Genomic DNA, 55,753 nt, shown 5'->3' on the forward strand with positions numbered 1-55,753 from the left:
TTCCTCGCCCGCCGCGGATGCATACCCTGACGGGTCAGACGGGCGGCCTGGACCAAGACCTGGCCCGGCTGCAGGTTGCGGATCGCGGCATTGACCCTGGGGTCGGCGCGACTCGGCTGCCGGTAGTGCTCGATGATCCGCTGCGCGATCGAACTGTTGGCCTTGGTCATGCCGATGCTCAGCGGCCGGTTGCGGTCGATGCCGGCCCGGGTGATGCGGTAGACCTGCGGCCCCGTCGCCAGGAAGAGCCTTAACAGCGAATCGACGGGTTCACCCCGACTTGCTGCGGCGCGCGCCGCGTCGATGGCCGCCAGCGAGACCGGCCGTGTCCAGCCGCGCCAACCGGGCAATTGTGGTCCCGCCGCCCGCACCGACGTCTGGCGGCGTGCCGGCCGAGTCCGCCGCACCGCTGCCTCGTCGAAGGCTGCGCCGCCACTGCAGCCTCCACAGCCGCAGCTTGGGAAATGCCGGCGCCTGACCTCGACCGCGCGGAACGACTGCCGCTGCCGGCAGCGCGCGCAACCGCAAGGCCTGGGGTGACCGACCGTCTGGGCGGCGGCCTCCACCAGCGCGTCGAGCTGTTCGCTGAGATATGACATGCCGGCTCCCTTTCCCTGTGTTTCACCTGTTTGGCCGGATCACCCCAAACCGGTTTCGGCCCTAGCGCTTGATGTTGTTGCCCGATCGCGCAGCCGTGCCACCGTCCGTTCCCGCTGCTCGACCGTCGGCAGCGGGAATGACGGCCGCGCCGGCCTTGGCGGACGAATGTCCAGATAGCGTGCGATGTTGGCGTCCGGCGACAGTTCGAGCTGCAGGCGCGAGGCTGGCGCCGAAAGCAGCGAAACGACGCCCGGGCCGTGACCGGCGACTGTGCTGTCGCTGTGCACGATGACGCCCACCGAAACATGCCCCTCCAGCCGCGAACGGCCAAAACGGTTGTCCGCGTCCATGATCCCGACAATGTCGCCGAAGCGCAGCGAGCCGAGCTTGTAGCGCCGCACCATGCCCGGATCGGACATCTGGATGTCGTAGTCACCGCGCAGCACGTTGTTGCGGCCGAGGCCGGAACCCATGACGCGGGCCGGAATGCGGTGTGTCACCTTGACGTGGATGCGGCCGTTACGCTCGGCCGGCCGCCAGCGCGCCAAAAGCCGCGGCGAGCAGTTCCAGATGGCAACGTCGGGATAGTCAGTCAGGCGCAGGCCAAGCCCATAGGCCCAGACCTGGACGCGGTCACCGATCGCCATCTGCCGCATGGCAGGAACCGGAAAGTCGATCAGCACCGTGTCGACGCCGCCATGCTTGCCGGTCACCACGCCGCGCGCGCCGGCGGCGCGGCCGCTGGTGACGATGGCGTGGTTGCCGACGCAGGAATAACTCTGCAGCGCCTGGTTGGCGGCGTCGGGATTGCCGCCGGCTGAGCGGGATTCGTTGCGGATCGACACCGCTGGCTCGACATGGTCGCCGGCCAGGCCGACGCAAGGGTCGCCGACGCGGTGGTTGAGCACGATGCCCCCCGTGCCTGGCAGGGAGCGTGGCCTGCCGTCATAGCCGATGCGCCAAGGCGTGCCCCTCTCGGTGGGCGAGGCGACTTGCCCGGCGACGCTGATCATCACCAGGTCATGCGCATTGGTGCGCAGGCCGTGGGTCGGATGGAGGCGGGGCGGGCTCATGCCGCGGCCTCCGCCGGCGCTAGCTCATGCCAGAGCGCGCAGGCGTTGCGCCAGGGATCGTCAGGCGTCTCGTCATCGTGGCTGGCCGGGTCTTCCAGCGCCCAATCGGTTTCGGTCCAGCCGTCGGGCAACGCGAGGATGACCGGGGCCACGATCTGGACGATCGCGGCGCTGCGGCCGCCGGCGGCCAGCGGAGCGAGCGCCGGCCAGAATGCCCGGCTAGTCCAGCCGGGAATGACACCAGCATGGCGTATGGCCGGGAACTCCAGCCGGTCGAGATAGTCGCAGAGCGGCGGCCTGCCGCTCGCCATGCCGGCCATGGTCAGGATATAGGCGCTGTCTGGTTGCAGGGCGGCCGAGAGAGCGATCACGTCGCGGGCGCACTCATCCAGCGGCGCGGCGGTGCCGAGCTGGTCGCGGAGCCTGGATTCGAGTGCCGCGCAGCAACCCTCGAAGCGCGGCAGCAGCGCCGTTTCCTCCCGTTCGGGCAGCGCGCTTTCATATTGCGCGTCGCCGATCCAGTGCACTCGGGACGACAGCCTCCCGTTCTGCCAGGCGCGCCGCCAAGATTCGAGCTCCAGCACCAGCTCCTTGAGGTGCGCCTCCCTCGTTTCCGGGCTGAACCAGGAGCCGCCCAACTGGTCTGGTCGGTGGCGATAGTATTCGTCATTATCGAGCAAGGTGTAGAAGCCGCGCGGCAACCACACCCGCGCGGATTGGGAAAGCGCCACCGTCACCAGCAGCCCCATCGGGGACAGCGCCATCGGCGCGTCTATGACGATGTTCGGCGGCTTGGGCGCGAAGCGCCCGAGAAGAGAAAGATGGTGGTCCATCGCTGGCACTCTTCATCCCCGTCAAACCGTTCAGGCGGCGATGCGTGAGGCGGTGTTTCGGTTGAGCCCATACGACCAGTGCACCCGATCGCCATCGAGACCAGGGAAACGCCGCCCTTCGCGCGTTAGCCGATAGGCTGCTAGCCACGCATCGGCCTGTGAGCCCATCTTTTTGGCATCGGCATCGAACTCGGCCGGCGTGATCGTGGTGCGGAAATCGTTCTCGGCGATGTATTGGAGGATCCGGCGCCCGGCGTCCGCCATCTTGGCACGCTGCGACATTTCGGCGGCGCCACCAAGGTGCCGGTTGGCTACGGCCTCGATGACGTCCCATTTGGTGTTGGCGTCGAAGGATTTCTTGATATCCGGCGCGTCGAACAGCTCGAAGATCTGCTGCACATACTGTCCGGTTTCCCGGGTCAGGGCGAGGATGTTGCCGTAGCTCGAACGGTCGAGATGATAGCGCAGGTCGGTGCCGACGCGCTGCACCGTGGCGAGGGCCGCGAACGGCCGGTCGTTGATTGAGGCGCTGCCGCGAATGACCTGGCCGATGGTCAGGTCCTGGAAATACTGCGACATCGCGTTCATGAAGGCGACCAGCATGAAGTGGAAGCTGCGGTTGACGATGGCGCCGGCCGGCACGGGCGCGCGGCCGTAGTTGAAGACGCGGCGATAGGCGATCAGCCGGTCGCGGCGCTTGTAGCGGATCGGCCGCCACTTCTCGAGGATATAGAGCCCGCGTGCGCCTGGGCCGCGCTGGATGCGAATCTGGCCGTTCTGGAACAGCCGCCGCAACACGTCGACCACCTGGAACAGCTTCATGCGGTCCATCTGGTAGATGTAGTAGAGTTCGGCCGATGCCTGTAGCTGCGGAGGGATGATCGATTCGTCGAAATCGTTGCGCAGCAACGGCATCTGCAGCGAATCGAACGGCTTGATTGGCCCGTCGCCGAAGCCGACCAGATCGGCGAAGCTGGTTGTCGTGGTACTCGACGAGCGCGCGAGCAGATCTCCATAGCGACCCTCGAATTCGCTCTCGAAAGCGGCGCGGTCCGCCGGCGACAATCCCGACAGCTCGTCCCTGAAGAAGCGCTGGAACAGCCGCTGGATGACCTGGTTGGATTCACTAGCCATAATCAGACCTCATCTTGCTCGAATTGGCGGCTCATGCTCTCAGGCTTTTGTGTTCGGCGGTGGTTCCGCGCTTGTCGGTGGTTGGCTCTGCGTAGACGAGGCAACCTGGCTGTCGTTGATCGCTCTCAAGACGGCCGGCGCCAGATCGTAGAAGCGCGCCAGCTCGCCCTCGGTGACAACAGCGGGGAGGCCTGGCGGCACGGGATGGACGGCTCGCACCTGGTCGATGAAGTCCTGGCGCCGAACTTCTAGCGGCTTGCGACTGTTGAACTTCACAATGTCTTGCAGCGAGTTGAATTTCGCCTGGTTAAGCCATTGCCCCGCATGGGTGCGGCCAACGATGTCGCCTCTCGTGTCGACCGCAGCTGCGTAGAGCGCAGCGACATTATCCTTGTCGCGCAGGCCGAGCGACTCCACGGTCCCGCGCAGCTTGTCGAGCGCGTCGCCGATGGCAGTGAGTTTGTTGTCGAGCATAACCGCGCTTGGCTGGTTAGTCAGTCCGGCGGCGACGGCTTCAACCGCCTTGGTCAGCCGGTCGAAGCTGTGCTTGTCTGGCCCCCCGCCGTGGAGGCGGTCGATGGCGTCGGCGACCTTGCCGACGGCCACCTGGTTTCCGGTGCTCCCGGTGTCAACCACGTCTGTCAGCCGGTCGATCGATTCGGGCGTCTCGGCCTCAGCCTCGAAGCGGGCCTTTATCCCGGCGTGGAATTTGTTGGCAGGTTGATAGGGAAAAGCGATTTTCGAGGCCATTGTTCTGCTCCTCTCCAAGCCAGGCGCTCAGGCCGACCAATAATCGGGGCGGTTCTGCCCCATGCTCGCCATCGAACTGGCGACGGGCGATGGCATTTGGACTGGCTGCGGCATGCTGGCTGCAACATTGAACGTCTTGTGCAGGACCGAACGGATCAACCAGCGGATCAGCGATCGATTTTTCTGGAAATTGAAGACGTCGAAGCCGCACTGCGGCGCCAGCGAACGCACGAGGCGCTCGGTGTGGTCTTCCGCCTGATAGGCGATGCGCAGCTCGCGGATCATGAGCGCCTGGAGGTTCGCATCCCAGGCCGCAGGGTTCAGGCCCCCGAACGGATCCAGCAATTCGGCAGCGATAGCGCCGAGCTTGTCCTTCAGCTTGTCGCTGAATTCGCACGGAAGCACGCCGGGGTTCGTGACCTGGTTGGTCAGGGCCAGCACCGCGTCGATGAAAATGCCGGCGGCCGTAGCCTGCTGCTCCTGTTTGCCGAGACCGTCCGGATCGGTTCCGACCGCATAGAGATCGATCGCCCTGTCCACAAGGAACAGCATGTAGTCCAGCAATACTTGACACTTGACGTTGTCATCGTCGCAGCCGCAGCCGGCGAAGCAGTCGACCTGCTCTTGCAGGAAGCCGCGCGCGATGGTGAGGTTCATCAACCGGACGGCGCCCGTGTCGGGGCCGCCTGCACCATAAAGGCCGTAGACGATGATCGGCGGGCGCGCGACATAAAGCAGCCGCGAGCTGCCTCGCGAGACGAAGGCGTCGACAAAGAGCTGCAGGCTCGACACAAACGTCACCAGCGGCGGCGATTCCGGCGACCTCAAGGTAATCGGCAAGTGGATCGGAACCTGTGAGCTCTGCCCGAACTGGATCAGGCGCTGGAAGCGGTGAACGAGCATCGCGGACGCGGTGGACAGTTCACGTAGCCCTTCCACGCTTGCTCCGGTCGAGAGGTCGATCAAGTCGTCCATCGCCTGCGACAGCGCGCTTTCCTCCAGCAGGGCGCGCAGATCCGCCTGGCCGCCGGCCTCCAGCTGCTGCACGAGGTTGCGGTAGGCTTCGATGCCGCGCGGCCAGTCCTCTTGGCCGAGAGAGGTTTCGACCGAGCCGGTCAAGGTGCGCAGCGCCATGATCACGGCGTTGCGGCGCGCCTGCAGCTCCCCGGCCGCCGAGCGCACGATCGAGGTGCTGCGGGTGATGCCGTTCGAAGCCAAGCCTTCGCCGATGGCGACAAGAATCAATCCGGCGAGCACATCGCAGCTCTGTGCAAAGCGCCTGAACAAGATCGCACTGCCGTCGGTGAGTGTGCCGACATAGCGCGCAAGGCGCGAATATTCGCCGAGTTGGCGGCGAGCCGCCATGGCGCGGTCGTGGTTGACCGAATCGAGAGCCAGCCGGGCGGCGGCCAGCCCGTCATTGGCGATCTGCCTGATGGAGCGGCCCCAACCGATCATCTCGACACGAATGTCCTTCAGCGGCGAGGAGGTCGAAAGCGTCTGCAGGTCCCGCTCGAGGTCGTCCTGCGCTTGCGCCAACTCGACCGAGGACGGGCCAGTGTTCTGCGCCACCGGAACATAGTCGGGCACGCTCGAATAGGGCAGGCCGGCGCGCTCGCGACGGTCCCGGTCCGCCTCCTCCGGGTAGAAGTTCAACAGGGCGTTGGCGATCTGGTCGGGATCGCGGGGATCGCTGACGCGCAGCGTCTTGCGCAGCAGGTTGTCCACGGCGACCGTGGCCGGAGAGCGGAATTTCGAGACCGGGCTGGCGGCGGTTGGGATTGCGTCGACCATGATTCAGTTCCTCATGCAACGAGTGCGGCTGGGGACGGTTGCGCAGTGGGCCGTCGGTTTGCCTGACGCTGGGCCAGGTTTCTAAAGACGAGCGCGGCAATGGCGTCCGGCTCTGCGCCGGCCTCCAACGCGAAACGGCTGGCCGACACGAAAAAGCGCGGCGGCAGGTCCGGCGTTCGCCCGGCCGCGATCAGCATGCCGCCATGGCGGATGCGCGCTTCGTCGGCGCGGGAGAACGGAATGGCATCGGCCAGCGCATGCTGGCCCAGGCCGCGCCGCGGCTGGTAGGCGATCTCGTCGACCACGGCCGGAATGACGCGCGGCACCGATGCCAGCAGCACCGGCGGCAACCGGTGACCGCGGGCCGGATTGTAGAGGCCGCCCCAGACCCGTTCGGCGCGCCTCGCCTCTTCGGCAAAACCCATGCGACGCAGCATCTCGGTCAGGATCAGAACGCGGATCCAACCGGTCGGATGCGCGCCGCCGGGGCGGTAGGTCAGCGCGCGGGCACCGGGATGGGCGAGAAACTCCATCATCCCCCAGACCGATGCCGTTCCGCCGAGCAGCAGCGCCGCGAGGTCGGCGAATATCTCCTTGTGCCAGCGGCGCAGGATGGTAACCACCAGCGGATCGAATCGCATGCTGGCCAGCCGGTTGGCGACCGCCTGCGCGTTCTCCTGCCATAGGCCCATGTCGGCCTGTAGATTGTGGGCGACTTCGTGCAGGAACACCGACTGCCAAGGATTGTCGCGGTCCCAGGGCACGCGGATTACCGGGAACGGGTTGCTGTCGCCGAGCAGCCGGGCAAGGGCAACGCCGCGCCGCTGGGTGGCGGGAGAATAGCCGTGTTCCATATAGGTCAGCGGTTTCAGCAGCGGGCCGCTGAAAACGCCCGGCAGGGCCGCACGGACGACCGCATAGCAATCGAGCGCGATCTCGTCATGTGCGGCGAGAGCTGGCGCGAATCCGGATCCGCGCTGCGACATGACTTCAAAGAACATGCCGAAGGTCCTGCGCAGCCGGTCGACGCTGCGATCAAGCAGCGCCATCTGGGTCAGCGCTGTCTGGGCGGCGGCCGGTGGCCAGCCGCGCTCGATCTCGACGATCCGCCGGTTGATGGCGTTGGCGATGGCCGCCAGACGCTTGTTGGCGGCGTGGAAGTGGGCCCTTGACGGCGCATAAGGCAGGTCTTCGGGACGAAGGCCGATGCGTCGCGGTGTCAGACGGTTGAGGCGCCGGGCGCGGGCCTTCAGGGCCCGCAGCTTGGTGTCCAGGAAACGCCTGGTCGAAGAACCCGTGCGCATCGCAGCGATCCTTCTTCTTGCGCCGACAAGGGAGCCACTTGGGGTCAGTTCGGCCGGATGGTGATGCTGACCGGGCCACGGATCACGATGCGCCGTCTGCGCCCATGTCCCAGGCCAAGTCCCCCGCCCAGTCCCCCCAGCGCCCGTCCGGCGCCCAGAGCACGGCCGGCGGCGCGCGCCAGGTTGCGGGCAGGCGCCATGCCGGCGCGAACGGCCGCGGCTGTCCGGCGCACAATACGGCGTCCTGTAGGCAATGGGCGCGTCAACTGGCGACGCAGGCCTTGCCCACGCGCCGCGACACGGCGTGCGGTGCGCGCCAGCACCAGCGGCCTGACAGAGGCCGGGGTGCGACGGGTGACCGCCGTGCGGCGTACGCTGCTGGCAATGCGCGGCAAAGCACGGATCGCGGTCGGGCCGGCCCGATTGACGAGCTGGGTCGCGGCGCGGCGCACGGTGCGCACCGCCTGGATGCGCTGGGCCGCCGGCATGCGCGCGGCCGCCGGGCCGAGAACGCGTCTCGCCGCCAATCCGGCCACCAGAGGAATGGCGGCGCGGTTGCGCACCGCAAGCTCTGCGAAGGCGTCTAGCGCCTCGTCCTCGGAAGCCTCGTCAGCCATCAGCTGGCCGACCACATTGGCGACGCCGCCGACGGCGGTGCCGACGCCGGGGATCAGGCTAGCAACAGGAGCTACGGCACGGGCGATGCGACCGATGGTGGGAGCGGCACGCCGGACGGTGCGAACGACGCCGCGAATACCACGGGCGATGCGGCGGAAGAACTCATCGCTGTCCTCTGCCGCTAGTGCATAGCTCATGGCCTCGTCCCAAGCATCGTCATCAGATTCATCGCCTTCGTCAAAACCGTCGCCTTCGTCGAACTCGTCGCCAGCATCGAACTCGTCACCGGCGTCCATCTCATCGAACCCCGAAGCCTCGAATTCATCGCCTTCGTCGAACTCGTCGGCTTCGTCGGAGGCTTCGAAACCATCGCCTTCGTCCATTTCGTCGAATTCGTCGTAGCTGTCGGCGGGGCCTTCCGCTTCATCAAAGGCAAGGTCGTCGAACATCGATTCGTCATACCCTTCCATCTCGGGATCTCCTCTTGAACGATCGGCCCCTCAGCGAAAGGACCAAAGCGATAAACGCCACTTCGGATACTCCTCTTCGGCATGAAGGTTCACAAGTCGGCAGGAGCGGGTAGTTCAAATTTGGTCGTCAATACTAACGACTGCCCAAAAGCAAATATCTGTGATCTTTGACATAAATAGTTCGGATTTTAGCTATTTTTTTAATAATATTCGTAGTTACGATATTTAAAATTTACCTCTTTCTGTAAGCGCCTGACAACCTCGTAGTCGTCCTCAAAGCCCGCACATTGATAATGGTAGGCCCGGATCTCTGCATCGTCGGCCAGGCGCAACCTGATAGTCTCGGCTGGCTATTTGTGGCGGAAGAAGTGGATAGCGGCCGACAGTGATGGACTGTTCGCCAGCCGCGACGGCGCGGCGCTGGCCTAGTGCAATCTCACGCTGAAGGGTGGCGACAGCACCAGGCAGCATCTTCAGGGCTGTCCTGTTGTCGGGACCAAGCCCTGTTCGCAATTCCGTTTTCCCGATATACGGCCGAAGTTCTTTCGGGACTACAAGGCGCGCAAATAGCGGCCGTCCCGATTCAGGAGAGTTCGAACACGGCCGGTCATCAGTTCCATCCGATTTTGTTACGGCATTTGTAACGTCAGAACGGACAGAAACCGTTGCGTGTCAATGATTTCAAGGGGATAGACTGGTGCTGCGAGAGAGGATTGAACTCTGATATCAATCAATAAAATCAATAACTTACAGGACACTTTGTAACATTGTGACGACCGTCGAAATGACCCCTGCCTCAATCATGTCGGAAGGGCCTCTGCCCTGCGCCGCCTGATGGCTTCTGCGATAAACACCCGCGACAATACGTGATAGAGCGGCTTTTGCGAGATCATTCGCGCAGTGCCGTAGCCCAGCATAAGTCGAGAGCCTTCAAAACCGCTGTAAGTCGGTGAGTCAAGACGTTCGTCCTCCGCAGCGCGGACGGTAAATTTCTTACCGTGCTAATCGGGGATACGTAGCAAGAGAAGAGTGCGAAAAAGGAAAGGGAGCTCTTTGCGGAGCTCCCCTTGACGCCTAGATCTGATCTGCTGGAGCCCGTAATGGCCTCTAACTACTGACTCATGCCGAACTTGTAGGTCAGCCGGGCCATCACCGCATCGACCTTTGCCTTGGTGCGATAGGTCTCGGGATTAGAACCGAGGCTGCCGTCATCGAACACGTTGTTGCCTGTGCTCGTCTTATGACCGAGGTCAACGTGAGTGTAATCCACACCCAGCGAGAGGTTGTTCGTAAGGGCATAGTCGATGCCGGCGCCGAGCGCATAGCCGTTCTGCCACTCATTCTTCTCGTAGGTCACGAGGGCGTCGTTGTCTCGGGCGCGGAAATCCACCTTGCCGCCGGCGTAACCCGCCTTGGCGTAGATCAGCACGCGATCGAAGGCGTAGCCGACGCGACCGACGACCGTGGCGTAGTTCGAGATTTTGGCGGACTCGGTGTCGCTGTCCGGGAAGTAAGGGCTGGTGATGGTCTTCTTTATGCCCGTCGCCGTCCAGGTAGCCTCGCCGCCCAGAACCCATTGGCCCCACTGCCACTGCGCGCCGGCATGAATACCGCCAGCCACGGCGCCCTTGTTGAAATCGAAGCCCTCGGTGCCGGCCGGCACGGCGTCGGTGAAGAACCCACCGTTCGGCTCGGTTACGTCCGTTGCCGTGATGTCGCCATTGGCAAAGCCGACATGACCGCCGACATAGAAACCGCTCCAGTCATAGGTGGATCCGGCGATAGGTGCCACCATGTCGGCTGCTGATGCGGTGCTTGCCGACAGGGCGGCAACAGCCAGAACTGCAAAGAATTTATTCACGTATTTCTCCCAACCCAAGTAAACCCCTCGCACAGGACAATATCCGAGACGGTGTTAAAAGTGTGTGATGTATTTGCAACTGTCTTTATTTTGCCCTGGACCAACAGCCTATCGATCACTGTGCCTACACTTGCCTGACACTTTCGAATGTAAGACAAGGCTAATATAATGATTGTAGAGCACCTGCGTCGAGATCTGCAGGAAGCAATCCTGCCGGCCAGACATTGAAACTGGCCATGGACTCCTGTTTGGCCGTCATAGCCACTGACGGGAAGATGGCGCAACATTCGCCAACCGTCAGCCTCTGCGAGGGTCCGAGACCAGACAGCCTTCCGATGACGACTTTCTAGAGGATTGAACTGTGAGTTACATTAATAAAATCAATCACTTACATGATATTTTGTAACATTGCGACGACCGCCGGAATGACCCCTGCCTCAATCATGCCGGAAGGGCCTCTGCCCTGCGCCTCCTGATCGCTTCTGCGATAAACACCCGCGACAATGCGTGATAGAGCGGCTCGTGCGAGATCATTCGCGCGGTGCCGTAGCCCAACATCGAGGCCAGCATCAGCGCGATGACGTTGTCGTGGTTGCCGGTCATTTCCAGGATGATGACGAAGGCCGTCATCGGTGCCTGAACCACGCCGGCGAAATAGCCGGCCATGCCTAGCAGGGCAGCGGCCCCTGTGCTGGCGCCGAGGATCAGGCCAAGCGAACTGCCGATGCCGGCGCCAACCGCCAGCGAAGGCGCGAAGATGCCACCGGGAATGCCCGAGACCATCGACAACAGGCCGGCCAGGAACTTTTCGGCAAAGAAGAACCACGGCAGTGGCGTGCCTTCGACCGCGCCGCGTGCCTGCACGTAACCTGTGCCGAAGGTCAGTCCGCCCGACGCGATGCCGATCACCGCCACGGCAAGCCCGCACAAGGCGGCCACCAGCAAAGCGCGTCGCAACGGCTGGTGCGTGTGCCAGCGCCGGATCCGCCGCGTCGCCCTCAAAGCCAGCAGCGAAAATAAAGCACCGAAACCACCGCCAATGACACCGCAGGCAATCACCAGCGGCCACTCGGCAGCAAACGAGATCGTTTCCTTCGAGACCCCGAAATAGGTGTAGTTGCCAAGCAGGCCGAGCGAGGCGAGACCGGCCAGGATCACAGCCGTCAGCACCAGCCCGTTGGTGCGCGCCTCGTAGGTGCGGCCCATCTCCTCGATGGCAAAGACGATGCCTGCCAGCGGTGTGTTAAAGGCGGCAGCGATGCCCGCGGCCGAGCCTGCCAGGATCAATCCGCGCGCCTGCGCCATGCCGCCCCAGCGTGCCGCCTGCAGCATCAGCGATGCGCCAACCTGCACGGTCGGCCCCTCGCGGCCGATGGAAGCGCCACAGAACAGGCCGATGACGGTAAGCGCGATCTTGCCCATCACGAGCCGCAGCGACAGGATATGGCTCCGGTCGTCATCGTCGCGCAGGTGGCGGGCGGCGATAGCCTGCGGAATGCCGCTGCCTTGCGAGCCGGGAAAGAAGGCGTGGGCCAGCCAGGCGCATAGCACGAAACCGAGCGGCGTAACGATGAGCGGCAGGTAGAAGCGCCGGCCGCCAACATCGCCGATCATGACGTGAAAGAGTGCCTGCGCCTTGTCGGCCAGCACCGCGAACAGCACGCTGATGACGCCGATCGAGACCGCACCGGCCCAGAACACCAGCCGCGGCTGCCAGACGCGCCGCGAGCCCCACATAGCGCGCGAACGCCGCAGCATGGGATATTTTCGCGATGTGCCGGCCATGTCTGTCCTCATGCTGGGGATCCGTCGACCTAACACAGTCCTTAGATCGATCAAGGCTACCTCCGAGCATCACGACAACGTGTGCATGGATCAGGCGTCAGCGACCGAGCGATCTCTCCAAGGGCACCTGCTGCTAGGTCAGTGAGGTTTTCCAATCATAGTCCCGGACTGCATTTGCAAATGCATCAATCGCCGGCGAGTGTGATCGCCCCGCGACGGAAACCAAGGACACTTCGCGGACGATTTCAGGGTCAACCACGGGCCGGTGACAGACGCCCGGCTGGCTGGCCGAGAATTCAGCCATGAAGCAGACCCCCATTCCCGCCGCGACCATTGCCAGAATCCAATCCTCGCGCTCACTGCGATATGCGCTTTCGATCACTACGCCGAGGCTTCTGCAAAGCTCGTCAATGTGATCGCTATATTCGCAGTTGATGCGGTCGAGGTAGGCCTGTCCCTGGACGTCAGAAAGGTGAAGCGTGTTGCGCATTTCAAATGGGTGACCTGTCGAAAACGCGAGACCGAAACGCTCCGTATACACGGGTTGCACTTTCAGCTTGCGGTCGAACGGTTCAGGACGAGCGACCAACGCAACGTCCAGCTTACCATCCAGCAGAAGCTGTCCCAGTTCGTTTGCCGCCCCCTCGATCACCGTTACTGCGATCCCTGGGTGAAGGTCTCGGAACGCATTCAAAAAGCCTATGAAGCGCATGGGGCCGATTGTGCACATGACGCCGAGGGTCAGAGGCGCCTCTTCAAGCGTTAGAAAGCTCTTTGCAGTGCGCTTTGCACTTTCGGATCGCTTAAACACATCCTCAAGATGGGTCCGCATCAGGCAGCCGAAATCCGTGAGTTGGACGTGCCCTTTTTCGCGATGGAAAAGGTAACCGCCGAGGTCCCCTTCCAACTTCTGAATAGCGCGCGTCAAGGCTGGTTGGCCGACATGCACCAACTCGGCCGCACGATGGAAATTGAGCGTCTGGCAAGCGGCCAGAAAGTATCGGATTTCATGCATCTCCATGAGTGCCCCCGTCGATGCCTGGTTTTGATCGTTGCGATGAAAACTAGGCATTATCGGCTGATCCTATCCTTAGGTAAACTTGCCCAACTGTCCATGGTGGCCATGGTGTAACCGAACCTGCAGGTATCGGGAGATTGCCATCGGTTCAGCGACAGGGATCTGGGCGGAGGAGGATGCCGATGTCGGAGCCAAATCAGGAGAAGCTGGACGCGTTGCTCGGAAAGATGGTCGGCGATCTCGGCGCCATCACGACCGGGGCGGCCGTGCTGCTAGGCGACAGGCTGGGCCTGTTTTCAGCGATGAGCGAGGGCGGGAGAATGACCGCCGCGCAACTCGCCGCCAAGACTGACACGCAGGAACGCCTCGTGAGGGAATGGCTCTCGGCGCAAGCCGCTGCCGGTTACATCGAATATGACGAAGCTACCGACAGCTTCTATCTCAGTCCCGAGCAGGAACAGGTCTTCGCCAATGAAGACAGCCCCGCTTTCATGGCTGGCGCATTCGAGGTTGTATCGACTCTATGGCTGGACGAAGAGAAGGTCAGGCAAGCCTTCCGTTCGGGCAAGGGATTGGGCTGGCACGATCATAGCACCTGCCTGTTCCGCGGCACCGAGCGATTTTTCCGACCGGGTTACAACGCCAATCTGATCGGGTCCTGGCTCCCCGCTCTCGACGGTGTCGTCGAGAAGCTGGAGCAAGGGGCCGACGTCGCCGATGTCGGATGTGGCCATGGCGCATCCACTGTGCTGATGGCCAAGGCATTCCCAAATTCACGCTTTGTCGGCTTCGACTACCATGCTCCTTCAATCGAGCGGGCGCGGACGGCGGCCAAAGAGGCCGGCGTTGCCGGCAATGCCCGGTTCGAGGTGGCGACGGCAAAGGACTTTCCCGGCACCTACGATCTCATCGCGTTCTTCGACTGCCTGCATGATATGGGCGATCCAGCGGGCGCGGCCAAACATGTGCGTCACGCCCTAAAGCCGGATGGCACGTGGATGATCGTCGAACCCTTCGCCAACGATCAGCTATCGGCAAATCTCAATCCGGTCGGCCGCATCTACTACGCCGCTTCAACCTTCATCTGCACGCCTGCATCCCTTTCGCAGGAGGTCGGACTCGGCCTCGGTGCGCAGGCCGGCGAGGCAAAGCTACGCAAGGTCGTGGCCAATGGAGGGTTCACCCGTTTCCGCCGCGCCACAGAGACGCCTTTCAATATGGTCCTGGAGGCTCGGCCATAAAGCCGGCCCATCACTGATTGAACCGATCGGAGGAAATCATGACCGCCTACAACGTCGTTCGCTTTCGAACCAAGCCCGGCAAAGAAAAGGCTTTTGTCGAGGCGCATGAGAAGGCTTCCCTCAAGGCCAAGGGATTTATCAAGGGCGCCTTGATCAAGACTGGCGAGCGCACTTTCTGCGTGATCGGTGAGTGGAAGGACATGGACAGTCTCGCGGCGGCTCGTCCGCAAATGATCGGCCTTCTGGATACAATGCGCGATCTGCTTGAAGATCTTGGCGGCGAGCTTGGCCTCACGGACCCCGTTTCAGGGCCGGTCGTTGCGGAGGTGAAGTGACGACGCACTGCACGCCATAGATCGGGGAGCGACGGTTGACCTCAATTCGAAGCCCGCTCAAAGCTCATTGGTGAACTGGTGCCGGCAGAACACGGATCTTGACGAAGCCTGAACCAGCATTCGAACTTTTTCGCCGGTTGATGCATCTTCAATCCATGGGCTACGAAACTCATATCCTGCCGAATGATGCCGAACTGACCCTTGCTGCTCAAGGCGGCGATTGTCGTTGCCTCGGCCTGCTGCTGGAACGCCATCGCGCGCGGCTCTACGCGACAGCGCTGAACATGCTCGGTTATGGGTCGGACGCCGAAGATGCCGTGCATGAGACTTTCCTGATCGCGCTACGGCGCATCGGTGAACTCAAGGATCCGCAAGCGGTCGGTGGCTGGCTTCGAACCGTGCTGCACCGCTGTTGCCTGCAACAATTGCGTCGACGACGACGCGAGATCCTGACCGCCGACATTCCCGACCGCCCGGACGAACGCGCGAGCATCGAGGAAAAGCTGGAGAAGACCGCGCTTCGCGAATGGGTTTGGGACGCCTTGCGCAAACTTCCCGAGCCGCTGCAGGCTACCGCCATGTTGCGCTATTTCGGCAGCTATCAATCCTATGAGGAACTGGCCGCCATTCTGGCCGTCCCGATCGGGACGGTTCGCAGCCGCTTGTCAGAAGCCAAACGCAAGCTGGCCGAGATGCTGCTCGAAACGGCAGGCCTGGTCGACGCAGACGCTCGCTCGCAGTCTCGCTCGCGCCAGCAATTTTATTTCGAAATCTTCAACGGACTCAACCGACACGGCGAGCGCGACCGCTTCCTCGGGCACTTTGCGGAAGACCTTCACCTGGTGCGTGGATCAAGCGAACCCGTGTTGGGTCGCTCATTCCTTGCTGGGGAAGTCGACTCCGACACGGAAGCCGGCGTCCGCCTCGAACCACAGCGCATTCTCAGCGCCAGCCACGTCACCGTCATCGAGGGACGGTTCATCAATCCGCCCGAGGACCCATTCCACTGCCCGCCGGGCATCGTCCTGGTGATCTTTCAGCGAGACGGCAAGGCCCGACGCTTGCATCTTCATCTTTCGCCGCGTCCGCCCAGAAACGAGGACGATTAATCGAACTTTTTCTCCCCTCCGTGACTCCTTAAAGCACGCGGCCATCACAAGGCGCCAACTCGAATGGTTCCACAGAGGAGAGAGATCATGTCCGCCTTCGTAGTTCCCCATGTTGCTTCCAACACGCACCACGGCAAGCTCGGACGTCGCCAGTCGCGATGCTTCCTTCAAACGGCGTTCGCATCGACGCTCGTCTGCGCCACATTGTTGTCATCGGGCTCAGGCTGGGCCGGCCAGACTGAGGTCGACGCCACCTACAAGGACGTCGAGCGGACGCTCGGCTCGGTGCCCAGCTTTCTCCATCAGGTTTCGAAAGCAGCGCTGCCAGGCGCCTGGGCCGAGGTGAAGGCCCTGCAGTTCTCGAGCGAAACGGCCCTGCCGCCGAAGGTCAAGGCTTTGATCTCGCTCGCCGTCTCCGCCCAAATTCCCTGCCAGTATTGCATCTGGGAAGACACCGAGAGCGCAAAACAGGCGGGCGCAACGCAGGACGAGATCGAGGAGGCCGTCGCTATCGCCGCTCTGTCACGCCACTGGAGCACCATCTTCAACGGCATGCAGGTCGATTTCGAAACGTTCAAGAAAGATCTCGGCGGCGAAGCCCAGGCGGCCGCGCCCGCCAAATAGGGCGAACCCGATCGGCACATTATCGGGATTGCCGTCAGATGGCCGCAACGTCGTCGGCACCTGCGGGACCGACACAGCAAGTGGAATTCTCGTTTTATAGGGAGGTAAAGATGCCAATAGTCTTCGGAGAACCGGTCAGCACGGTCAAAGACATCGTATCCGTTCTAAAGAAACACGGTGACGCGGTGCGGGGCACCTATCGCGCCCGCTACCGCTTCGATCCGCAATCGAGCGACCCTTACACGACGCCGCTCCTGGAGCGGCCGGCAAGCCTCAGGGACAATTCACCGACCGCCGTCTTCCCCTGGGAGCAGATCTTTGCCGCGGCGGCCGTGTGTGCCGGCTCGGACTATCCGATGCTGGCAGCGCATGCGGGGGTCGATCTGCGTTCAGTCGATTTCGTCGCGGAAGGCGTGTTCGACCCGCGCGGCGAGTTCGACGGGCTCGACGGGCTCAAGGCGCCTACCGACGCGCGCCATTGCTATGTGTCCCTGCACCTCAGCGCGACCGTGTGTTCTTCGGCGCCGCGCGCCGATCTGGAGAAGATTCATGAGCGCGCGATCTCCCACAACATGGTGCTTGGCGCCCTCAGGGGAATCCCCATGACAAGCGAACTGGTGGTTGAGCAGGCGTGAAAGGGCGGTGAACCGCCGCCAGCCAGATCGAGTCCTGCCTGGCGCGTTGGCGGTCACGTGTTCGTGATGGCGTAACGATACGGCAAGAATTCGCGAACTCAAAAAAGGGCGATTGTGCCCAAAATGGGAGTAAGTGAATGAACTCGATCAAGCTCGTTGCCATTGTGGGCCTCCTCGGTCTTTCCGCCTCGCAAGCTCTTGCCGAAGACGCGATGGGCAAAATGTCGATGATGAAGGGCGGTGAAGTGACGGCAATCATGCCCGATGGGCACATGGGAACGATGATGCCGGATGCAAAGATGGGCGCTGAAATGATGAAGATGGCCAAGCCAATAAAGCACTGCATGATGATGATGACTGACGCCAAAGGCAAAGCCTACATGATCGATACGTCGACCAAGAAGGCCCAGGCTGAATGTGAAAAAATGGCGATGTGACACTAGTCGCGCTGACGAACCCGCCGGTTGGAGCCGGCGGGCATCGTGAGGGCCTCGTGCCCAGGGTCTGTGCCGCCACCACCCCTCCGCTTTGCCTCGGCCTCTTGTTGCGTTAGCATAGTCGCAAATTAGCTATGCCTGACGAATCGGATTTCGCTGAGGGGGCGAAAATTCATGGAAATGCAGCAGGTCCGCTATTTTCTGGCCCTGTCCAGCACGCTGAACTTCACGAGGGCGGCCGAAGAGTGCAACGTCACTCAACCTGCCCTGACGCGTGCGATCAAGACGCTTGAGGAAGAGTTGGGTGGAGAGCTCCTTCGGCGCGAACGCCAGCACTCACACCTGACCGAACTCGGGCGGCGCATGCTGCCCCTGCTGCAGCAATGCTACGATGCCGCCACTTCCGCCAAGTCGCTCGCCAAGGCTGTGCAGAGCAGCGACGTGGCGCCTCTCAACGTTACCATTTCCAACAGCGTCAACATTGCACTGCTGGTATCACCGTTCACGGAGCTTTTCCGGGCTTATCCCGGGGTGCATCTCAAGATCAACCGAGGGTCACCGACCGCAGTCGTTGAAGCCCTCAAGAATGGCGAGGTTGAGCTGGCCGTTGCAGGTCCACTGGGGCAGGCTTGGGATAGGCTCGATACATGGCCGCTCTTCCAGGAGGGCATTGAGCTTGTCGTGAATTCGGATCATCCGCTCGCCCGCCGCAACGAGGCCGATGTCGCATTGAGCCAGTTGGCCGGGGAGCCCGTGCTCAGCCGGATCGATTGGGAAACGAGCGAGGACCTGTCGCGCTGCCTTGCCGCGAAGGGCCTGACGCCTCGCACCGCGCATGAAGTCGAGACCGACCACGACCTGCTGGCGCTGCTGGAGGCCAACGCCGGTGTTGGCTTCGTCTCCGTGACGGCACCGCGGACGCCAAACATCCGCAGGCTCAAGCTTCGTGACGTCGATATTTCCCGAGTCGTCTCCGTCTATGCGGTCGCCGGCCGACACCGTTCGCCCGTGGCCACTACGCTACTCAACTTGTTGCGGTCGACGGATTGGTCGCCTTTTGGCGTCAGCGAGCCCGTCTGAGCGCATTGATCAGGTCGTCGATCTCCATGCGCCGGCGGTAGTCGGGATCGACGAAGCGATCGGTGATTATCCCGTTCGTTCCAACGATGAAGGTTGCCGGGATCGGCAGGAACCAGCTGCTGTTGCCCTGATAGTTGGGGAGATCGAGGCCAAGGCCCATCAGCCGCTCCATCTCCGCTCCGACCCAGATCGCGAGGTTGAGGGACAGGGCATAGCCATTGTCCATATCGGTCAGGAAGGGGAACGTCGCCCCGACCGCGGCCTTCATCGCCATCGCGAACCTGCGCCGCTCGGGCATGATCACAACGACTTGGCCGCCCAGGGCGGCAATCTCGTGCTGTGCTTCGACGATGCCAACCGCATTCAAACGGCAATAGGGGCACCAATGGCCGCGCTGGAAGGTGATCACCGCTGGCCCGCGGTCCAGCACGTTGGCCAAACTGACCAGCTTGCCCTCGTCGTCAGGCAGCAGGAACCCCGGCATGACATCGCCTGGCGCCGGCGCCATGGCGCCTGCCCCTTGTTTCTCCAGACGCGCCACCAGGCGGTCCACGGCATCGGCGAAATCCGCATTCAGGCGACGTACCGCCGCGGCAATCACCGCCAATCGCTCGTTCAGCGACGCATCAAGTTCAATGGCAGCCTGGACGGACTGTTCAAATGTCATTGCCTCGTCGTCGGCGGCCATCTCTGCACTTTCATGGATTGCGTGCACCCTACCATTGCAGCCCCTCGGGTAGGGCCATGCTTTCCTTGCATCGTTTCGATGCCCAACATGCATCGAGGCTTGCGGGGTTCGTATTCTGTTCGCGGCCTCCCTTCAATTCGTTACATCATATTCCTGATATCCGACGAGAAGGTCGGGAAGCCGTAGACCATGTCGGACAATTGCGATGCCGTGATGCCGTGTTTCATGGCAAGTGCGAACAGATGGATCAACTCTTCGCCGGCATGGCCCACCATGTGGGCGCCAACGACCCTGTCCGTCGCTTCCTCGACGAGGATCTTCGACCACGCCACTGTCTCCGCATAAGTCCTGGCAGACAGCCAGCCCAGCATATCGTTGACATGGACCTTTACACCAACGCCTTGCTCTTTCGCCTTGGCCTCGGTCAGCCCGACGCTGGCCAAGGCGGGGACAGTGTAGAGCGCAGCCGGTATCTGGCAGTAGTCCGGCCTGTGTCTCGGTCCATCGACGATATTGCGGCCAACGATGCCGCCCTCGTAAGTCGCGACAGGTGAAAGCTGCGGAGAATTCCACACCGCGTCACCGCAGACATAGACGTCCGGGTTCGACCGCGACCGTAGATGATCGTCGATCTCGATACGGCCTTCGCGGTGCACGACAACGCCGGCACCAAGATCAAGCCCCTCGACATTGGCCACTCGCCCGGCGCAATTCACAACCCTGTCCGCATCCACGGCATACTCGACGCCATCCGCCAAATAAGTGATGCGCAATCGTCCGTTAGCCTTGTCGATCCTTTTGACCCACGCCAGGGTTCGGACTCGAATGCCTATGCGTTCGCTCTCGCTGCGTATCTGGGCCACGGCATCGGCGTCGAATGCTCCCAGCAAATGCGGCAATGCTTCGAGAATCGTCACGTCCACGCCGGCGCGCGCATAAACGTGGCCCAGTTCGAAGGCAATGACGCCGCCGCCGACGAAGACGACCGCGCGAGGGAGCACCGGATCATTCAGGACATCGTCGGAAATCGTCAGGTGCTCGGCGCCAGGAATTGAGAGTGAACGCGGCTTCGAACCGGTTGCGATGACAATGTTCCTGGCTTCAAGCTCGCGGCCGTCGACACTGATGGCATTGCTGCCGATGAAAGCGGCCTCGCCGACGATGACATCGACACCGCGCTTGGCCATCAATCCAGACAGCCGGGACGGAATGTCATTGATAATGTCTTTTTCGCGCTCGATCAGGGCTCGCCAGTCGAGCCTCGGCTTGCCGATCGTGATCCCGTGCCGATCAGCCCGTTCGATCTCGTGGAGCGCATGGGCCGCCGCGACGAGCACCTTCTTCGGCGTGCATCCACGATTGGGGCAAGTGCCCCCGAGGTCGCGTGCCTCGATCATGGCCACCGACAGCCCCGCGGCGCGAGTAGCCGCCGTCACGCCCATCCCGGCATTGCCGCCGCCGAGGATCACGACATCATACTTTTTCATCGCACCGCCTGTATATGTTCAATGAAGCTTGATCCGAGGCCTGGTGCGCCTCGCGACCATCTCGCCAATCGAGTCCAGGGCGGTTTTCACTAGGCCGTGCACCGCCTTGAGATGCAACTTGTAGAGAGAGCGATACATCAGCCGCGCGAGCAGACCTTCGATCTTCAGACCGCCGATCAGGCTGCCAAACGAGCCGTAGTCGGCGAGTGAAACAAGGGATCCGTAATCGCGGTAGCGGAAAGCCGGTGCGGCCCGTCCCACCAGACGCGCCGCAATCACCTTGACGAGGTGATCAGCCTGCTGGTGGGCCGTCTGGGCGCGCGGTGGCAATGGGTTGTCATCGCCGGGCAGAACACAGCTTGCGCAGTCGCCGATCGCAAACACGTTTTCGTCCCCTCTGGCTTGCAGTGTCTCATCCACGACCAGGCGGTTGATGCTGTCTGTTTCGAGGCCATCAAGCTTTTTCAGGAAATCCGGGGCCTTGATCCCAGCGGACCAGACAACGAGTTCGGCAGGCACAAACAATTTCTCACCAAGCCTGATGCCTTCCTCGGTCACTTCGGTGACCCTGATCCCGCACCGTATCTGGACCCCCAGATCAACAAGCAGACGTGCTGAAGCGCGTGCCAGGTGTTCCGGCAAAGCCGGCAAGATGCGCGGCCCTGCCTCAACGACGGTGATGCGGATCAGCCTTTCAAAATCGATGTTGTCGAGGTTGTGCGATGCGATCTCCCGCATCGACTTGTGCAATTCCGCAGCCAGTTCGACGCCGGTGGCCCCCGCGCCAACGATGACGCAATGGAGTTGGCCCGGCGACAGTTGCTGGTATTGCGCATTGGCGCGCAGGCACGCGTCTATCATGCGCTTGTTGAACCGGGCGGCCTGTTCGGCCGTATCGAGCGCGATTGCATGGCGAGCCGCCCCTGGCGTGCCGAAGTCGTTGCTGACACTGCCTACGGCCAGCACCAGCGTGTCATAGCCCAGCACACGCGGCGGGATGATCTGCTTGCCATCGTCGTCGAAGCTTGGCGCGACAAAGACCTGGCGCCTGGAGCGATCAATACCGACAACTTCACCGATGCGATATCGATAGTGGTGGCGGCTGGCATGGGCGATGTATTCCACCGAATCGCTCGACGCGCTCAGGGCGCCGGATGCCACCTCGTGGAGAAGCGGTTTCCAGATGTGGGTGCGATTGCGGTCGACGAGCGTGACGGAAAGTCGCCGTTTGCCGAACTTGCGGCCAAGGCGCGTTGCCAATTCCAGTCCGCCCGCGCCGCCACCGACGATGACCACGCGATGAAGCGAACTGTCCGCATGCGATGGAGTTTCCGGTATCGCGCGGAAAAGCGCGGCGTTGTTGGCGAGCACGGCTTCTGGAACCAGCCGCATTCCCGGAGTGATGATCTGCATCTGTATTTTCCGCCTGTTTGCTCGGCCGCGCCGCGCGCGAACAATTCACTCTTGCGATTCGTGGATGACGATGCCCTGCAGCATGTCGACGTCGCATTCCCAGGGCTTCTCCGCGAGGACGCGCTGCCCATGCTCGTATCCCGCCTGCCAGCGTGTGCGGATGCCTGAGCGGGTGAAGTCGATGTCCTTGGTGTGGTCCTCGCCGTCGAGGCGTGGTGAAAGCAGCCGAACAAGGTGCATGACCGAGGGACAGCCATAGGACGCGAGTTCCTTGAACATCGGATCCTCGCGCCGCTCGTCGGGAACCAGCCTTCCCATTTCGCGCACGACGTGGCGCAGACGATGCAGTTGCTCCTGCCGCGCCACGTGGCTCCGGCCCCGGCTGGCGTATTGAAGGTCCTTCTGCCGCCCCATGACCTGCCAGATCGATTTCGGCTCGGTGGCGCGGGGCTGCCACATGTTCACGGCAAAGATCAGCGCGTCGCGCCGCGGACGCGCGTCCAGCACGACCTCGATCGGCGTATTCGAATAGATGCCGCCATCCCAATAGGGCTCGCCGTCGATACAGACCGCCGGAAACGCCGGCGGCAAGGCGCCTGATGCCATGATATGCGCCGCTGACAGCGTCATCTCACGGGTGTCGAAGTATTTCAGTTCGCTGGTGTTGACGTTGACCGCCCCGACTGTCAGCCGCGTAAGGCGCCGGTTGAGATAGTCGAAGTCGATCAGTTCATTCAGCGTCCTCTTGAGAGGATCGGTGGTGTAGTAGGAGGCGTTCTCGACACCCACTTCGCGGTTCACCCCAAACATGGCACTTGGGTTCGGCTCAAAGAAGCCGGGTATGCCGCGCATCACCGTGCCCATATTGGCAAAGATGTTGCTTGGAACCATCATCCGGAAGAACTCGTCGAGGGGACTGCTCCGGCTGACGCTGTCCCAGAATTCCTGAAGCCTCGACAACCGATCCTTCGGCTCGTTTCCCGCGATCAGCGCCGCGTTGATGGCGCCGATCGACGTGCCGATGACCCAATCTGGTTCAATCCCACCTTCGACGAGCGCCTCGTAGACACCGGCCTGGTAGGCTCCGAGGGCACCACCACCCTGCAGCACCAATACGGTCTGGCGCTGGACCGAACCATCAGCCTGATGGCCGATATCTGGCACAGGGTCCGAAGCTGCGGGATTTCTAGTGATCTTGTTCATGGCCTTGCTCCTCGTTGCCGGATTCAATGGGCTGTCCAGCCGCCTTCGATTGGCATGATGGCGCCGGTGATCGATGCCGCATCGTCTGAAGCCAGGAACAGGCAGAGCGCCGCAACCTGGGCAACGGTCACAAACTGCTTGGTCGGTTGGGCGGCCAGTAGCACATCCTTGATCACCTGCTGTTCGGTGATCCCACGGGCCTTGGCCGTGTCCGGTATCTGCTTCTCGACAAGCGGGGTCAGCACATATCCGGGACAAACCGCATTGACGGTGATGCCCTGCTCGGCAACCTCCAGCGCGACTGTCTTGGTCAAGCCGGCAACCCCGTGCTTGGCGGCGACGTAGGCGGATTTGTAGGGCGAGGCGACAAGGGCGTGGGCCGAGGCGACATTGATGATGCGACCCCATTTGCGTGCTTTCATCGCCTGCAAGGCGCGCCGGATCGTGTAGAACGACGACATCAGATCGATCGCCACGACCGCTTCCCATTTCTCGATCGGAAAGTCGTCGATCGGCGCGACATGCTGAATGCCGGCATTGTTGACGAGGATGTCGACCGCGCCGAACTCGGCAATAGCCTTGTCCATCATCGCGGTGATCGCATCGCCCCTGCTCATGTCCGCATTGTCGTAGCGAACCATCACCTTATGGTCGGCGGCAAGTCTCGCGCGCAGGAGCTCGATCTCATCGGCATCGCCGAAGCCGTTCAGAACGATGTTGCAGCCCTTGGCCGCGAAGGCTTCGGCGATGCCTTGGCCGATGCCGCTGGTCGAGCCGGTAATCAGTGCTGTCTTCCCTCTGAGCATCGTCGTTTCCTTCGGTTGGGGCCGCGGGCCGAATTGGCCGACAAGCGGCTGCTAGCAACGGGCTTCCGCGCCTAGGTCTCGAGTTCTGGACCAAGTATGGCGAGGGGCTCGAAGCGGCGGAAATGCCGTTGAGACATGGATTCGATAGCCGACGGTCAGATTCATCAGCTCGATGCCGGCGAAGCCTTCCAACGGGCGCCTTGGCTTGTTTGACGTCGGGGCAACTAGTAAGATCACGCCGCAACGCGCGTTGTGCCGTATGCATGCCCGCTGGGGGAGCGTGCAGTGGAAATCAGCCAGGTCAGATATTTCTTGGCCGTCGCGAAGGAATTGAACTTCACCCGGGCGGCGGAGGAGTGCAACGTCACGCAGCCGGCGCTTTCACGCGCCATCAAGCTGCTCGAGGACGAATTTGGCGGCGCGCTTTTTCATCGGGAGCGACGCTTCACCCACCTCACGGAGCTCGGCCGCATGGTCGAGACCTATCTAGAGGGTGTTTTCGAGAACTCTCGCCAGGCAAAGCAGATAGCCGAGCAGTATGTGCATATGAAGAAGACCCCGCTCAGGGTCGGCATCATGAGCACCATAGCTCCGGACGAGATTATCGAACTCATCTCGTCCGTCCGCGCCCATCATCCGGGCGTGGAGCTTCATCTTTGTGACGCCGACGCGCCGAGTTTGCGGCGGCGACTGCTCGAGGGTGATCTCGAGGCCGCCATCTACGCATTGCCGTCGAACGTGCCCGACGAAGAAGTCCACTCCCTGCCGCTCTTTCGCGAGCAGATGGTGATGGCCGTCCATCTGACACATCGCCTCGCCAACCAGCGCAGTGTGCGAGTGAAGGACATGAGCAATGAAAGCTACATCCACCGCAACAACTGTGAATTTGCCGGCTATGCCGATGCCATTCTTTCCGAGCAGGGCGTCACCGTCAGCCCTGTTTACTGGAGCGATCGGGACGATTGGACGCTCGCGATGATCGCTGCCGGACTTGGTTTCGGTTTCATGCCCGAGCATACCGCCAAGCATCCAGGAGTGGTGGCCTTGCCGATCACCGATCCGGAATTCTGGCGCGAGGTCAATCTCGTCACCGTGCGCGGCCGCAGGCATTCGCCAGCGGTTGGCGCGCTGGTGCGCGAGGCCACGCAGAAGAGGTGGTTCGGCGAGCGAGCGAAGGCCTTGTCCGCCGCCGAGTAGGCTTGCCGCGACAAGTGACCGGCGTCGCATAGCTGGGCGGCGGGTCTCCGATACATCATTCGTGCTCAGTTCTTTTTGATCGTCGAGGTGACGGATTGGATGACTTCGGTCGCCATCTTGAACTGCGCCTCGCGGTCGGTGATGCCATGCCGTTTGGCGATCCAGTCGAAATCGCTATAGGCGGCAAAAACAGTACCATCCGCGGTCTGGTAGACCAGGACACGCACCGGCCAATCAAGTCCGGCTTCCGGATTTGACGAGATGAAGGTCGTGCCCAGTGCCGGATTGCCAAACATCACCAGCCGCGACGGCCTGACATCGTTGCCTGCATCCTTACCAAGCTTTGCCTGGTCGATGACGCCGAAGAACTTGATGCCTTTCTTCAGAACATCCTTCTTGATGCGGGCGACGGTTTCGGCGACGGAATAGTCGCTCTTCACAGTGACGACACCGTCCGAAGCGACGGCTGGGAGAACGATCGCCATCAATATGGCGCCGCTGGCGATCAATGTTTTCAGGGTGTTGGTCATCTCAGTCTCCTTTGTTGGATGGTTAAATTCTAAGTCGTCAGGTCTCATGCCTTTGGAGTCTGCAGCACACGGGCGATCACGATCGCGCCGGTGAGAACGAGCGCGAGCAAGGCCACACATGCGGTCCAACTGATCCGGTCGTAGACCTGTCCGATGACGAAGCTGCCGGCGAGCCCGCCCGCATAATAGGACGCAAGGTAGATGCCGCTTGCGGCGGCGCGGTCGCGCGAGGCAGTTCGGCTGACATGTCCTGTCGCTATCGCCTGCGCCAGGAAGGTGCCAATGGCGACCAGGGCCATCCCGCCGAGAACAATGGGAAGGCGGTTGGTGAGCAGCAAAAGCAAACCCAGGATCGCGAGCGCAAGCGTTGCGCCAATGCCCATCCTTGGGCCGAGGCCCGTAGCGACGCGCCCAGCGAGCGGCGTGGTCAGCATGGAAGGCAGAAAGACGAAATACACCAGCCCCAGCGCCATCGGCGACAGTGATAACGGAGTGGCGACGAGCTGGAAGTTCACATAGGTGAAAGTGCCGATGAAGACGAAAAGGATCAGGAAGCCTATCGCGAAACAGGCGCGCAGCTCGGCGTTGCCCAGCGGGCCCTTCCAGGCCGCGCGGGCAGATCTCGCCTACCGCATTGGCACGCATCATTGCGGATGTCTTCTGCAGCGTGAACCAGACAAGAGCAGCACCAATCAGATTGAGGGCGGCGAAGGTCAGGAAGTTGGTGGAGATGCCGAACGTATCGGCGACGGCTGCCGACATGAGCCGCCCGAAAAAATTGCTGGCGACATTGCCTGTCACATAGGCCGCAAGCGCACTCGTCGTCTGCCCCATGGAAAAATGCTCGGCGAGATAGGCCATCGTCAGCGTGAATGCGGTCGACATGCACAAGCCCTGGACGACACGCAGCAAAGCGAAGACCACGATACTGTCGGTCTGCGATAAAAGCGTCGTCGGGATCGCCAGCACCGCAAGGCTGATCCAGATGCCATTGCGGCGATCGAGGTTTCTGCCGAAGAGCGCAACCGCGACGCCCGCCACCGCCATGCCGAAGGTGCTGGCGTTGACGGCAAAGCCCATCGTCGCGCGGCTGACGCCGAATTTGATCACCAGCGAAGGCAGGATGGCCTGGGTGGCGAACAGATCGACAAGCGTGAGAAAGGCGATCAGGGCAATCAGGCCGAAGCGCCAGCTGTCTGCGGCAACCATGCGGAGCCGCGTCGGTTCAGTCTGCTCACTGGTCGTCATGACAGGGCTCCGTGTCACACGTCCCCAGGCGACCGCCTGAGGACGTACTTTCAGTTGCTGAAGCTGGACTGCTCACCGCGAAGCGCGGGTTACATCATGTGGTCGTCGTGCATTGCCGGCGGCAGGACGTCGGCCGAATAGAGCACCGCGGGCACCTTGCCGTTGTTCTTCCACCAATGGGCGAGCTGGCCGAACTCGGCGGTGACGTCGCCTGCCGGATGCTCGATGCCGACCTTGCAGGTGCTGCGATATTCGGTGATCGATCCTTCGACGATCAGGATGTTGGCCGGGCGAAGGTTGTGTTCATGCCACGGCACAACACCGCCGGGCTGAACGACGAGCTTGCGCAAACGCAGCATGTTGCCTTTCCACGCTTCGCCCTTGCTGCTCAGATCGATCGCGGAGAGAACCGTGTCGACAACGCCAACCGGCTTGCTGGGATGTTCCTGGATGTCGGTCGTTGCCGCCTGACCGGCAGGGCAGTCGCCTGCGAAGGCCGGAGCCGCCGAAAATGCGGCAGTTGCGGCCAGCAGCCCGACCGCAAACGCGAGGTTGAGTTTCTTGGTAGCCATCTTGTATTTCTCCTTTGTCGGTGCCCAAACGCCGGAGGCGGGGCATGGGAAGGAGAGTGATCGGAGCAGCAGGAAAAGAGAAATGCTGACTGGCTCTCAAATCGATACCTGAAAACTATCGTGGATCACTGCAGCCGTGCGAGGGCGCGTGACACTATATGTCTCGCGGCACCGGATCTTCTTCGATTTTGCTTCAGGCCGCGGTCCTGCGGATCGCTTGAGGGATGGCGCTTTCCGGCCAGCCATGCGCCTTGACGCTGTTGACGAAGGCCGATGCCGCTGGCGAGAACCTGCGCCCCGCGACGACGACCAGGGACACTTCCCGCCATACTTCGGGATCGATGACGGGCCGCACCTGCAAGCCCGGGATCACGGCGCTGAACTCCGGGATGAAGCAGATTCCCAGTCCGCCTGAAACCATGTTCTGGATCCAGTCCTCCCGTTCGCTGGCGTAGGAGATCCTGAGCTTCACGCCGCGATCGGTGCACAGTCCGGCGAGGTGATCGCGATACTCACAGTTGAGCCGCCTGAGATAGTTTTCACCGTCGAGCTCGGAGATGGCGACGTTGTCGTTGCGAGCCAGCCGATGGCCGTTCGGAAAGGCCAGGACAAAACGTTCGCGATAAAGCGGGGTCACATCGAACCGGTCTGGAAAGCTGTTGCTCGACGCCATGATGGCGACGTCGATTTCCCCTGATTCAAGCAGTTGGGACAGCGACGCCGGCACACCCTCGACCAGTTGAAGCTGGATGCCTTGCTGACGTCGGTTGAAGTCGGCCAGCAGGCCCGTAAAGCGGCGCGGACCAATGGTGCACATGACGCCAACCTTGAGGTTGGCGTTTTCCAGGCACAAGAACCTCGACGCTTCCTGTCGCACACCGGTCAGCTCGTCGAGTATCTGCTGGAAACGCGGTCGCAGCAGCACGCCCAAGTCGGTCAGATGCGTCAGGTTTCGTTCACGGCGAAACAGCAGGCCGCCAACCTCGTCCTCGAGTTGCTGGATGGCGCGCGACAGTGCCGGTTGGGTGACATTGCACTTTTCGCCAGCGCGCGTGAAGTTGCGCGTCTCGCACACGGCAAGGAAGTAGCGGATGTGATGAATGTCCATGCCGATTTGTCCCAAAGTCCGAGGCTTTTCGTTGCTTCGGAGCCTGCCGCAACGCTTGTCTCGGCGCCAATGCACAGCGGCTATAAAGTCGATAGCGGTCCGTCATGGTCACGAGAATCGCGCATTGCGGACATCGTGTGCGGCGTGGCACTGGGACGTCGCCAAGAACATGATGGCGAGCAAGCTGCTCGCCATCATGTTTGTGCCGGTGTTGTCCGGGGCGGCGGGGCGGTTTAGTTGGCGCCGCCGAGCGCCTGCAGATTGGCGCAGAATTCGGCGTGCGGCTTGCTCATCGCCGCATCCTGGCATTCCTTCATCATTGCGCCCTGCTTGTCCTTCGCCATCGCGTCCCAGGCGGCCTTGAATTCAGCCTTGGGCTTCATCGTCTTCATGCTGGCGTCCGTGAAGAAGGGCTGCATGTTGGACGGCTCGTCCAGCGCGCCGGCGAACGCAACGCCGCCGAGAACGGAAAGTGCAAAGGCGCCGAGGCAGATAGCTTTGATATTCATGGTATGATCCTTCTCTGGAGTTGAGCAATCGTCCCATCGACGACTGCAGTAATTATCGGCAGCAATTTAAAACTGTGCGGTTCCTCCTTGCCGAGATGGACTTTGCTGCAATCTGCGTGGGAGTTGCCAATGCCATCTGCGTATGGAGTTTATGCCGGTTCTGCATCCAGCCACTGGTGGCCTGGACTTGCGGCTAGTTGGCGCCGCCGAGCGCCAGCACGTTTGCGCAGAACGGCGCATGTGCCTTGCTCATCGCCGGGTCGTTGCATGCCTTCCTCATTGCAGCCCGATCTTTCTTTGGCGTGGCGCGCCAAGCCTTCTTGAACTCGGCCATCGGCTTCATCGTTTTCATCCCGGCATCTGTGTAGAACGACGGGAAAGATGCCAGATTGCTGAGGGGGTCGGCGGATGCGCCTCCTGCAAGAAAGCCGAGAGCAATCGCCCCCAGATACATGGTTCGTATTCTCATGGTGCGTTCCTTTGGCTGTTGAACGATTGCCCAGACGACCGTCGTGGTGCTGGCCAGAGCGACCAACCACGATTGCTCACCTGGCTGGCAAAACCTTGCGGCGCACATGCGATGGCGGCCAATGCAATCTGCCTATGGAGTTCATGCCACCTTGGCATTTCGCCAACAGCGGATGATGCGGCAGTCTCTTCGTCAAACGCCTGGCTGGCGTTTTGGGATGGAGACCAAGAAGATGCATATCCAGACCGCAATCGAAACCGACAGACCCGTCATTGCCGATGCAAGACCTGCGATGGACGACCGGCAAGTCGTCGATATCGTCCTGGCAAGCGACGCACATGGCGCCTTCGTTTGGGGCGTGCTCGACCGTATGCTGGATGAGCCTGGCCTCTGCTTCGGCAACATCACAGCGTCCGGGCTCGGCGCGATGGAGGCTGCGGTCCTGGCTTATGGCATGGCCTTGGGTGGTCGGCGTGGCGCGCGCACGGCGCTCGCCAACTTCTGGCGACGTGTCGGTCACGCATCGATGTTCGCAGCCGATCCAGCCAATCTCCTGAGATCGATGCTGGAACAGTCAATAGACATTGCGGAGATCCGCAAGAAGAGCTGCCCTGTGAAAATTAGCATTCTCGCTTCGAATGCTCGCACCGATGCCGTCAAGATCTTCACTGGCGACCAATTGTCGATCGACGCGATCCTGGCGGCGGCCACAATCCCGTTCCTCTTCCCGGCCGTGGAGATCGACGGCGACACCTATTGGGGCGACGGCGACCTGTCGGCTTTGCCTCCGGCCCAGCCGGCTGAAGCTGGCCATCGGCTGGCCGTTACCGGCAAGCCCGCATTGTTCATGACGCCCTGCGCGGATCGCCGCCTCCCCGCCAATCATCGTGCGATCAAGTGCACGCCGATCCACACCATCTTCGACAGTCTGCACCGGGCCGGCGCATCGCTGTTCACAAGGCCCTGGACCGACTGGGGTGAGCTGACCGACATGCGCGACAGGGGGCGGCAACGGGCAGAAGACTGGCTTCTGGCCGCTCATCTCTGCCTGGACGAACGCTTCTCCTCCGACTGCAAAGACAGATACTTCTAGGCGCCTCCCTCTCGCCTAGCCGCGCCTGCTTCGCCCCGCTCACGACTGCAGGCGCCAAGCCCTCCGGTTCCCCGCCGGAGGGCTTTTGCTTGGGAGGGGCTTCAACATAGTGACCGCGTATCAAATCCATGCCGAGACAGCATTTCAGCTCGGGCGTCTGATCGGGGACACTGCTTGCAGACAGGCCGCATGGTCAGTCGTTCCCTCGAAAACCAACCAGGAGACACGCCCGTGATCAACACCAGGACCCTCATCGGATCGGCCCTCGCGGCCGCCACATCACTGGCCGCGACAGCGGCCTATAGCGGCCCGGCCGCGCAGCCGAACTTCGCCTTCGAGAAGTGCTACGGCGTCGTCAAGGCTGGCCAGAACGACTGCCAGACCGCGACGCATTCATGCGCCGGCACCTCCACCGCCGACAACCAGCCGGATTCGTGGCTCTACGTGCCCGCAGGCAGCTGCGCGAAGATCGCTGGGGGCAGCGACAAGCCGAAAGCCTGAGCAACCCTGACTTCGAGCCAACCTCCAGAATGGAGCAGACCGATGACCCGTGCGTTTCAGTCCCTCTCGATTCCCGCTGCCGCGGGCATCGGTCTTCGCTCGCCGCATATCAAAGAAATGCTCTCGCGGCGGCCTTCCGCAGGTTGGCTCGAAGTGCATGCCGAGAACTACATGGGGGACGGCGCCGGCGTCGACGCGTTGGAAAAGCTGCGCGAAACCTACCCACTGTCGGTTCACGGCGTTGGCCTGTCCCTTGGCAGTGCAAGGGGCGTGGATCACGACCATCTCCAAAGGCTGCGCAAGGTCTGCGAGCGTTTCCAGCCGGATCTGGTTTCGGAGCATCTCGCCTGGAGCGTCGCGGACGGCGCCTACCTGAACGATCTGCTGCCGCTGCGCTATGACGAAGAGGCGCTGGCGATCGTCGCGCGCAATGTCGAGACCGTCCAGGACGCGCTGAAGCGCCGTGTGCTGATCGAAAATCTCTCCGCCTATATCGCCTTTGCGGACTCCTCGATGAACGAGGCAGAATTCCTGGCCGAACTCGTCGAACGGACCGGCTGTGGCTTGCTGCTGGATGTCAACAATGTCCAGGTCTCGGCACACAACCTCCAATATGATGCAGAAGCCTTTATCGACACGTTGCCGGCTGATTCCATTGGCGAAATCCACCTTGCCGGACATGCCACCAATCAGGTCGGGGCCGACACCGTGCTCATCGACGATCATGGCTCACGCGTGCCACCAGTCGTCTGGGCGCTCTACCAGCATGCCATAAGCCGGCTCGGACCGCGCCCTACCCTGATCGAATGGGACACCGACGTTCCCGTTCTCGATGTGCTGCTCGGCGAAGCGATGTGGGCCGACATGCTCTCCGCTTCGATCATGTTCAACCGCAAGCAGGCCGCGAGACAAACGGCGGCCGCCAAACCCCGGCCAAAGTCCACACTGGTTTCCTTCGAAAGCGAGGAGAGGAGAGGCATGCCCGTGCTTGCGGCATTTGCCGCCGCCAAGGCGGGTCCGGCCATGCCGTTAGCGTTGCCCCCAATACAAGGAGGATATCATGCTGCCGCTTGAACACCTGCAGACCTCCATGGCGCGCTCGGTGCTGGCCATCGAGCCATTGATCGCCGCAAAGATGTTGACCGCCGGCAAGGCTGATCCTTTGGCCCGCCTGCGTATCTATCAGAACAACACCCGCGGTTCGCTCACCGCGGTGCTGATGGCGGTGTTCCCCGTCACGGTTCGCCTTGTCGACGAACGGTTCTTCCGTTTCGTGGCCAGCGAGTTCATTCGACGACATCCGCCCGTGGAGTCGCGACTGGCGCGCTATGGCGCCGGCTTCCCGCGCTTCCTGAAGACAATCGACACGCTTTCCGACATGCCGATCGTGGCGGAAACGGCACGTCTCGAATGGACCATTGCCGAAGCGCTCGACGCGGCTTGGCTGCCGCCGCGGACCCTCGCTGAATATGACAGCACCAATCTCGGACCTTCCCCGGATATCGTGCTGCAGCCATCTCTGCGGCTGATCGTTTCGCACTGGTCGATCCTGTCCGTTTGGACGGCGCACCAGCAAGAGGCGGCGATCGACCAGCACAGTGCCTGGACAAGACGCCCTCAGCGCGTGGCGTTGTGGCGGGCCGGGGATAGCGTTCGTCTGGTTCTTCTCGACCGTGCGAATTTCGCGTTCCGGCATTCACTCAAGCACGGCCTCGGCCTGGAACACGCCACAAGCCGTGCACTCGCTCTCGATCCGGCGTTCGATCTCGTGTCCGCGCTCGTGCGTCTGTTCGGCGACGGGCTCGTTACGGATGTGCGGATCCCTAGGCATCCCCTCTCAAACTGATGGAGACAGTCATGACCGCGATACCAGAATATTCCTCGTCCGCCCGGGCAGGCCTTATCGGCCTCTACAGGCGCGTCATCAAGCTACCCGACCGCATTCCGTTTTCGCTGATCCAACTCGCCGCCCGCATCTCGATATCGCATGTCTTCTGGCAGTCCGCTCAAACGAAGCTGGCATCCTGGCCGGTCACGCTGCAGCTGTTTGCCAACGAATACAATCTGCCCTTTATCGATCCGTCGATCGCGGCGCCGCTGGCGACGACCGCCGAGATCACGGGGTCGGTCCTGCTTTTCCTGGGGCTATTCTCTCGCCTCGGCGCGCTGATGCTGCTCGGTGTCGTATCGGTAATCCAGATCTTCGTTTTCCCGGAGAACTGGGCCGAGCATCTGCTGTGGGCCTCGCTGTTGCTGCTCGTGCTGACCCGGGGCGCCGGCGTCTTCTCGCTCGACTATGTCGCTGAGCGGACCTTTTCAGCGTCTGGAAAATGAACATCTCGACCAGCAGGGAAGCACGGTGCGCATTTTCATCGTTCACGCCCACCCGGAGCCCAACAGCTTCAACGGCGCCCTAACCCGCGCGGCGCAGGATGCACTGTCCGCGGCGGGGCACAAGGTCGTTATCTCCGATCTCTATGCCATGAGCTTCAATCCGGTATCAGATCGGCGCAACTTCACGACCATTCGAGACGCGAACTACTACCGCCAGCAGTCTGAGGAGGCGAATGCGACTGCCCACGACGGATTCGCTCCAGACATCCAGGCCGAGATGGACAAGCTTTTCTGGTGCGACGCCTTGATCCTGCAGTTTCCGCTCTGGTGGTTCGGGCTGCCGGCGATCCTCAAGGGCTGGGTTGACCGAGTGTTCGCGTCGGGTGGCCGCATCTATGGCGGCGGCAAATGGTATGATCGCGGCGTCCTGGCAGGAAAGCGCGCGATGTGTTCCGTCACAATCGGCGGGCCTCCGCCGATCTATTCCAACCGCGGACTAAACGGCCCAATCGCCGAGATCCTGTTCCCAATCAACCACGGGATGCTCTACTTTGTCGGCTTCACCGTGATCGAGCCATTCCTCGTGCATGCACCGGCGCGCATCAGCGAAAGCGAGCGCCTGCAGTGCCTCGTTCGTTACCGCGAACGCGTCCTCGGGCTCCTGTGTGCCCCGACGATCGCGTATCCGAAGCTTGCCGACTTCGACGACACCTATGTCTTGAAATCGATGTGAATGAAGCCTCGTGCGGTTGACCGGGACAGAGCGCCGTATTCAGGCTGTGGCCGTCGGGGCCAGCACGTCCCGCTCTTGCGTCAAACCATCCTGGGACTGGCTGGCCGGAACATCCGCGGCTCCGCGTTTGGTGGAGGAACATGGGGCGCGGCGCTCCGACAAATGCATCGGAGCGCCGCCTCAAGTCGATCAATTGATCTTCGGCAATCGCGATAGGAACTCGAGCGAGGTTGCGGCGATCTCGTCACCATAGGTTTCGAGCGCGAAATGACCAGCGTCGTAGAGATGCACTTCTGCACCCGGAACCAGCCCCTTGAGATAGTCCACGCCCTTCAGCGTGAAATATGGGTCGTTCCTGCCCCAGACGATGAGGAGTGGCGGCTGTGCCGATTTCAGAAACTTACCCCACTCAGGATAGAGAGCGACGTTGGTCTGGTAGTCGTGGAAATACTGGAGTTGGATGTCGACATTGCCCGGCCGGTCGAGGCCCGCCTGATCGACGGTCCAAGCATCGGGCGACAGTTTGTCCGGCCGCGTGGTGCCGTGCGTGTATTCGAATTTCGTGGCATCGGGCGTGAGAATGTCGCGGATTGGCTTTTCCGTCTCTGCGTTGCGTTTCACCCAGAAAGGCGAGAGCTGCTTCACCACGTCAGGGTTCCAGCCTTCGACGTTTGCGACTGCGTTCTGTATGATCAGGCCACGCAAACGCTCCGGATGCTTGACCGCCAGCCGGAAGCCGACGGGGCCACCATAGTCCTGCATGAAGAGCACATAGTTCTTCGCGCCGACCGCCTGCGTAAAGTGGTCGACGATGTCGGCCACCGCACCAAACGTATAGGCAAAATGGTCAAGTGTTGGTGCCGAACTATAGCCAAAACCTGGATAGTCCGGCGCGATGACCCGGTAGTGTGCCGCGAGCCTGGGGATCAGGTTGCGATACATGTGCGAGGAAGAGGGAAAGCCGTGCAGCAGCAAGACGACTGGCGCGTCCTTTGGCCCGGCCTCGCGATAGAAGATGTCGAGCCCATCCACCTTCACCGTCTTCGAAAGCGTCTCGACATTGGCCGCTTGCCCCGCAAAGACGGATGGAATCGAAGCCACTGCAGCGAGTAGCGCGCCGATCAAGCCGCCGCGCCAGGAGCGGGAAAGGGCGGAACTGCCCGGGAGAGATGACGTCTGGAACATGTTGCGAACCTTGTAACCGTTAATTTTACGTTTTAATGGTGTCGAACTTATCGAAACCTGTCAACGTAATTTTTAGCGGTTACAAAAGGGGCGCGTCACGATACCGTGACACGGCACCCGGTGCGCGATTGCCCGTTTGTTTCTCGGATGGCTCTGACGGAGCCAGCTCACAGCTTAATGAGAGTCGATTGGACCCTAGTCGCAGACGAGCTTCCTCGCGCGGTGCGTCTTGACCTTGTGGCGGTTGCCACACAGGGCCATGGAACACCAGCGCCGGGTCGCGTTGCGGGCGGTGTCGTAGAAAGCCAGCGTGCAGTCCGGCCCGCTGCAGTGGCGCAGACGATGTGGTTCGAAATCAGCGGCAAAGTCGGCAAAATCCTGCGCGATAGCAGCCAGCGCATCATTGCCACCCGTGGTCGCGGCCGCAATGGCCAGCACGCCGTCGCGAATCTGGAGTTGCTTGCGGACCGCAACCTCTCCCAGATGCCGGTTGACGGCGTCGATAGCTTGCTGGGGCGGCCTGGTTTGCCGGATCATCTGCGCCAACAGGGTCGCCAGGGCCGTGCGCAGGTCACGCGCTGGTCCGACGTCCGGCGCTTCCCCTGTTGCCGCTGGCGGCAAGCCCGCGGCCGCAATCCAACGGCGCCACCCGTCGGGCGTTTCAAGGAAATCGCCCATTGTTGCGGTCGCCGAATTGACGAAGTCGATCCAGAGCCTGCCTCCAACGAAGGGCATACCGTCGCGAAGTTCGCCAATCATTTGCTCACCCATTTTCGGCTCTTTTCCAATCATTTCAGCAGTAGCAATTTGTAACCCTTTAATAAGTGTTAGAATGGTGTCGAACAAGGCCACACTGGACTTATCAGCACCATCCGCGGCTCGACCGCGGAGCCTTCACCCCGGCGAGATCACCTTGTGCATCAATGACGGATTGGGCATCAGTCATGCTTCGGCGGCAGAAGGGCTTTGCGCAAACGCGGGGCCACAAAATCAAGAAAGGATCGCATCTTGAGGGGCAAAAGCCCCTGACCTGCATGGAGAAGGCTGACCGGCATGGGTTCCGGCTCGAACCCTTCAAGAACGGCCACCAGCTTTCCTTGCTCGATCGCCTTTGCCGCTTGATAGGAGAGCACCCTAGTGACACCTACACCTGCCACGGCCGCGTCGATCGCAGCTTCCGCGGTATTCACTGAAAGACGTGAGCGGATGGCTACGGTCTGCTCGGCATTCGAGCCTGGCGTGGCAAAACTCCAGGATGTGGCGGACGCCAGGACATCGAAGGTGACGCAAGAGACCGCGGAAAGATCGGCCGGCGCCTTTGGCAAGCCATGGTCAGCAAAATAGGCCGGACTGCCGCAGACAACACGACGCACGGATCCTACCCGCGTCGCCACCATGCTGCTGTCCGGCAAAGGGCCAATTCGAACGGCCATATCGACATGGTCGTCGATGAGATTCACATTGCGGTCCGACAGCACCAACCGCACGTTGATGTCCGGAAAGTGCGAGAGGAAATCATTTATCGCCGGTAGCACATGCAGTCGTCCGAATACGACGGGAGCCGTAATGATCAGATCGCCCTTTGGCGCGTTGTATTCGCCGGATGCGGTTCGCTCCGCCTCGCCCACCTGCTCCAGGATTCGCTTGCAGGCGGCGACATAGGCGGCTCCGCTATCGGTCAGGATAAGTCGGCGTGTCGATCGGACGAGCAAGCGGGTGTGGAGATAGGCCTCCAATTCCGCAACCTTGCGACTGATGGTTGGAAGAGGTGTTCCGAGTTTGCGCCCTGCCGCCGACAGACTGCCGGTTTCGACGGCGGCGATCAAAATCGACATGGCTTCGAGACGGTCCATGGGGCATCACCTTCCGAATAATGAGAGGTTGTATCTTGTGTGCATCCAATACTCTCGCATAGCGGAAGATAATAGACAGATCCTGTCGCACCGACATCATCGAACAGGAGAGATATGAATGTCCCGCATTGCCATCCCAACCCGCGAAGCAGCCCCGGTCGCCTCGCAACCCATTCTCGACGCCGTGAACAAGCAGCTTGGCGTCGTTCCCGGCCTCTTCCGCCTCGTTTCGATAAGCCCTGCAGCCCTGGCGGGCATGACCAGCTTGTCCGGTGCTCTCACCAGAGCATTGGACGTAAAGACCCGCGAGCGCATTGCATTGGCCGTTGCCCAGGTGAACGGTTGCGATTACTGCCTATCTGCTCATACCTATCTCGGTCTCAACCTGGCAAAGATCAGTGCCGAGGAGATTGCGCTCAACCGCAAGGGCGCATCGGGCGATCCGAAGGCTGACGCGGCGGTGCGTTTCGCGGCCAGGGTGGCGGAGACCCGCGGCAAGGTAAAGGACGCTGACATTGCCGCCGTGAAACTGGCTGGCTTCACCGAGGCTCAAGTCATCGAGATTGTCGCCGTCGTAGCCGAGAACTTCCTGACCAATCTCATCAACAATGTTGCCGAGACCGATATCGACTTTCCCGTCGTTCGCGCCGCCGAAGCCGCCTGATCGGCCACGCTTCCATCACTACGCCCGGTCTACCGTGTGAGATTGGCCGGGCGATTTTGGTTCTGCTCTCGCCGGGCCATTCCCAAGCGGGGATAACGTTGCTGTGAGGCCGTAACGGTCAGTCACCCTGGACGAATAACAGACTGTCACTCGGTCCGTCATGTCGGGCTTTTTCAGGTGGTGCCCAACTTCAGGCACACCGCACACAGAAGAGGGTATGCCGGCAATGCATTTCCGTAGACTTGTCTCAAGAACCACACTCTCCTCATCCAGCGCTGCCGCCGGATGGGCGCCATTGCCGATAAGGTTGATCGTGGGCCTTGGCTTTCTGGTCCATGGCTACGCCAAACTCAGCAGGGGACCGGAAAGCTTTGGCGTGGTGCTTCAGACTCTGGGAGTTCCCGTGCCGCAATTGCTGGCATGGCTGACGACGCTGGTTGAACTTGTCGGCGGCGGTGCCGTGCTGGCGGGCGTGTTTATTCCGCTCGTCAGCGTGCCGATGGCGATCGTGCTTTTGACGGCATTGTTCACGGTCCATTCCCAATATGGATTCTTCTCGGTGAAGTTTGCCGAAGTGACGTCGGCAGGAATCCGATTCGGGCCCGTCGGCTACGAGATCATCCTGCTTTACCTGGCCGGCCTTGCAACGCTTGCGGTCGGCGGTCCTGGCCGTTTATCGCTTGAGACGGTCTTGCCTCGACCCAAGGTAACCGAGCGATCGAGATGACCACCCTTGCCCAGCCCAAGCACGATCTTTCGGCGATTGAAATCGACGCCATCGAAGACAGGATCTACGCCTACAACCGGGATGCCGTAGGGCGCGATGACGCCCAGGGCCTTGGTTTTGTGATCCGCGACGAGGTGGGCCGCATCGTCGGCGTTGCGACAGGATATTCCTGGGCAGGCACATCCGAACTCAAACAGATGTGGATCGATGAGGCGTATCGGGGACGCGGCTATGCGCGAGAGTTGTTGAACGCCTTCGCCGCCGAGGCTGCCATTCGAGGCGTTCGGCGGATTTGGGTGCAGAGCCATGACTTCCAGGCGCCAGGAATGTATGAAAAAGCGGGTTTCGTGCGTGTAGCCAAATTTGCGGATTGGCCCGAGGGACACTCCAACGTCATTCTCTGCAGAACCTTGGAAGCCACGACGGCAACTCCATGACCACCATTCGAATGGCGCAAGAAGCTGACGCGGAAGCACTACCCGATATCGAGCAGTCGGCTGGTGAGGCTTACCGTGAAATTGCAGAGCTTGCCTGGATCGCCGATGACGACAACCAGACCGTTGAGCGCCACCGTGAACTCATCGCCAAGGGCAAGTGCTGGGTTGCGGTGGAGCATGACGACCAGCCGGTCGCGTTCCTCAGCGCGGAGATCCACGACGACACATTACACATCTGGGAACTTGCCGTGCGCCTTGATCGCCAGCGCTCTGGTATTGGACGCGCCTTACTCGAAAAAGCAATCGAGCATGCGAGGGAGCGCCGCCTTGCCGCGCTCACCCTGACGACGTTCCGGGATGTAATCTGGAACGCTCCGTTCTACCAGAAGCTGGGGTTTCTGATGCTGGACGATGCGCAAGCGGGAGAGCGGCTTCGCCAAGTGCTACGCCGAGAGGTCGAACACGGAATGCCAGCAAGCCGACGTTGCGCCATGCGCCTCGTTCTAAACGAGGTTTCCCCCTGATCGGAGAGCTTTTGTCGATGCTCGCCCAAGGGTCACTTGCCATCACAAGCCAAGCCAAGCACTCGCAGTGACAGGCCCTTTACACATCTTAAAATGTCCCGCCTCGTCACCCTTTAATCAGCGCGGCGCAGAACTCACACTCTATGCCGAGGCCCACGCTTAGCGATTTCAAGGGGATAGACTGGTGCTGCGAGAGAGGATTGAACTCTCGACCTCTCCCTTACCAAGGGAGTGCTCTACCACTGAGCTACCGCAGCCGCCGATGGCGGGGCTTCTGCCATATCGAACCGGCAAGCGCAAGGCCAAGAACCACGCATCTGTGAAAGCCTTTGCCGGATACCTTTTAATGACATGGCTGTGCCACAATGTTGGCTATGCCTGAATGGCGGGCTGGCCGAGCGCCGGCCGGGGCGGGATGATGAGCGAGAAGACAATACCACCGAAAAAGGGCGGCACGGACCGCAAGGACCGGCTCGCCGAGCAATTGCGCGCCAATCTGCAGAAGCGCAAGGCGCAATCGCGCTCGCGCCGCAGTGGCGACGCCGACAAGCGGCGCGCCGGGGAAGCAGACCAGCGGGCGGATGGGTTGGGCGCATCGAAGGAAATGCAAGAAGATTAACTCAAATCGGCCACGCTTGGCCGGGGGTGGTCGAAATCCTAATTCTTGAACCAGACCGGCCAATGGTCTAGACGGGCCGATACTCAAACGATTGAACCGGCCTTTCTTGGCCGAGAGGGACGTTCTTCCATGGATCGCATCAGAATTGTCGGCGGCAACAAGCTCGCCGGAAGCATTCCGATCTCGGGCGCGAAAAATGCGGCCCTGCCCCTGATGATCGCCTCGCTTCTGACCGACGATACGCTAACGCTGGAAAACGTGCCGCATCTGGCCGATGTCGAGCAATTGATCCGCATTCTCGGCAATCACGGCGTCGACTATTCGGTCAATGGCCGCCGCGAGAAACAGAATGAGGGCTATTCGCGCACCATCAATTTCTCCGCCCGCAACATCGTCGACACGACAGCGCCCTACGAGCTAGTGTCGAAAATGCGCGCGTCGTTCTGGGTGATCGGCCCGCTGCTTGCCCGCATGGGCGAAGCCAAGGTTTCGCTGCCCGGCGGTTGCGCCATCGGCACGCGCCCGGTCGATCTGTTCCTCGAAGGCCTGCAGGCGCTGGGCGCCGACATCGACGTCGACACCGGCTATGTCATCGCCAAGACCAGGAATGGCCGGCTCGTCGGCAATCGCTATGTGTTCCCGAAAGTCTCGGTCGGCGCCACCCATGTGCTGATGATGGCGGCGTCGCTGGCCAAGGGCGAGACGGTGCTGGAAAACGCCGCCTGCGAGCCCGAGATCGTCAACCTTGCCGAGTGCCTCAACGCCATGGGCGCGAAGATTTATGGTGCTGGCACGCCGACCATCACCATCGACGGTGTCGAATCACTGTCGGGCGCCCGCGTCAGGGTGATCCCCGACCGCATCGAGACCGGCACTTATGCCATGGCGGTGGCGATGACCGGGGGCGACGTCGTGCTCGAAGGCGCGCGGCCAGAGTTGTTGCAGACCGCGCTGGACGTGATTTCGCAGACCGGCGCCGAGATCACGCAGACCAATTCCGGCATTCGTGTGAAGCGCAACGGCGCCGGCATTTCGCCGGTGGACGTGACGACGGCGCCGTTCCCGGGCTTTCCGACCGACCTGCAGGCGCAGTTCATGGGCCTGATGACCATGGCCAAGGGCAAGTCGCGCATCACCGAAACGATCTTCGAGAACCGCTTCATGCATGTGCAGGAGCTGGCCCGGCTCGGCGCTCACATCACGTTGTCCGGCCAGACGGCGATCGTCGACGGCGTGCCGAAGCTCAAGGGCGCGCCGGTCATGGCGACCGATCTTCGCGCCTCGGTGTCGCTGGTCATCGCCGGTCTCGCCGCGGAAGGCGAGACCACGGTCAACCGGGTCTACCATCTCGACCGCGGTTTCGAACGGCTGGAGGAAAAGCTGTCCAATTGCGGTGCGGTGATCGAGCGGATTTCGGCTTAACAATCGCTTCCGACAAGGACCAATCGCCGAAGTCAGCGCTGCCGCTCATCTGCCTGCCGGCATCTTCTCCCCGTATAGTGACGGGGAAAAGGGGTGACCGCAATGTCGGCTCGCTTTCTGCAACGCCCGGATATTGGCGAAATCCTCGGTGAAGGTGTCCTTCTCCCCCACTATACGGGGAGAAGTGCCGGCAGGGCGATGAGGGGCAGCGCCAACCGAAGTTATTTGTGCGGTTGCAGGGGCCGACAAGACGGCAAATTTCCTGCCTGAGCATGATCTTTTCCGAAAACCGGTTTCCACTTTTCGGGATCATGCTCTAACAGAAAGCTGAACAGTCAACTTTCAGGTGCGAAATCCGCATGAATGCCCTCAAGCTTATCGCACTCGACGATCAGGACCTGAGCATCGTCTCGGCCCATGTCCAGGACGCTGTGATGAAGGTCAGTGACCTCGAATACCTGCCTTCGGCCAAGCGTTTCGTGCTGACCATGAACCGCTTCGTCTGGGAGGCCAAGACCGGCCTGTTTCGCCAGCACAATGAGCGGCGGCAGGCGGTGCTGCATTTCGACCGGGTGCTCGGCGCCAAGACCAACGGGATTCCTCGGGACAAGCCCGCCGAAATCCTGTCGCTGCTGGCGATCAGCTTCATCGAGATCAGCAAGCCGGCCGGCATCGTCGAACTGATCTTCTCGGGTGGCGGCACCATCATGCTCGATGTCGAGTGCATCGAGGCCCGCCTTGCCGATATCGGCGGCGCCTGGGAAGCCACGTCGCGTCCCGTCCACAAGGCTTGAGCGTCCGATGGCTATCACGCTTCGTCAGTCCGACGCCGATTTCGAGCAGCGTTTCGCCGCCTTCCTCCTGACCAAGCGGGAAGTGTCGGCCGATGTCGACGCCGCGGTGCGCGACATCATCGCGCGCGTGCGCGCCGAGGGCGACGCGGCCCTGATCGACTACTCCAGGAGATTCGACCGCGTCGACCTGGAAAACGTCGGCATTGCCGTATCGAAGGACGAGATCGCCAACGCCTATGATGGCGCCGATGCCCGGACGATCGAAGCGCTCAAATTCGCGCGCGACCGTATCCGCGCCTATCATGAGCGACAGCTGCCGAAGGACGATCGCTACACCGATGCCGCCGGGGTCGAGCTTGGCTGGCGCTGGACGGCGATCGAGGCCGTCGGGCTCTACGTGCCGGGCGGCACGGCAAGCTATCCGAGTTCGGTGCTGATGAACGCCATACCGGCCAAGGTTGCCGGCGTCGAACGCATCGCGATGTGCGTACCGGCCTCGGGCGGCGCCATACCACCGCTGGTGCTGGTCGCGGCCGACATCGCGGGCGTTTCCGAGATCTATCGTGTCGGCGGCGCGCAGGCGATTGCCGCCCTTGCCCATGGCACCGGAACGATCAAGCCGGTGGCCAAGATCGTTGGCCCCGGCAATGCCTATGTCGCGGCGGCCAAGCGCCAGGTGTTCGGCACCGTCGGCATCGACATGATCGCCGGGCCGTCGGAAGTGCTTGTCGTGGCGGACGGCAGCAACGATCCGGACTGGATCGCCGCCGACCTGCTGGCCCAGGCCGAGCACGATGCGTCGGCGCAGTCGATCCTGATCACCGACGATCCGGCTTTCGGCTCGGCCGTCGAACAAGCGGTCGAGCGTCAGCTGCAAAGCCTGTCGCGCGGCGAGACGGCGGCCCGGAGCTGGCGCGATTTCGGCGCGATCATCCTGGTGCCGACGATCGAGGCGTCGCTGCCGCTGGTCGACCGCATCGCCGCCGAGCATGTCGAACTCGCCATCGACGATGCCGAGGGCTTCCTGTCGCGGATGCGCAATGCCGGTGCCGTCTTTCTCGGCCGCCATACGCCGGAAGCCATCGGCGACTATGTCGGCGGCTCCAACCACGTGTTGCCGACGGCACGCTCGGCGCGCTTCTCGTCGGGCTTGTCCGTCCTCGACTTCGTCAAGCGCACCTCCATCCTCAAGCTTGGACCGGAGCAGCTGCGCATTTTGGCGCCGGCGGCGATCGCACTGGCCAAGGCGGAAGGCCTTGACGCGCACGGACGCTCCGTCGCCATACGGTTGAACATGTAGGCCATTATGTCGGACTACGATCGAACCCGCGCCAGGCTGATCGATGTCGAACTCGACGAATCGATCGGCCGCTCGACGCCCGATGTCGAGCACGAACGCGCGGTGGCGATCTTCGACCTGATCGAGGAGAACAGCTTCCAGCCCGTCAATGACAGTGGCGCCGGCCCCTACCGGCTGAAACTGTCGCTGGCCGAGCAGCGCCTCGTCTTTGCCGTGTCGCGCGAGGACGGCACTCCGGTCGTCACCCACATCCTGTCGCTGACGCCGCTGCGGCGCATCGTCAAGGACTACTACATGATCTGCGAAAGCTACTATGACGCCATCCGCTCCTCGACGCCGAGCCATATCGAGGCGATCGACATGGGGCGCCGCGGTTTGCACAATGAGGGCTCGCAGACACTGATGGACCGGCTGGCCGGCAAGATCGACATCGACTTCGACACGGCGCGCCGGCTGTTCACGCTGGTCTGCGTGCTGCATTGGCGGGGCTAGTCCTGGCACCCGGCGCCCTGCCTCGCTCTATCCTGTTCGTGTGCGGCATGAATGCCGTGCGCTCCCCGATGGCGGAGCAGCTGGCGCGCCGGATGCTGCCCGCCACCATCTTCGTCGCCTCGGCCGGCGTTCGCGCCGGCGAGCGCGACCCGTTCGTCGATGCGGTGCTCGCCGAGGAGGGCCTGTCGCTGGGCGAGCGTCACCCAAGGACGATGGACGATCTCGAGGACGACTATTTCGACCTCATCGTCACGCTGGCGCCGGAAGCGCACCACGCCGCGCTCGAGCTCACCCGCTCGCTCGCCGTCGAAGTCGAATACTGGCCAACGCCGGACCCGACCAATGCCGGCGGCACGCGCGAACAGATCATGGCAAGTTATCGCGACGTACGCGAGCGGCTGAAGTTGCGCATAGGTCGACGTTTTTTGCTTCCAGAGGCTAAAAACGCGACGGATTAAGCGTGTTCACAAGCGCACGATTATCATATAGGTTCCGCCGAAATTCCGGCCGGCGCGCTGGAACTGCCATCCAAGCAAAGGTATCGAATGCCGAAGGAAGAAGTCCTCGAGTTTCCGGGTGTCGTGACGGAATTGCTGCCCAACGCGATGTTCCGGGTCAAGCTCGAAAACGAACACGAAATCATCGCCCATACGGCCGGCCGCATGCGCAAGAACCGCATCCGCGTGCTGACCGGCGACAAGGTCCTGGTCGAGATGACGCCATACGACCTGACCAAGGGCCGCATCACCTATCGTTTCAAGTAAGCGAAGCCCGGCCGGACCGCGATGAGCATTTTGCAGAAGCTCGTGCTTGCCTCGGGTTCGCCGCGCCGGATCGAACTGCTGCAGCAGGCCGGCATCGAGCCCGATCGCGTGCTGCCGGCCGATGTCGACGAGACGCCGCTGCGCGCCGAGCATCCGCGCTCGCTGGCCAAGCGGCTATCGAAGGAAAAGGCCGAGAAGGCGTTCGCATCGTTGAAGGCCGAAGCCGACTATGCGCCAAGCTTCGTGCTGGCCGCCGACACGGTGGTCGCGGTCGGGCGGCGCATCCTGCCCAAGGCCGAAACCCTCGACGACGCCGCCAACTGCCTCGGGCTGTTGTCCGGCCGCTCGCACCGGGTCTATTCCGGCATCTGCCTGATCACGCCCGGTGGCAAATTGCGCCAGCGGCTGGTCGAGACGCGGGTGCGCTTCAAGCGGCTGCCGCGCGAGGAGATCGACGCCTATGTCGCCTCTGGTGAATGGCGCGGCAAGGCCGGCGGCTACGCCGTCCAGGGTCTCGCCGGCTCGTTCGTCGTCAAGATGGTCGGCTCCTACACCAACATCGTCGGCCTGCCGCTCTATGAGACAGTGGCGCTGTTGAGCGGCGAGGGTTTCAAGGTGCATGGCGGCTGGCTGGCGGGAATCCGGCCATGAGTTCCGACCCCAAGGTCACGCCCCTGCGCCCAAAGCGCCCCTGCCCCGAATGCGGCAAGCCGTCGGCGCGCGACACCTTTCCGTTCTGCTCGACACGCTGCAAGGACATCGACCTCAACCGCTGGCTGAAGGGCGCCTATGTCATCAGCGCCCGCGACGACGAGGAAGAGCCGGACAACGACGGCCCGAAGTAGGCCACGGTCAAGCGGCCTCGGTCTTGCGCTGAACACGCGCCCAGGCCGGCACCCAGTCGCCATGAGCGGCGAGGAGATCGTCGACCAGTGACCAGATCTGGTCGAGATCGAGCTCGGCGGCGGTGTGCGGGTCCATCATCGCCGCATGGTAGATGTGCTCGCGGTTCTCCGTCATCAGCGCCCGCACAGTCAGTTCCTGCACGTTGATGTTGGTGCGAATCAGCGCGGTCAATTGCGGCGGCAACTCGCCGATATAGGTCGGCTGGATGCCGGAGGCATCGACCAGGCACGGCACTTCGGCGGCGCAATCGCGGGGCAGCGAGGTGATGCAGCCATTGTTGCGGACATTGCCGTAGATCACCGAGGATTCGCCGGTCCAGACCGAGTTCATGATCGAGGAGGCATATTCCTTCGATTGCTCGACCTCGATACGGTCGGCCGAGCGATAGGCCTGCGCCTGCCCCTTCCAGCGCTCGATCTGTTCGATGCAGCGCTTGGGATATTCATCGAGCGGGATGCCGTATTTCTCGATCAGGTCCGGGCGCCCCTCCTTGATGAAATAGGGCGTGTATTCAGCGAAATGTTCGGAGCTTTCGGTGACGAAATAGCCCAGCCGCGTCAGCATCTCGTAGCGCACCTTGTTGGGGCAGCGCGGGTTCCAGCCGGGTTTGGGCGCGCGGCCTTCGCGATAGGCGCGCACGAGATCGGGATAGAGGTCGCGATAGGAGCCATCCGGCTGGCGGTGCTCGAACTTCAGGTAGAAGGCCATGTGGTTGATGCCGGCCGAGCGGTAGCGGATCTCCTCGTAGGGAAGGTCGAGATCATGCGCCAGTTCCATCGCCGTGCCCTGCACCGAATGGCAGAGGCCGACCTGCCTGATGTCAGGATATTTCTCGGATATCGCCCAGGTGTTGATCGCCATCGGGTTGACATATTGCAGCATGATCGCCTGCGGGCAGACGGCGAGCATGTCCTCGCAGATCTTCCACAGATGCGGCACGGTCCTGAGGCCCCGCATGATGCCGCCGACGCCGAGCGTGTCGGCTATCGTCTGGCGCAGGCCGTATTTCTTCGGCACTTCGAAGTCGGTGACGGTGCAGGGCTCGTAGCCGCCGATCTGGAAGGCGACGACGACGAAGTCGGCGCCCGCCAGAGCCTTGCGCTGGTCGGAGTAGGTCTCGGCCTTCGCCTTGACGCCGAGCGTCGCGATCAGCTTGTTGACGACGATGGCGCTCTCTTCCAGCCGCTGCGGATTGATGTCCATCAGCGCGATCGTCGCGCCCGAAAGCGACGGCCGCTGCAGCACGTCGCCGACAATGTTCTTCATGAACACCGTCGAGCCGGCGCCGATGAAAGTGATCCTTGGATTTCTTGCCATGCTAACCTCCGGCATATGGTCAGGCCACGTCGAAAGCGGCCCGCCGCCGCCTCGACTACGCCGCGTGCCGGCTGCCGCCGTCCAGCCACTCGAGATCGGCCGGCGAAAGCGTGATGTCGAGTGCGCGCAGGCTGTCGTCCAGTTCGCCCAGCGTACGGGGCCCGATCAATGGAACCGACGGGAAAGGCTGATTGAGCACATAGGCCAGCGCGATATGGATCGGGCTCTTGCCCAGTCGCGCGGCAAGCTCAATGGCCCTGTCGCGGCGACCGAAATTCCGCTCCGAATACCAGACCCGCACCAGTTCCTCGCTGTCGCGCCTGTCGCGTCCGGCGCGATCGGTGAAGAAGCCACGGCCCTGGCTCGACCAGGCGAAATTCGGCATCTGCCTGGATGTCAGCCAGGCCTTCCACGCATCGGTGGAGGAGGTGACGCAGCCGGCCCAAATCGGCTCCAGCATTTCGGCCAGCGAGAAATTGTTGGAAAGCGCGCCGGGCTTCTGCTTGCCGGTGCGTTCGGCATAGGCAATCGCCTCGTCCATGCGTTCCATCGTCCAGTTCGAGCCGCCGAACGGACCACGGATGCGGCCTGCCTTGACCTCGCGGTCCATCGCATCGACGAATTCGCCGACCGGCACGTCCGGATTGTCGCGATGCATGAAATAGATGTCGACATGGTCTGTCTGCAGGCGGTCGAGCGACTGGGCAAGCTGCTTGCCGATCACGTCGGGATAGCAGAGCGGCGAATGCGCGCCCTTGGCGATGATCACCGATTGCTCGCGCACGCCACGGCTTTTCAACCACTGGCCAAGCAACGTCTCGGTGTAGCCTCCGCCATAGACATAGCCGGTGTCGAAAAGATTGCCGCCGGCTTCGAAAAAGGCATCGAGCAGGATCGACCCCGAGGAGAAAGTGCGGAAATCCTCGAAGCCGAGGGCTACGACCGACGCCGGCTTCGACAGGCCCGGGATCGTGCGCTTGCCGATCGCCGTGCCGCCGGACCGCAAAGGCCGGCCGGAGATGGTGTTGGTGCGCAGCGGGGCCTTCTCGATCTCATACTCCAGCCCCACCGCCGCGCGCCATCTGTCGAGGACACGCAAGGTGCCGAGACTGTCGGCCCACGCCATGCCCGGCCAGGCGAACTCCTGCCGCCCGGCGAGGATGGCGTCACCGGCGGCGTCGACTTCGAAAGAATAGACATGGCGCTTCTCGTTGACGCTGATGGTCTCGCGCGAGCCGTCCGATCCGATCACGTCGATCCGGCCGAGGCCGACATCGCGGTCGCCGCCGGCGAACCAGAAGTCCGGCACCTCGATACGGCCTTTGGTGCCTAGGATCCTCAGCACATTATCCTGGTTGAGCGAGATGCTGCAGGACACTTCGGCAATGATGCCGCCGGGAAATTGCAGCAGCGCCGAGGTCCATTCGTCGACGCCGGACTGGCCAAGATGGGCCGCGCCAACCACCTTGTCCGGCTCGGCAAAGGGGAGGCCTGTCGTCGCCCCGGCAATCAGCCGCGCCATCGACACCGGATAGCCGCCAACGTCCAGGATGCCGCCGCCGGCGAGATCGTTGGCATAGAGCCGGTGCTCCGGCATGAAGCCCGGCATGGCAAAGCCGAAGCTCGACTTGATCATCCTGATGTCGCCGATGATGCCGGACCTGATCAATTCCACCAGCTTCAGCGTCTGCGGATGCAGCCGGTACATGAAGGCTTCGCCGAGAAAGGTGCCGGCCTTGCGCGCGGCATGGATCATGGCGTCGGCCTCGAAGGCGGTCAGCGCCAGCGGCTTTTCGCACAGCACATGCTTTCCCGCTTCCGCCGCCCTGATCGCCCATTGCGCATGGCCGGGGTGCGGTATCGCAATGTAGACGGCATCGATGTCGGGATCGGCGAGCAGCGCATCATAACCGTCGAGGATGCGTGCACCGGGGAAGGCCTCGGCGAGGCCTGATTTACCGGGGTTGCGCGCGCCTATGGCGGCGAGCACGCCGTTGCGCGAGCCGGCGACGCCGCCGGCGAAGGCCTTGGCGATGCTGCCCGGTCCGAGGATGCCCCAGCGGATTTTTCCTGGTTCGGAATTCATTTGGATCTCCCTGAATCGCCACGACGCATTGCGACCGGGCAAAGAAAAGTTTGGGTTTCATACATGTCGTTGCGCCAAAACCGCTTCGCACTTTTGGGCGACATGCATCCTGGTTCATGCATGTCGTTGCCTCAAAACCGCTGTGCACTTTTGAGCGACATGCATCAGCGTATCCGCGCGCCTGATGTGTCGAAGAGAAGCGACCGGCCGGCCTTGATCGACACCACCAGATGGTCGCCGCTCGCCCGCTGCCGCGAGGCCTCGCGCTCGATGATCAGTTCCTCCGGGCCGGCATTGGCATAGACATAGCTTACCGAGCCGAGATGCTCGGCAACGTCGGCCCGGACCGGTATGTCGCAGTCGCCCTCGCCGGCCTCGCAGAAATGTTCTGGCCGCACGCCGAGAACGACATCCGCGCCGACAGCAGGCGGCGCGCCCGAAAGCGATTTGCGCAGCCGGGCTCCGCCGTGGTTGAGAAGCTCGACCACCGCCACGTCCTTCTCCGTTGCGACGACCTTAGCCGCCATGAAATTCATCTTCGGCGAGCCGACAAAGCCGGCGACGAAGCGATTGGCCGGATCGTCGTAGAGATCGAGCGGCGCGCCGATCTGCTCGATGTTGCCGGCATTGAGCACGACGATCCTGTCGGCCAGCGTCATCGCCTCGGTCTGGTCATGCGTGACATAGATCATGGTGACGCCGAGCTCCTTGTGCAGCCGCGCGATCTCGATCCGCATCTGCACCCTCAGCTCAGCGTCGAGATTGGAGAGCGGCTCATCGAAGAGGAACACCTGCGGTTCGCGCACGATGGCGCGGCCGATGGCGACACGCTGACGCTGGCCGCCGGAGAGTTTTCGCGGACGCCGGTCCATAAGTTCGCTGATGCGCAGGATCCCGGCCGCCCGCTTCACCCGCCGTTCGGTGTCGGCCTTGGGATTGCCGGTCATGCGCAGCCCGAAAGAGAGGTTCTGCTCGACGGTCATGTGCGGATAGAGCGCGTAGGACTGGAAGACCATGGCGATGCCGCGGTCGGCCGGCTCGACATCGTTCACCACCTTGCCGCCGATGGCGATCTGGCCGCCGCTGATATCCTCGAGCCCGGCGATCATCCTGAGCAGAGTGGACTTGCCGCAGCCGGAGGGGCCGACGAAGACGACGAATTCGCCGTCCTTGACGTCGATGCTCGCGCCATGGACGACCTCGAAGGCGCCGAAGCGCTTGACGACATTGTTGAGCGTGACGGTCGCCATGCTGGTCCTGTCTATTTGATGGCGCCGGCGGCGATGCCGGCGATGAAATGACGCTGCAGGAGCACGAACACGACGAGCATCGGCACTGTCAGCATCACCGCGCCCGCCATGATGCCGCCCCACGACACCTTGGTGAGGCCAATCAGGGTGCCAAGCGCCACTGGCGCCGTCATCGAACCGGGCTGGCTGTTGATCAAAAGCGGCCACAGATAATTGTTCCAGGAGGCGAGGAACAGGATGATGGCGAGTGCCGCCAACATTGGCCGCGCCAGCGGCAGCGCGACGAAGAGGAAGATGCGCCACTCCTTCACCCCCTCGACCCGCGCCGCGTCGAACAGATCGTCCGGCATCATCGAGAAGCTCTGCCGCATGAACAGCACGCCGAGCGAATTGAACAGCGGCGGCACGATCAGCGCCACCCAGGTGTTGGCGAGCTTGAAGTCGCGCGCCACCATGATGAATTGCGGGATCAGCACCACCGCGTAGGGAAGCGTGATGGTGCCGAGGATGATGGCGACAACCACACCCTTGCCGAAGAACTGGTAACGGGCCAGCGCCCAGCCGGCCATTGACGTCAGCAGCACCGACAGGACGGTATAGGTCACCGCCACCGAGACCGAAATGCCGATGGCGCCGACGAAGTCGGTGTCACGCTGCAGATTGTTGAAATTGTCGATGAAATTGCCGTGCGGCAAAAGCTCGATGCCCGGGCTGAAGATGCCATTGTCCGGCATGGTGGAGAACACCACCATCATCCACAGCGGAAACAGCCAGATCAGCGCCAGCGGCGTGAGGAAGAGATGCAGGGCGATGCTGCGTCTTAGCCTGGCGGCGGACAGCGAACTCATTGCTTTTCCCTCGTCAGCCACAGTTGCACCAGGGTTATCGCGATCGCCAAGCCCGCCATGGTGTAGGCAACGGCCGAGGCGTAGCCGAAATTGAGCGACCGAAAACCCTGGCGGTAGAGCAGCAGCCCGAGCGTTTCGGTGCCGCCGCCGGGTCCGCCGCGCTCGGTGATCAGGAACGGCTCGGTGAACAGCTGCATGGTGCCGATGATCGACAGCACGAGGCAGAAGACGATGACCGGCTTCAAGAGCGGCAGGGTGATGAAGAAGAATTGTTTGAGCTTGCTGACGCGGTCGAGTGTTGCCGCCTCGTAGACATCCTCGGGAATGGACTGCATGCCGGCGAGCAGGATGATGGCGTTGTAGCCGGCCCAGCGCCAGGTCACCGCGATCATGATCAGTGCCATCGCCGGCGTGACGTTGGAAAACCAGTCGACGCTGGGCAGGCCGACACTGTTCAGCAATTTGTTGATGATACCGAAATTGAGGTTGAACATCAGCCGGAACACCGCCGAATAGGCGACCTCGCCGACCACGACCGGGGCGAAAAAGGCGAAGCGGAACAGGCCCCTCGCCTTCAGGAGCGGCGAGTTCAGAAGCACCGCCATCACCATGGCCAGGGCGATCATCACCGGGACCTGGATGACGAGGATGAGCAGCGTGTTCTTCAGCGCGTTGAAGAAGGCCGGATCGCCGATCAGCCGCCCCCAGTTGAAGGCGGGCGCGAACCGCCAAGGTACGGTACGCGTCGCCTGGAAGGAGATCAGGAACGAGCTGATGATCGGCCACACCCAGAAAACGGCGAAGATCAGCAGATAGGGCGTGAGGAAGCGATAGGCCGTGGCGTTGCGGTTGGGCATCCTCCTCCTCCTCCTTCTTCTGCTTCTAGATTTGTGTTTGTTGAGAGTGCCGTGTCGATGCCCCAGCCAATGCGGCGCTGGGGATTCTGTTGATCTCGGCGCTGACCCTCATCCGCCTGCCGACACCTTCTCCCCGTAGAGTGACGGGGAGAAGGGAGATGGCCGCAACGCCTACGCCTTTCCTGCAACGTTGCGATTGGCGAAACCATTGATGAGAGCGCCCCCCGTCCCTACACGGGGGAGAGAAATCTCCAGCTCACGACTTGACCGGCAGCCCGGTCGCCGCGGCGATCTGGTTCGCGGCATCGTCGAGCGCGGCCTTGGCGTCGGCATAGCCACCGGCGAGATATTTGGTCTGCACCGCGCGAACGATGATCTCGGCATCGCTCTGGAACTGGGTGCCACGGCTGGGGACGACCTTGGGCAAGGTGCCGAGAATGTCCTTCCACACCGCCTGGCCACCCCAGTAGGGCAGACCTTGCGAGACGTAGGGGTCATTGAGCGCAGACACCAGCGAAGGCACCAGGCCGAATTCCTTCAGCATGGTGATCTGGCCTTCATTGGTTCCGAGCGTGTATTTCAGATAGGCGTAGGCGGCTTCCTTGTTCTTCGACGCCGACGTGATGGCCAACGAGGATCCACCGAGATTGGCGGCGCGCGGCCCGTCGGCGGTGAGGCTCGGCATCAGATAGACGCCCCATTTGCCGTTCTCACCGGCCGATTCGGTGCGAATGGTGCCTTCGTACCAGCCGCCATAGATCTGGGTGGCGACGGTGCCGGCGGTGTTGTTGGTGATCTTGGTGCCCCAGTCGGCGGAGGAAACGATGCCCGCATCCTTCATCTCCTTGACCTTGGTCATGGCATCGACGCATTTGGGCTGGTTGACCGTGATCGTTTGTCCATCGGCGGCGAAATAGGCGCAGCCCTGTTCATTGGAGATCATGCGGAAGAATTCCGAGTCGCCGTTGAAATCGGCGTTGGTCATCGAGACACCCGGATTGGCGGCCTGGATCTTCTTGCCGGCGGCGATGAAATCATCCCAGGTCTTGATCGAGGCCGGATCGACGCCGGCCTTTTCGTAGAAGTCGCGGCGATAGAACGCGGCAACCGGCCCCGAATCCCACGGCATCGCATAGGCCTTGTCGCCGACTTCGAGCTCGGTGCGCTTGAAATCGGGGAATTTCGCCTGATCCTCAGCGCTATAGCCCAGCGTATGCAGGTCGACGAAGCAGTCCGGGAACTGGCTCCAGTAGTTCTCGGCCTCGCCGTTCTCGATGGTGACGATGTCCGGCAGGCCGACGCCGCCGGCGGCGCAGCCGGCGATCGACTTGTCGTAGGTCGGCTGGTTGCCGAGGTCCTGGACCGTCACCTTGATGTCGGGGAATTGCTTGTTGAAGCCTGCAACGGTCGCCTTCAGCGATGACGCGGCGATGTTCCAGCTCCAGATGGTGATTTCGCCGGATTGCGCAAAGGCCGGGGCTGAGCCCAGGGCAAGCGCGAGCGCGGCGCAGGTCATTGTGATGCGCATTGAAATCCTCCCATTTCATTTGCTCTCTCACTGTGAGCGTGGCTAGACTATGCAGTGGGCAGGGCCTGTCGCCGTCAAAGGGAATATGAAATTGGCGGAAAGTAAGATGCCGGAACGGCCGTTTTACCAGCCAGGCGCCAGCAGCGTGGAAGGCCTGCCGCTGCTGCTGCAGATGTTTCACACCAGTCCTCTGGTGATGCTCAAACCGCATTGGCACGCCCAGGTCGAGGTGAACTTCATTGTGCGCGGCAGCGTGCATTACCGTATGAATGACCACGAAATTTCGCTTTCAGCCGGCGAGATGTGCCTGTTCTGGGGCGGTCTGCCGCACCAGATGGACGATCTGTCCGACGACGCCATCTATGCCGGAGCGCATCTGCCGCTGGTGCATTTCTTCCGGCTGCACCTGCCCACGGATATAAGGCATCGGTTGATGACGGGCGCAACGCTGGTGAGCGGCGCCACCGACCAATCCGACCACCATAATTTCGAGCGCTGGAACCGCTACGCCCGGTCTGGTGACCAGGCCAAGGCAGAACACGCCGTCAACGAATTGCTGCTGCGGCTGGAGCGGGTGCGGTTCGAGCCTTATCGGCTGGTGCCAGAAACCGCGGCCGGGCAGGACACGGGCAGTCCTTTCGATCAGCAGTCGTCGCGCAATGTCGGGCGTATGTGCGATTACATCGCAGAGAACTTCCTCTACGACATCGATTGCGTGAACATAGCGGCCGCCGCCGACATCCATCCCAAATACGCGATGAGCCTGTTCAAGAAATCGACCGGCATGACGCTCAACGAATATGTCAACCTGTTGCGGCTGAGCTACGCGCAGGCGCTGCTGATGCATCAGGACGCCAATGTGCTGCGCGTCGCCATGGACTCAGGCTTCGGCTCGCTCAGCGCCTTCAACAAATCGTTCCGCAAGCTGGCCGGCATGTCGCCGTCCGATTTTCGCAGAGGCGTGTCCGGCGCCAGATAGGTTCGACGGCCAGGCGCTTGTCCGGCACCGCGATTGGGCGCCTCAATGGTCGGCCAAGAGGCCGGCCACATCATTGCGGACCGTGATGGCGACGCGGAAAAGGACGGCGATGGCCGAAATACCACCATGCCGCGCGCCATTCCGGCTGAAGAACCAGTATGGAACCGGCCCACTACAGGGCATCTCTTTTCCTGTCTGAAATCGCCACCTAAGCGCTGGACAGGCCGAATTCCCGTGCTATAACCCACGCGCTTTCAAGGGGCGCCGACGGCGCTTCCGTGAAATCCGGTGCACGAGATTTCGTTTGCCGGAACAGGCCCAGATAGCTCAGTTGGTAGAGCAGCGGATTGAAAATCCGCGTGTCGGTGGTTCGAATCCGCCTCTGGGCACCATCTCCCCTTCTCCCTACCCTCTCTTCCGCCAAGCCTTCTACGCTGCTGTTCGCGTAAACCTTTGAAAACGATTGCTTTTTTGACGGCCTGATCGCGCTTTGGCGTATTCCGAAGCAGGTGATCGCATTTGGTCCAACGGCGCGTGCTGTTGGTTTCTTCGTTGGTATCCGTCTACCCTGTTGGTATCACCCACCAGCAAAAAGCATCGGACAATGAC

General features: G+C 62.0%; 59 protein-coding genes, 2 tRNA genes and 1 pseudogene (2 of these 62 cut by a window edge). 30 read left to right on the forward strand and 32 right to left on the reverse strand.

Annotation, left to right across the window (positions count from 1 at the left end):
- The 11 genes from AC56QP_RS10600 to AC56QP_RS10650 form a co-directional block, all read right to left on the reverse strand.
- Positions 1-599, reverse strand: partial view of a hypothetical protein gene (locus tag AC56QP_RS10600; protein ID WP_489859757.1) — the 5' portion only. The gene continues 88 nt to the left of window position 1, outside the view; only the first 599 of its 687 coding nucleotides appear in the window; the start codon lies at positions 597-599; its stop codon lies beyond the left edge, outside the window.
- A 39-nt stretch (positions 600-638) separates the two neighbouring features.
- A complete protein-coding gene (locus tag AC56QP_RS10605) occupies positions 639-1,673 on the reverse strand; it encodes a DUF4438 domain-containing protein (RefSeq protein ID WP_489859756.1) in 1,035 nt (344 codons plus the stop codon).
- A complete protein-coding gene (locus tag AC56QP_RS10610) occupies positions 1,670-2,506 on the reverse strand; it encodes a hypothetical protein (RefSeq protein WP_489859755.1) in 837 nt (278 codons plus the stop codon). Before AC56QP_RS10610 ends, AC56QP_RS10605 begins: the two co-directional genes overlap by 4 nt.
- Positions 2,507-2,536: 30 nt before the next feature.
- Positions 2,537-3,640, reverse strand: coding sequence for a hypothetical protein (locus AC56QP_RS10615; protein ID WP_489859754.1), 1,104 nt, complete (start codon positions 3,638-3,640; stop codon positions 2,537-2,539).
- A gap of 39 nt (positions 3,641-3,679) precedes the next feature.
- Complete coding sequence (locus tag AC56QP_RS10620; RefSeq protein WP_489859753.1) at positions 3,680-4,390, reverse strand: hypothetical protein; 711 nt, start codon at positions 4,388-4,390, stop codon at positions 3,680-3,682.
- A 27-nt stretch (positions 4,391-4,417) separates the two neighbouring features.
- The gene (locus AC56QP_RS10625) at positions 4,418-6,184 is read right to left on the reverse strand and encodes a hypothetical protein (RefSeq protein WP_489859752.1); all 1,767 of its coding nucleotides are present in this window, start codon (positions 6,182-6,184) and stop codon (positions 4,418-4,420) included.
- A gap of 11 nt (positions 6,185-6,195) precedes the next feature.
- Positions 6,196-7,488, reverse strand: a complete 1,293-nt coding sequence (locus tag AC56QP_RS10630; RefSeq protein WP_489859751.1) for a hypothetical protein — start codon at positions 7,486-7,488, stop codon at positions 6,196-6,198.
- 44 nt (positions 7,489-7,532) lie between these two features.
- Positions 7,533-8,576, reverse strand: coding sequence for a hypothetical protein (locus tag AC56QP_RS10635; RefSeq protein ID WP_489859750.1), 1,044 nt, complete (start codon positions 8,574-8,576; stop codon positions 7,533-7,535).
- A 1,111-nt stretch (positions 8,577-9,687) separates the two neighbouring features.
- Positions 9,688-10,455, reverse strand: a complete 768-nt coding sequence (locus AC56QP_RS10640; protein WP_489859749.1) for an outer membrane protein — start codon at positions 10,453-10,455, stop codon at positions 9,688-9,690.
- Between the two features lie 423 nt (positions 10,456-10,878).
- Complete coding sequence (locus AC56QP_RS10645) at positions 10,879-12,222, reverse strand: chloride channel protein (protein ID WP_489863635.1); 1,344 nt, start codon at positions 12,220-12,222, stop codon at positions 10,879-10,881.
- A gap of 133 nt (positions 12,223-12,355) precedes the next feature.
- Positions 12,356-13,294 carry a LysR family transcriptional regulator gene (locus tag AC56QP_RS10650; RefSeq protein WP_497100565.1) on the reverse strand — a complete coding sequence of 313 codons (939 nt, stop codon included), beginning with the start codon at positions 13,292-13,294 and terminating at the stop codon, positions 12,356-12,358.
- Positions 13,295-13,422: 128 nt separating this feature from the next.
- Between AC56QP_RS10650 and AC56QP_RS10655 the strand changes: the two genes are divergently transcribed.
- The 7 genes from AC56QP_RS10655 (at position 13,423) to AC56QP_RS10685 (ending at position 18,701) form a co-directional block, all read left to right on the forward strand.
- Positions 13,423-14,481, forward strand: coding sequence for a class I SAM-dependent methyltransferase (locus AC56QP_RS10655; protein WP_489859747.1), 1,059 nt, complete (start codon positions 13,423-13,425; stop codon positions 14,479-14,481).
- 38 nt (positions 14,482-14,519) lie between these two features.
- On the forward strand, positions 14,520-14,816 hold the full coding sequence (locus AC56QP_RS10660; protein ID WP_489859746.1) for a putative quinol monooxygenase: 297 nt from the start codon (positions 14,520-14,522) through the stop codon (positions 14,814-14,816).
- Between the two features lie 155 nt (positions 14,817-14,971).
- Positions 14,972-15,925, forward strand: a complete 954-nt coding sequence (locus AC56QP_RS10665) for an RNA polymerase sigma factor (RefSeq protein ID WP_497100564.1) — start codon at positions 14,972-14,974, stop codon at positions 15,923-15,925.
- A gap of 87 nt (positions 15,926-16,012) precedes the next feature.
- A complete protein-coding gene (locus tag AC56QP_RS10670) occupies positions 16,013-16,549 on the forward strand; it encodes a carboxymuconolactone decarboxylase family protein (RefSeq protein ID WP_489859745.1) in 537 nt (178 codons plus the stop codon).
- A gap of 110 nt (positions 16,550-16,659) precedes the next feature.
- A complete protein-coding gene (locus tag AC56QP_RS10675) occupies positions 16,660-17,184 on the forward strand; it encodes an OsmC family protein (protein ID WP_489859744.1) in 525 nt (174 codons plus the stop codon).
- A 137-nt stretch (positions 17,185-17,321) separates the two neighbouring features.
- On the forward strand, positions 17,322-17,621 hold the full coding sequence (locus AC56QP_RS10680) for a hypothetical protein (RefSeq protein ID WP_489859743.1): 300 nt from the start codon (positions 17,322-17,324) through the stop codon (positions 17,619-17,621).
- Positions 17,622-17,795: 174 nt separating this feature from the next.
- On the forward strand, positions 17,796-18,701 hold the full coding sequence (locus AC56QP_RS10685) for a LysR family transcriptional regulator (RefSeq protein WP_489859742.1): 906 nt from the start codon (positions 17,796-17,798) through the stop codon (positions 18,699-18,701).
- On the opposite strand, the gene AC56QP_RS10690 is transcribed toward AC56QP_RS10685, so the two are convergent.
- The 5 genes from AC56QP_RS10690 to AC56QP_RS10710 form a co-directional block, all read right to left on the reverse strand.
- Positions 18,685-19,389 (reverse strand): peroxiredoxin-like family protein, encoded by a 705-nt coding sequence (locus AC56QP_RS10690; protein WP_489859741.1) that lies wholly within the window; start codon positions 19,387-19,389, stop codon positions 18,685-18,687. The two genes, AC56QP_RS10685 and AC56QP_RS10690, sit on opposite strands and share 17 nt — an antisense overlap.
- 140 nt (positions 19,390-19,529) lie before the next feature.
- Positions 19,530-20,876 carry a dihydrolipoyl dehydrogenase family protein gene (locus tag AC56QP_RS10695; RefSeq protein WP_489859740.1) on the reverse strand — a complete coding sequence of 449 codons (1,347 nt, stop codon included), beginning with the start codon at positions 20,874-20,876 and terminating at the stop codon, positions 19,530-19,532.
- Between the two features lie 18 nt (positions 20,877-20,894).
- Positions 20,895-22,289 carry an NAD(P)/FAD-dependent oxidoreductase gene (locus AC56QP_RS10700; RefSeq protein WP_489859739.1) on the reverse strand — a complete coding sequence of 465 codons (1,395 nt, stop codon included), beginning with the start codon at positions 22,287-22,289 and terminating at the stop codon, positions 20,895-20,897.
- Between the two features lie 45 nt (positions 22,290-22,334).
- Positions 22,335-23,492: a patatin-like phospholipase family protein gene (locus tag AC56QP_RS10705; RefSeq protein ID WP_489859738.1), complete on the reverse strand. Its 1,158-nt coding sequence runs from the start codon at positions 23,490-23,492 to the stop codon at positions 22,335-22,337.
- A gap of 23 nt (positions 23,493-23,515) precedes the next feature.
- Positions 23,516-24,298, reverse strand: a complete 783-nt coding sequence (locus tag AC56QP_RS10710) for a 3-hydroxybutyrate dehydrogenase (RefSeq protein WP_489859737.1) — start codon at positions 24,296-24,298, stop codon at positions 23,516-23,518.
- A 285-nt stretch (positions 24,299-24,583) separates the two neighbouring features.
- On the opposite strand from AC56QP_RS10710, the gene AC56QP_RS10715 reads away from it, so the two are divergent.
- The gene (locus tag AC56QP_RS10715; RefSeq protein ID WP_497100563.1) at positions 24,584-25,495 is read left to right on the forward strand and encodes a LysR family transcriptional regulator; all 912 of its coding nucleotides are present in this window, start codon (positions 24,584-24,586) and stop codon (positions 25,493-25,495) included.
- A gap of 65 nt (positions 25,496-25,560) precedes the next feature.
- Here the strand turns inward: AC56QP_RS10715 and AC56QP_RS10720 are convergent, their stop codons facing one another.
- The 6 genes and pseudogenes from AC56QP_RS10720 to AC56QP_RS10745 form a co-directional block, all read right to left on the reverse strand.
- On the reverse strand, positions 25,561-26,025 hold the full coding sequence (locus AC56QP_RS10720; protein WP_489859736.1) for a DUF302 domain-containing protein: 465 nt from the start codon (positions 26,023-26,025) through the stop codon (positions 25,561-25,563).
- 44 nt (positions 26,026-26,069) lie between these two features.
- Positions 26,070-27,273 (reverse strand): annotated as a pseudogene (locus tag AC56QP_RS10725) (MFS transporter).
- A gap of 89 nt (positions 27,274-27,362) precedes the next feature.
- Positions 27,363-27,845 carry a cupin domain-containing protein gene (locus AC56QP_RS10730; protein WP_489859734.1) on the reverse strand — a complete coding sequence of 161 codons (483 nt, stop codon included), beginning with the start codon at positions 27,843-27,845 and terminating at the stop codon, positions 27,363-27,365.
- Positions 27,846-28,038: 193 nt separating this feature from the next.
- On the reverse strand, positions 28,039-28,953 hold the full coding sequence (locus AC56QP_RS10735; RefSeq protein WP_256754528.1) for a LysR family transcriptional regulator: 915 nt from the start codon (positions 28,951-28,953) through the stop codon (positions 28,039-28,041).
- Positions 28,954-29,186: 233 nt separating this feature from the next.
- On the reverse strand, positions 29,187-29,462 hold the full coding sequence (locus tag AC56QP_RS10740; protein ID WP_091579974.1) for a hypothetical protein: 276 nt from the start codon (positions 29,460-29,462) through the stop codon (positions 29,187-29,189).
- Positions 29,463-29,655: 193 nt separating this feature from the next.
- On the reverse strand, positions 29,656-29,916 hold the full coding sequence (locus tag AC56QP_RS10745; RefSeq protein WP_489859733.1) for a hypothetical protein: 261 nt from the start codon (positions 29,914-29,916) through the stop codon (positions 29,656-29,658).
- 58 nt (positions 29,917-29,974) lie between these two features.
- Between AC56QP_RS10745 and AC56QP_RS10750 the strand changes: the two genes are divergently transcribed.
- From AC56QP_RS10750 to AC56QP_RS10775, 6 genes are all read left to right on the forward strand, one after another.
- On the forward strand, positions 29,975-31,024 hold the full coding sequence (locus AC56QP_RS10750; protein ID WP_497109038.1) for a patatin-like phospholipase family protein: 1,050 nt from the start codon (positions 29,975-29,977) through the stop codon (positions 31,022-31,024).
- 231 nt (positions 31,025-31,255) lie between these two features.
- Positions 31,256-31,525, forward strand: a complete 270-nt coding sequence (locus AC56QP_RS10755; protein ID WP_091579966.1) for a BufA1 family periplasmic bufferin-type metallophore — start codon at positions 31,256-31,258, stop codon at positions 31,523-31,525.
- Positions 31,526-31,567: 42 nt separating this feature from the next.
- Positions 31,568-32,599: an MNIO family bufferin maturase gene (bufB, locus tag AC56QP_RS10760; RefSeq protein WP_489859731.1), complete on the forward strand. Its 1,032-nt coding sequence runs from the start codon at positions 31,568-31,570 to the stop codon at positions 32,597-32,599.
- Entirely contained in the window at positions 32,586-33,371 is a 786-nt protein-coding gene (locus tag AC56QP_RS10765) for an HvfC/BufC family peptide modification chaperone (RefSeq protein ID WP_489859730.1), read from the forward strand. Before bufB ends, AC56QP_RS10765 begins: the two co-directional genes overlap by 14 nt.
- Positions 33,372-33,382: 11 nt before the next feature.
- The gene (locus tag AC56QP_RS10770) at positions 33,383-33,859 is read left to right on the forward strand and encodes a DoxX family protein (protein WP_489859729.1); all 477 of its coding nucleotides are present in this window, start codon (positions 33,383-33,385) and stop codon (positions 33,857-33,859) included.
- Entirely contained in the window at positions 33,822-34,592 is a 771-nt protein-coding gene (locus AC56QP_RS10775; RefSeq protein ID WP_489859728.1) for an NAD(P)H-dependent oxidoreductase, read from the forward strand. Before AC56QP_RS10770 ends, AC56QP_RS10775 begins: the two co-directional genes overlap by 38 nt.
- 189 nt (positions 34,593-34,781) lie before the next feature.
- On the opposite strand, the gene AC56QP_RS10780 is transcribed toward AC56QP_RS10775, so the two are convergent.
- The 3 genes from AC56QP_RS10780 to AC56QP_RS10790 all read right to left on the reverse strand — a co-directional run bounded on the left by AC56QP_RS10780 (position 34,782) and on the right by AC56QP_RS10790 (position 37,630).
- The gene (locus AC56QP_RS10780; protein WP_489859727.1) at positions 34,782-35,777 is read right to left on the reverse strand and encodes an alpha/beta fold hydrolase; all 996 of its coding nucleotides are present in this window, start codon (positions 35,775-35,777) and stop codon (positions 34,782-34,784) included.
- A 195-nt stretch (positions 35,778-35,972) separates the two neighbouring features.
- Positions 35,973-36,623 carry a CGNR zinc finger domain-containing protein gene (locus AC56QP_RS10785; RefSeq protein WP_489859726.1) on the reverse strand — a complete coding sequence of 217 codons (651 nt, stop codon included), beginning with the start codon at positions 36,621-36,623 and terminating at the stop codon, positions 35,973-35,975.
- A gap of 92 nt (positions 36,624-36,715) precedes the next feature.
- Positions 36,716-37,630 carry a LysR family transcriptional regulator gene (locus AC56QP_RS10790; protein ID WP_489859725.1) on the reverse strand — a complete coding sequence of 305 codons (915 nt, stop codon included), beginning with the start codon at positions 37,628-37,630 and terminating at the stop codon, positions 36,716-36,718.
- 118 nt (positions 37,631-37,748) lie between these two features.
- Between AC56QP_RS10790 and AC56QP_RS10795 the strand changes: the two genes are divergently transcribed.
- The 4 genes from AC56QP_RS10795 (at position 37,749) to AC56QP_RS10810 (ending at position 39,982) form a co-directional block, all read left to right on the forward strand.
- Entirely contained in the window at positions 37,749-38,294 is a 546-nt protein-coding gene (locus AC56QP_RS10795; protein WP_489859724.1) for a carboxymuconolactone decarboxylase family protein, read from the forward strand.
- 160 nt (positions 38,295-38,454) lie between these two features.
- Entirely contained in the window at positions 38,455-39,021 is a 567-nt protein-coding gene (locus AC56QP_RS10800; protein ID WP_489859723.1) for a DoxX family protein, read from the forward strand.
- The gene (locus tag AC56QP_RS10805) at positions 39,018-39,458 is read left to right on the forward strand and encodes a GNAT family N-acetyltransferase (RefSeq protein WP_489859722.1); all 441 of its coding nucleotides are present in this window, start codon (positions 39,018-39,020) and stop codon (positions 39,456-39,458) included. The genes AC56QP_RS10800 and AC56QP_RS10805 overlap by 4 nt, the downstream gene beginning before the upstream one ends.
- The gene (locus tag AC56QP_RS10810) at positions 39,455-39,982 is read left to right on the forward strand and encodes a GNAT family N-acetyltransferase (protein WP_497100562.1); all 528 of its coding nucleotides are present in this window, start codon (positions 39,455-39,457) and stop codon (positions 39,980-39,982) included. The genes AC56QP_RS10805 and AC56QP_RS10810 overlap by 4 nt, the downstream gene beginning before the upstream one ends.
- A gap of 182 nt (positions 39,983-40,164) precedes the next feature.
- Here AC56QP_RS10810 and AC56QP_RS10815 read toward each other — a convergent pair.
- Positions 40,165-40,239 (reverse strand) — tRNA-Thr (locus tag AC56QP_RS10815).
- A 125-nt stretch (positions 40,240-40,364) separates the two neighbouring features.
- Here AC56QP_RS10815 and AC56QP_RS10820 point away from each other — a divergent pair.
- The 9 genes from AC56QP_RS10820 (at position 40,365) to yacG (ending at position 46,218) form a co-directional block, all read left to right on the forward strand.
- The gene (locus AC56QP_RS10820; protein WP_489859720.1) at positions 40,365-40,601 is read left to right on the forward strand and encodes a hypothetical protein; all 237 of its coding nucleotides are present in this window, start codon (positions 40,365-40,367) and stop codon (positions 40,599-40,601) included.
- A 129-nt stretch (positions 40,602-40,730) separates the two neighbouring features.
- Positions 40,731-42,023, forward strand: a complete 1,293-nt coding sequence (gene murA, locus AC56QP_RS10825; RefSeq protein ID WP_091579916.1) for a UDP-N-acetylglucosamine 1-carboxyvinyltransferase — start codon at positions 40,731-40,733, stop codon at positions 42,021-42,023.
- A gap of 359 nt (positions 42,024-42,382) precedes the next feature.
- Entirely contained in the window at positions 42,383-42,817 is a 435-nt protein-coding gene (locus tag AC56QP_RS10830; protein ID WP_489859719.1) for a DUF2948 family protein, read from the forward strand.
- 7 nt (positions 42,818-42,824) lie between these two features.
- A complete protein-coding gene (hisD, locus tag AC56QP_RS10835) occupies positions 42,825-44,117 on the forward strand; it encodes a histidinol dehydrogenase (protein ID WP_489859718.1) in 1,293 nt (430 codons plus the stop codon).
- A 6-nt stretch (positions 44,118-44,123) separates the two neighbouring features.
- Entirely contained in the window at positions 44,124-44,609 is a 486-nt protein-coding gene (locus AC56QP_RS10840; RefSeq protein ID WP_091579908.1) for a UPF0262 family protein, read from the forward strand.
- 47 nt (positions 44,610-44,656) lie between these two features.
- Entirely contained in the window at positions 44,657-45,067 is a 411-nt protein-coding gene (locus AC56QP_RS10845) for an arsenate-mycothiol transferase ArsC (RefSeq protein ID WP_244529646.1), read from the forward strand.
- A gap of 87 nt (positions 45,068-45,154) precedes the next feature.
- Complete coding sequence (gene infA, locus AC56QP_RS10850; protein WP_006200926.1) at positions 45,155-45,373, forward strand: translation initiation factor IF-1; 219 nt, start codon at positions 45,155-45,157, stop codon at positions 45,371-45,373.
- Between the two features lie 21 nt (positions 45,374-45,394).
- Entirely contained in the window at positions 45,395-46,024 is a 630-nt protein-coding gene (locus AC56QP_RS10855) for a Maf-like protein (RefSeq protein WP_489859717.1), read from the forward strand.
- The gene (gene yacG / locus AC56QP_RS10860) at positions 46,021-46,218 is read left to right on the forward strand and encodes a DNA gyrase inhibitor YacG (RefSeq protein WP_091579900.1); all 198 of its coding nucleotides are present in this window, start codon (positions 46,021-46,023) and stop codon (positions 46,216-46,218) included. Before AC56QP_RS10855 ends, yacG begins: the two co-directional genes overlap by 4 nt.
- 7 nt (positions 46,219-46,225) lie before the next feature.
- On the opposite strand, the gene AC56QP_RS10865 is transcribed toward yacG, so the two are convergent.
- The 6 genes from AC56QP_RS10865 to AC56QP_RS10890 all read right to left on the reverse strand — a co-directional run bounded on the left by AC56QP_RS10865 (position 46,226) and on the right by AC56QP_RS10890 (position 54,165).
- Positions 46,226-47,596, reverse strand: coding sequence for an alpha-glucosidase/alpha-galactosidase (locus tag AC56QP_RS10865; RefSeq protein ID WP_489859716.1), 1,371 nt, complete (start codon positions 47,594-47,596; stop codon positions 46,226-46,228).
- Positions 47,597-47,651: 55 nt separating this feature from the next.
- On the reverse strand, positions 47,652-49,682 hold the full coding sequence (locus tag AC56QP_RS10870; protein WP_489859715.1) for an aldo/keto reductase: 2,031 nt from the start codon (positions 49,680-49,682) through the stop codon (positions 47,652-47,654).
- Positions 49,683-49,846: 164 nt separating this feature from the next.
- Positions 49,847-50,932, reverse strand: coding sequence for an ABC transporter ATP-binding protein (locus AC56QP_RS10875; RefSeq protein ID WP_489859714.1), 1,086 nt, complete (start codon positions 50,930-50,932; stop codon positions 49,847-49,849).
- An 11-nt stretch (positions 50,933-50,943) separates the two neighbouring features.
- Positions 50,944-51,780 (reverse strand): carbohydrate ABC transporter permease, encoded by an 837-nt coding sequence (locus AC56QP_RS10880; RefSeq protein ID WP_489859713.1) that lies wholly within the window; start codon positions 51,778-51,780, stop codon positions 50,944-50,946.
- Complete coding sequence (locus AC56QP_RS10885; RefSeq protein WP_489859712.1) at positions 51,777-52,637, reverse strand: carbohydrate ABC transporter permease; 861 nt, start codon at positions 52,635-52,637, stop codon at positions 51,777-51,779. The genes AC56QP_RS10880 and AC56QP_RS10885 overlap by 4 nt, the downstream gene beginning before the upstream one ends.
- 256 nt (positions 52,638-52,893) lie before the next feature.
- Complete coding sequence (locus AC56QP_RS10890; protein ID WP_091579871.1) at positions 52,894-54,165, reverse strand: extracellular solute-binding protein; 1,272 nt, start codon at positions 54,163-54,165, stop codon at positions 52,894-52,896.
- 106 nt (positions 54,166-54,271) lie between these two features.
- Here AC56QP_RS10890 and AC56QP_RS10895 point away from each other — a divergent pair, with 106 nt between their 5' ends.
- From AC56QP_RS10895 to AC56QP_RS10905, 3 genes are all read left to right on the forward strand, one after another.
- Positions 54,272-55,144, forward strand: coding sequence for a helix-turn-helix domain-containing protein (locus AC56QP_RS10895; protein ID WP_497100561.1), 873 nt, complete (start codon positions 54,272-54,274; stop codon positions 55,142-55,144).
- A gap of 316 nt (positions 55,145-55,460) precedes the next feature.
- A tRNA-Phe gene (locus tag AC56QP_RS10900) sits at positions 55,461-55,536 on the forward strand.
- A gap of 212 nt (positions 55,537-55,748) precedes the next feature.
- A protein-coding gene (locus AC56QP_RS10905) for a tyrosine-type recombinase/integrase (protein WP_489859711.1) crosses the window boundary here: on the forward strand, positions 55,749-55,753 show its beginning. The gene runs 1,261 nt beyond the window's last position; 5 of the gene's 1,266 nt are visible here — the first part of the coding sequence; its start codon is at positions 55,749-55,751; the stop codon falls past the right edge of the window.

The sequence above is a fragment of the Mesorhizobium sp. RCAM 05104 genome, assembly GCF_059683645.1.

Coding starts and splice junctions, on each gene's coding strand:
- AC56QP_RS10840 (WP_091579908.1), top strand. CDS start 44,124: ATGTCGGACTACGATCGAACCCGCGCCAGGCTGATCGATGTCGAACTC.
- AC56QP_RS10845 (WP_244529646.1), top strand. CDS start 44,657: ATGAATGCCGTGCGCTCCCCGATGGCGGAGCAGCTGGCGCGCCGGATG.
- AC56QP_RS10635 (WP_489859750.1), bottom strand. CDS start 8,576: ATGGAAGGGTATGACGAATCGATGTTCGACGACCTTGCCTTTGATGAA.
- yacG (WP_091579900.1), top strand. CDS start 46,021: ATGAGTTCCGACCCCAAGGTCACGCCCCTGCGCCCAAAGCGCCCCTGC.
- AC56QP_RS10880 (WP_489859713.1), bottom strand. CDS start 51,780: ATGAGTTCGCTGTCCGCCGCCAGGCTAAGACGCAGCATCGCCCTGCAT.
- AC56QP_RS10770 (WP_489859729.1), top strand. CDS start 33,383: ATGACCGCGATACCAGAATATTCCTCGTCCGCCCGGGCAGGCCTTATC.
- AC56QP_RS10705 (WP_489859738.1), bottom strand. CDS start 23,492: ATGAACAAGATCACTAGAAATCCCGCAGCTTCGGACCCTGTGCCAGAT.
- AC56QP_RS10675 (WP_489859744.1), top strand. CDS start 16,660: ATGCCAATAGTCTTCGGAGAACCGGTCAGCACGGTCAAAGACATCGTA.
- AC56QP_RS10685 (WP_489859742.1), top strand. CDS start 17,796: ATGGAAATGCAGCAGGTCCGCTATTTTCTGGCCCTGTCCAGCACGCTG.
- AC56QP_RS10765 (WP_489859730.1), top strand. CDS start 32,586: ATGCTGCCGCTTGAACACCTGCAGACCTCCATGGCGCGCTCGGTGCTG.
- AC56QP_RS10810 (WP_497100562.1), top strand. CDS start 39,455: ATGACCACCATTCGAATGGCGCAAGAAGCTGACGCGGAAGCACTACCC.
- AC56QP_RS10805 (WP_489859722.1), top strand. CDS start 39,018: ATGACCACCCTTGCCCAGCCCAAGCACGATCTTTCGGCGATTGAAATC.
- bufB (WP_489859731.1), top strand. CDS start 31,568: ATGACCCGTGCGTTTCAGTCCCTCTCGATTCCCGCTGCCGCGGGCATC.
- AC56QP_RS10625 (WP_489859752.1), bottom strand. CDS start 6,184: ATGGTCGACGCAATCCCAACCGCCGCCAGCCCGGTCTCGAAATTCCGC.
- AC56QP_RS10695 (WP_489859740.1), bottom strand. CDS start 20,876: ATGAAAAAGTATGATGTCGTGATCCTCGGCGGCGGCAATGCCGGGATG.
- AC56QP_RS10730 (WP_489859734.1), bottom strand. CDS start 27,845: ATGGCTACCAAGAAACTCAACCTCGCGTTTGCGGTCGGGCTGCTGGCC.
- AC56QP_RS10870 (WP_489859715.1), bottom strand. CDS start 49,682: ATGAATTCCGAACCAGGAAAAATCCGCTGGGGCATCCTCGGACCGGGC.
- AC56QP_RS10820 (WP_489859720.1), top strand. CDS start 40,365: ATGGCGGGCTGGCCGAGCGCCGGCCGGGGCGGGATGATGAGCGAGAAG.
- AC56QP_RS10655 (WP_489859747.1), top strand. CDS start 13,423: ATGTCGGAGCCAAATCAGGAGAAGCTGGACGCGTTGCTCGGAAAGATG.
- AC56QP_RS10620 (WP_489859753.1), bottom strand. CDS start 4,390: ATGGCCTCGAAAATCGCTTTTCCCTATCAACCTGCCAACAAATTCCAC.
- AC56QP_RS10610 (WP_489859755.1), bottom strand. CDS start 2,506: ATGGACCACCATCTTTCTCTTCTCGGGCGCTTCGCGCCCAAGCCGCCG.
- murA (WP_091579916.1), top strand. CDS start 40,731: ATGGATCGCATCAGAATTGTCGGCGGCAACAAGCTCGCCGGAAGCATT.
- AC56QP_RS10720 (WP_489859736.1), bottom strand. CDS start 26,025: ATGACCAACACCCTGAAAACATTGATCGCCAGCGGCGCCATATTGATG.
- AC56QP_RS10630 (WP_489859751.1), bottom strand. CDS start 7,488: ATGCGCACGGGTTCTTCGACCAGGCGTTTCCTGGACACCAAGCTGCGG.
- AC56QP_RS10800 (WP_489859723.1), top strand. CDS start 38,455: ATGTCGGGCTTTTTCAGGTGGTGCCCAACTTCAGGCACACCGCACACA.
- AC56QP_RS10700 (WP_489859739.1), bottom strand. CDS start 22,289: ATGCAGATCATCACTCCGGGAATGCGGCTGGTTCCAGAAGCCGTGCTC.
- AC56QP_RS10665 (WP_497100564.1), top strand. CDS start 14,972: ATGGGCTACGAAACTCATATCCTGCCGAATGATGCCGAACTGACCCTT.
- AC56QP_RS10660 (WP_489859746.1), top strand. CDS start 14,520: ATGACCGCCTACAACGTCGTTCGCTTTCGAACCAAGCCCGGCAAAGAA.
- AC56QP_RS10670 (WP_489859745.1), top strand. CDS start 16,013: ATGTCCGCCTTCGTAGTTCCCCATGTTGCTTCCAACACGCACCACGGC.
- hisD (WP_489859718.1), top strand. CDS start 42,825: ATGGCTATCACGCTTCGTCAGTCCGACGCCGATTTCGAGCAGCGTTTC.
- AC56QP_RS10855 (WP_489859717.1), top strand. CDS start 45,395: ATGAGCATTTTGCAGAAGCTCGTGCTTGCCTCGGGTTCGCCGCGCCGG.
- AC56QP_RS10890 (WP_091579871.1), bottom strand. CDS start 54,165: ATGCGCATCACAATGACCTGCGCCGCGCTCGCGCTTGCCCTGGGCTCA.
- AC56QP_RS10740 (WP_091579974.1), bottom strand. CDS start 29,462: ATGAATATCAAAGCTATCTGCCTCGGCGCCTTTGCACTTTCCGTTCTC.
- AC56QP_RS10710 (WP_489859737.1), bottom strand. CDS start 24,298: ATGCTCAGAGGGAAGACAGCACTGATTACCGGCTCGACCAGCGGCATC.
- AC56QP_RS10645 (WP_489863635.1), bottom strand. CDS start 12,222: ATGGCCGGCACATCGCGAAAATATCCCATGCTGCGGCGTTCGCGCGCT.
- AC56QP_RS10875 (WP_489859714.1), bottom strand. CDS start 50,932: ATGGCGACCGTCACGCTCAACAATGTCGTCAAGCGCTTCGGCGCCTTC.
- AC56QP_RS10605 (WP_489859756.1), bottom strand. CDS start 1,673: ATGAGCCCGCCCCGCCTCCATCCGACCCACGGCCTGCGCACCAATGCG.
- AC56QP_RS10790 (WP_489859725.1), bottom strand. CDS start 37,630: ATGGACCGTCTCGAAGCCATGTCGATTTTGATCGCCGCCGTCGAAACC.
- infA (WP_006200926.1), top strand. CDS start 45,155: ATGCCGAAGGAAGAAGTCCTCGAGTTTCCGGGTGTCGTGACGGAATTG.
- AC56QP_RS10865 (WP_489859716.1), bottom strand. CDS start 47,596: ATGGCAAGAAATCCAAGGATCACTTTCATCGGCGCCGGCTCGACGGTG.
- AC56QP_RS10885 (WP_489859712.1), bottom strand. CDS start 52,637: ATGCCCAACCGCAACGCCACGGCCTATCGCTTCCTCACGCCCTATCTG.
- AC56QP_RS10680 (WP_489859743.1), top strand. CDS start 17,322: ATGAACTCGATCAAGCTCGTTGCCATTGTGGGCCTCCTCGGTCTTTCC.
- AC56QP_RS10895 (WP_497100561.1), top strand. CDS start 54,272: ATGCCGGAACGGCCGTTTTACCAGCCAGGCGCCAGCAGCGTGGAAGGC.
- AC56QP_RS10830 (WP_489859719.1), top strand. CDS start 42,383: ATGAATGCCCTCAAGCTTATCGCACTCGACGATCAGGACCTGAGCATC.
- AC56QP_RS10735 (WP_256754528.1), bottom strand. CDS start 28,953: ATGGACATTCATCACATCCGCTACTTCCTTGCCGTGTGCGAGACGCGC.
- AC56QP_RS10775 (WP_489859728.1), top strand. CDS start 33,822: ATGTCGCTGAGCGGACCTTTTCAGCGTCTGGAAAATGAACATCTCGAC.
- AC56QP_RS10690 (WP_489859741.1), bottom strand. CDS start 19,389: ATGGCCGCCGACGACGAGGCAATGACATTTGAACAGTCCGTCCAGGCT.
- AC56QP_RS10650 (WP_497100565.1), bottom strand. CDS start 13,294: ATGCCTAGTTTTCATCGCAACGATCAAAACCAGGCATCGACGGGGGCA.
- AC56QP_RS10745 (WP_489859733.1), bottom strand. CDS start 29,916: ATGTATCTGGGGGCGATTGCTCTCGGCTTTCTTGCAGGAGGCGCATCC.
- AC56QP_RS10795 (WP_489859724.1), top strand. CDS start 37,749: ATGTCCCGCATTGCCATCCCAACCCGCGAAGCAGCCCCGGTCGCCTCG.
- AC56QP_RS10780 (WP_489859727.1), bottom strand. CDS start 35,777: ATGTTCCAGACGTCATCTCTCCCGGGCAGTTCCGCCCTTTCCCGCTCC.
- AC56QP_RS10615 (WP_489859754.1), bottom strand. CDS start 3,640: ATGGCTAGTGAATCCAACCAGGTCATCCAGCGGCTGTTCCAGCGCTTC.